Here is a 56,648-nt window from a genome sequence, read left to right on the forward strand (position 1 = left end):
ACGAGCCGTGGCCGTGCCGCGGCGCTGTTGAAGCGCGACGGCGGGCGGCAGCCCCGTAATCTGCTCCACCTTCGGGTTGTGCCCCTGCTGGATGAGCCGGCGGGCGTACGGCGCGACGGATTCGAAGTACCGGCGCTGGGCTTCGGCATAGATGGTGCCAAAGGCCAAGGACGACTTCCCTGAGCCTGATACGCCGGTAAACGCCACGATGGCGTCGCGAGGCACGTCAACATCCACGTTGCGCAGGTTGTTTTCCTGGGCGCCACGGACCCGGACAAAGCCGTCTGTGGAGTGGTCTGGAGCCAGCGTGGACAAGGTCAGCGCCGGCAGGTCGAAAGCATACTGGTCACTAGGCATCAATCCGACTCTATCGGTGAGCGTGAGTCCGTGAAGACGCCGGCTGCGGGGCGGGCATCTGCGACGTCCTAGGACTTCAAGACCGACTTATGTCTTGTGGCGCGGGCCGCGCATCCGGTTGGATTGCTTTAGGTGGGCCTCAGGTGCAGCCGAGGGAACGATATCGTGGGCTCATGGCCGAAATTCGTGGACTAGACGACCTTCTGACGGCATTAAACGCGGGAGAGACGATCCACGGAGGATCGCCACACCATGAGGCTATGCATGCCGCGAGCCAAGAGTCGCTGCGCATCACCGCCGAGCTCAACGGACGGTACCACTCCCCCGGTGAGGTACGGGCTTTGATAAGTGAGTTGACCGGACGCGAGGTCCCCGAGTCCTTCCAACTCTTCCCACCGTTCAGTGCCGATTTCGGCAAGAACATCCATTTCGGCGCTGATGTTTTCGTCAACAGCGGGTGCCGCTTTCAGGACCAGGGCGGTATCGAAATCGGCGATGGGTCCCTCATTGGCCACAATGCCGTGATCACGACGTTGAACCACGACATGTTGCCGAGCCGACGCGCAGACATGCATCCGGCCCGCGTCGTGATCGGCGTGGGCGTGTGGTTCGGGGCCAACGTGACTGTGTTACCCGGCGTGACCATCGGCGATGGAGCAGTAGTGGGCGCTGGTGCAGTCGTCACCAAGGACGTGGATGCGGGGGCAGTGGTCGTTGGTGTGCCGGCGAAGCAGGTGGGCACGGTGCCGGCCGGATAATTCCCTGTACGTGCCGGGACGTCACTGGTGCTGCCGGTTCAGCCATAACTGGCTGTCATTCCCAGTGCAGCGCTCAAGGAAGCGGTGCCTCCGCATAATGATGCACTAATGATGCGGATCGGCAAGGAGGCGTCCACCGCTGAAACCGCCATAACAAGGCAGCTCAGTCGAATTCAATCGACTGAGCTGCCTTGTCGCACTGAAGCGAAACCTTATACATGGAATCGAAATTCACCACGACCGTCGGCCGGCGTCAGGGATCAGGGCCGTCTTCCAAGACGTCCTACGACCGGAAACGGACCGTGGACAAACGGCACAGCCAGGCCCTGATCGCCCTCGCCAGCCGCCGCAGCAACACCCTGATTTCATGCTCAGGGAAATGGCCCTTTACGAGCCCAAAGTCAACCTCAATTGCTTGACAAGGCGCATAGGACCATCCTCAAGATCTCCATCCGATGCCGGGCTCTTTATTTGTCCCTTAGGTCATCTGCTAGCCGGTTCAGGTCCTGGACCCAGCCGGTGGAGCGGCCAACTGTGCCAACAGCGGCCTCAAAATTATGAAGTGCTTCCGCTAGGTTGTCCAAGGCCGTGGCGACATTGGCTTTCACCGCCGGGTAGCCTTCATTGGACCGGGGATCGGAGGATGCCGTGCGAAGCAGTTCCGCCCCGGCCTTGATAACCAGTGATGCCTCGGACTCGTTCATGCCCTTACCCCTGCCTAATGGATTGACGCTAAGGAACTGCCGGCCCGGCCCTGGTTATCTGCCGCCCTGACCAAGAAGTCCGGCCCGGACCCCGGTGGCATAGGCGGTGCCGATGGCCGGTGCCGCGTCCTGGAAAACGGTGCCCCCGCCGGGCAGGACCATGTAGGCCAGGAACTCCTGATCGAAGGTGACGATCCCCGAGTCCACGGCCTCCAGCTTCGCCCGGATTAGCAGGGCCAGCCTGTGCCAGCACCGGCGGGCCGCTTCCTCCGGGGACTTGGTGCCCGTCCCCGGCCTCCGCGGCTGCAGCGGATCACCCGCCGAGCCGGCCAGATCGGCCGAACCGGGAAGGGCGAGGACGAAGCGGAACTGACGATTACCGGCGGTGAAAGCGATGGCCGCCCTGCCCTCCTCCCAGCCGCAGCGGAATCCGGTGGCACCGTACCCGGTGAGCATGTCCTGGATTTCCACCCGGGACGCCGCACTGCTAATGGAGGCACCCCGGACATAATGAGTCGTCATATCTCAGGGTACGCCCGCCCGGCGCCCGGACCGGCGTGCCGACGGAGCCGCGGCAAGGCCGCGAGGTGATGGCGGCCCAAGCGGAACAAGGCCGCCTGGGCCGCGGGCCCCCTGCCAGAGGAGCTTCTCTACTTGCCTTGAACCTTCAGTTTGAACGCGCTGGGGAGCTCTCGAGGATTTCTCTGCTGGGCATCACATAATGCATGGCACAGGTTACGATGCGTCGATTGGACCTAGTTGATCCAGTTGTGAACGGGCTCGTCGACGACGAAACCCCTGTCCATTGGGAATGCCCTCAGGTTAGAGGACCTTTTTCACCACGCTGGACTTCAGTTGCATCCGGCCAAACCCGGGAACGGTCGCATCGATGTCGTGATCGCCCACGCCGTCCTCAATGAGCCTGATGCCGCGTACCTTCGTGCCGACCTTCACGACACCGCCACCGGCGCCCTTGACCTTGAGGTCCTTGGCGACCGTGACCGTGTCGCCGTCGGCGAGCACATTGCCAACGGCATCCTTGATCGAAGCGGCCTCCGGCGTCGTGGTCTCGGCCGCGTCTTTTGGCCATTCGTGGCCGCACATCGGGCACACCAGCAAGGCGCCCTGCTCGTAGGTGAACGCCTCGCGGCACTCCGGGCAAGCCGGCAGACCGTCAGACATTGAAGCGGAATTCCACCACGTCGCCGTCGGCCATCACGTAGTCTTTGCCTTCGATCCGCACCTTGCCGCGGGACTTGGCCTCGGCCATGGAGCCTGCGTCCACCAGATCGGCGAACGAGACCACTTCGGCCTTAATGAAGCCCCGCTGGAAGTCCGAGTGGATGACACCGGCGGCCTGCGGCGCGGTATCGCCCCGGTTGATGGTCCAGGCGCGCGCTTCCTTCGGCCCCGCCGTCAGGTAGGTCTGCAGGCCCAGGGTGTGGAAGCCAACGCGTGCCAACTGGTCCAGCCCGGATTCGTCCTGGCCGTTCATCTCCAGCATCTCGCGGGCTTCTTCCTCGTCCAGTTCCACGAGGTCCGCTTCCAGCTTGGCATCCAGGAAGACGCAGTCGGCTGGCTCCACCAGCGCGCGCAGTTCGGCCTGGCGTTCCGGGCTGGCCAGCACGGCGTCGTCCACGTTGAACACGTAGATGAACGGCTTGGCGGTGAGCAGGCTCAGTTCCTTGAGGTTCTCCACGTCCAGCTTGTCGCTCTCCACCGAAGCGAAAACCGTGTCGCCGCGCTCCAGCACCGCCTGGGCCGCCTGCATGGCAGCCAGCTCGGCGGCGTCGCGCTTCTTGATCTTGACTTCCTTCTCCACCCGGGGAATGGCCTTCTCCAGGGTCTGCAGGTCGGCCAGGATCAGCTCGGTGTTGATCGTCTCCATGTCCGAGCGCGGATCCACCTTGCCGTCCACGTGCACTACATCGGGGTCGTCGAAGACGCGGATGACCTGGGCTATTGCCTGCGCTTCGCGGATGTTGGCCAGGAACTGGTTGCCCAGTCCTTCACCTTCGGACGCGCCCTTGACGATGCCGGCGATGTCCACGAAGGACACGGTCGCCGGAAGGATCCGCTGCGACCCGAAGATCCCTGCCAGCTGTTCCAGCCGGGGGTCAGGCAACGAAACCACGCCGACGTTCGGCTCGATGGTGGCGAACGGATAGTTAGCCGCGAGCACGTTGTTGCGGGTCAGCGCGTTGAAGAGGGTTGATTTGCCGACGTTGGGCAGTCCGACAATGCCAATAGTTAGAGCCACGGTAGTCAAGGATACCGTGACCGGGACACAAGGACCGGCGTTCGCTGTTTTGTCCGAGGCAGCTGGCATCGTGAAGGCATGGATGCTTCGCATGTACTTCTCGCACTTCTGGCCTTGTTCGTTGGCGCCGCGGCCGGGGCTCTGGCCGTGGCTGTCCTTTTCCGCCGCCGCGTGGCGGATCTGCAGGACGCTTCCAAGCACGACGGCGACCGGCTGGCAGAGCTCTCGGCCCGCCTTGCGGGGGTGGAGGCGGAGCGCCGGATGCTCGCCGAGCAGAACAGGCAGCTCTCCGCCCAGGATGAGCAAGAAAACACAGTGCTCCGCGCCCTGATCCCGGTCGGCGAGAAACTCAAGCTGGTCCAGCAGCAGGTCAGCCTGCTGGAACGCGACCGGGTGGAGCAGTTTGGCCAGCTGGCCGAGCAGCTGCGCGCAGCCCAGCAAAGCGACGAGGCGCTGATGCGTTCCACGCAGACGCTTGCCTCCGCGTTGCAGTCCAACTCAGCCCGCGGCCAGTGGGGCGAAGTGCAGCTGCGCCGCGTCGTGGAGGCAGCGGGCATGCTTCCCCATGTGGATTTTGACGAGCAGGTCCATCTGGCCGGCGCGGACCGGACCGGCCGCCCGGACATGCTGATCCGGCTGCCCGGCGGAAAGACCATCGTGGCGGACGCCAAGGTGCCGCTGCGGGCCTACCTGCAGGCCCAGGAGATCCCTGCGGCGGCATCGGCCGCCGAACAGCAGCATCGTGCGGATCTGCTGGCCGCGCATGCCAAGGCGGTGCGCGGCCACGTAGATGCCCTGGCGGGTCGGAAGTATTGGGAGCAACTGCAGGCCTCACCGGAATTGGTGCTGTGCTTCCTGCCCTCGGAAGCGGTGCTGTCCGCCGCCCTGCATGCTGATCCGGGCCTGCTGGACCACGCCTTTGCCCGCAGCGTTGCCTTGGTCTCCCCCGTCTCGCTGCTGGCCACGCTGAAGTCGGTGGCGTTTACCTGGCGGCAGGAAGTCCTCAAGGACAACGCCCGTGAAATATTCGACCTGTCCCGTCAGCTTTACGAGCGGCTCGGAACGCTGGGCGAGCATGTCACGCGGCTGGGTTCATCGCTGAAGAGCTCGGTGGAGCGGTACAACTCGTTTGTCGGGACCTTGGAGTCGAGGGTGCTGCCGACCGCCCGGAAGATCAATGCCTTCGACGCTACGGTGCTGGAGGAACCCGCGGCACCGGCAGCCCTGGAAAATACGCCCCGGCTGCTGTCGGCCCCGGAGCTGATCGAAAACAGGGATCCAGCCGCTTAACGCGCCGGTTCCGCCCCGCCGGGCGGTGTCCCGGGCAGCTCAGCCCGGGGACACCGCCCGCCGGGCACAGTTGGCCGGTCGGTCGGCCTCAGCTGGTCGGGCGGGCGACCCTGCCGCCGAGACCGCGGGATTCATCGCCGCGTTCCTTGAGCGTGGCACGCAGTTCCTTCGGCAGCGAGAACAGAATGTCCTCTTGGGCGGTGACGATTTCCTCCACCTCGCCGTAGCCATAGTCGGCCAGCAGGCTCAGGACCTCGCGCACCAGCACCTCCGGCACGGAGGCGCCCGAGGTCACGCCGACGCTGGCCACGCCCTCGAACCAGGACTCATCCACCTGGTTGGCGAAGTCCACCCGGTAGGCCGCTTTGGCGCCGTATTCCAACGCGACCTCCACCAGCCGGACCGAGTTGGAAGAGTTCGCGGAGCCAACCACAATCACCAAGTCCGACTGCGGAGCAATCTTCTTGATCGCTGCCTGGCGGTTGGAGGTGGCGTAGCAGATGTCATCGCTGGGCGGATCCTGCAGCGCCGGGAAGCGTTCGCGCAGGATCGAGACGATCTCCAATGTCTCGTCTACGGACAGCGTCGTCTGCGAGAGCCAGATCAGCTTGTTCGGGTCGCGCACCTCCACAGTTCGCGCCTCGTCCGGGTTGTTCACGATGGTGGTGTGGTCGGGTGCCTCGCCGTAGGTCCCTTCGACTTCCTCGTGCCCCTCGTGACCAATCAGCAGGATCTCGTTGCCGTCGCGGGCGAAGCGCACCGCCTCGCGGTGCACCTTCGTGACCAGGGGGCAGGTGGCATCAATGGTGCGCAACTGCCGGTCCGCAGCAGACTGCACCACGGCCGGGCTGACGCCGTGCGCCGAGAAGACGACCAGCGCCCCTTCGGGAACTTCATCCGTCTCTTCAACGAAGATGGCGCCCTTCTCCTCCAACGTGGACACCACGTGCACGTTGTGGACGATTTGCTTGCGCACGTACACCGGCGGACCGTAGTGCTCAAGCGCCTTTTCAACGGCGATCACTGCACGGTCCACGCCGGCACAGTATCCGCGGGGAGCTGCCAGCAGCACCTTCTTGTCGCCGTCCACGGGCTTGGCTGACGCGATCTCATCAGGAGTACGTCGCTTGCGGGGAACGGTAGGCATGGAAAGGGAAACTGCTGTACTGGCCATGCCTCTATGCTAGCCCGTGGCCTTGTTCCGCCGGTCCCCGCCCAGCAACGCCCGCAGGGTGAAGCCGGCCACGGCAACCACCAGTCCTGCGCCGGCAAAAACGGCAGCCCACGGGCGGAAATCGGCCACGGCCAAGGCAGCCAGCTTCCCCGCGAACGTGGCGGCAAGCTCGCTGTGGCCCGCCGCGCCCGCGGCGACAGGCGGCATCTGCACGGCCGCCAGCCAGAGGATCCCGCCCAGCAGTGCCGCGCCAATACCGGCCCAAGCCAGTGCCGTGGTCTTGCGGCGGGCGGCCAACAGCATCAGCACCAGCGCGGCGGCCGCAGCCAGCGCCGCTACCCACCACTGCGCGGCCAGGCCCTGCCAAAAAGCCAGCTGCGCCGCGGTCTGGGTGGAGCCCAGCGGGACCAGCACTCGGTCCGGGACCGGAAGATTGGCGCCGAAAGCGCCCGCTACCCGCTTAACTGCCAGGCCCACCATGGGTGCAATATCCAAGGTGAACCCGGCTTCGGACCCCGTCTTGCCGGAAAACGTCAGGCTGTGCGAATTGGCCAGGGTTTCATTCAGCGCTCGCGGAAAACCATCCAGCTCGGAGAGCGCCCCGGCGGTCCGCTCCACGACGGGGCGCACCAAGTCCCGCAGACCCGCTGGCAGGTCTGCGCTTCCGGCCACTTCCTCGGTCACAGCGGAGGCAAGCGCGGTACGGAATTCGGCATCGTTGCCCAGCGGGGCAGCCAGCGACACGAAGCCATCGCGGTCGAACACTCGCTGGTTTGCCCAGGCCCCGCAGAGTGCCGCACCAGCGAGGAGCACAGCCAGGACCCCGCTCAGAATGGCCAGCAATACGCGCACTGCTTCCTCCGTCCTCGGCTTCCACCACGTGATTCGGCAGTGCCGTACGGGCCTGCGCGGTGTGCACCTAGTACAACAGAGAAATCCGAATGACGGGGATAGCTGGTAAGAATGTAGAGTCTTCGGCAGCCGCCGGAAGCACACCGAAGCACACTGCCGGAGGGGGCAATTCATGGAGTCAGGCGGGGTCCAAGGAGCGGACACCGGGAAGTCGACCCTGCCCCCGACTGCCAACCAAACGACAGCGGAGAACCCGTGGCCGCTGCGGATGCTGTCGCAGAAGCTCAAGATGCACATCGACCGTGTGCCGCCCACCTGGGTGGAGGGCCAGGTCATAGAGCTTAACCGGCGCAACTCAACGACCTATCTGACCCTGCGCGACACCGACGCCGAAGCATCCTTCAGCCTGGTGGTCTGGGGAAGCGTGATGGCACGCCTGGAGATGCCGTTGGAACCGGGGTCGCGCGTGGTGGCGCAGATCAAGCCGGACCTGTACATCAAGACCGGACGACTGACCATGCAGACCCGCGATATCCGGCCTGTGGGCCTCGGCGATTTGCTGGTGAGGCTGGAGCGGCTGCGCCGGGCGCTGGCCGCCGAAGGCCTGTTCGACCCGTCGCGCAAGCAGCGGCTGCCGCTGCTGCCGCACCGCATCGGCCTCATCACCGGCCGGGATTCCGATGCCATGAAGGACGTCATCCGGAATGCCTCGCTGCGCTGGCCGGCCGTCGAATTCGAAGTGCGCGAGGTTGCCGTCCAGGGCGTCAACGCGGTGGCGCAGGTGATGCGGGCGCTTGCGGAGCTCGACGCCCGCCAGGACGTGGATGTCATCGTCATCGCCCGCGGTGGCGGATCCCTGGAAGATCTGCTGCCCTTCAGCAACGAAGACCTGGTTCGCGCGGTGGCCGCGGCAGCCACCCCGGTTGTCAGTGCCATCGGACACGAAGCAGATCGCCCGCTGCTGGATGACGTTGCGGACCTGCGCGCCTCGACGCCCACGGATGCTGCCAAGCGCATTGTCCCGGAAGTCAGTGAGGAACTGCACCGCATCGGCCAGGCCCGTGCGATGCTGGCCCGGCGGGTGGAGCAACTCATCCATCGTGAGTCCGACCGGCTGGCGACGCTGCGCAGCCGTCCGGTGATGGCAAATCCTGCCGGCATGGTGGATGTCCGGGCGGAGGACCTCCACCGGCTCATCTCACGGGCCCACCAAGCAGTCTCCTCGGCCGTGCACCGGGATGCGGACCGGATTGCCCATCTCAAAGCGCAGGTACGTGCGCTTTCACCTCAGAACACGTTGGACCGTGGCTATGCCGTGGCCCAACTGCCGGATGGCCACGTGCTGCGCAATGCGGCCGACGCTCCCGCCGGTACCCGGCTGCGCCTCCGCCTCGCGGTGGGCGAGGTCGCCGCCGAAACACTCCCCTGACGTCGCTGCCGCAACCTCAACAGCCCTCGACATAATGACCTGCACCGAAAGTGAGAACCCGATGACAGAGCAGCCAGCAACGCCGGCCGATGTTGCGTCCCTGTCCTATGAACAGGCACGCGAAGAACTGGTAGCCGTTGTCAGCCAACTGGAAGCAGGCGGCGCCAGCCTGGAGCAGTCCCTGGCCCTGTGGGAACGCGGCGAAGCGCTGGCCGCCCGCTGCGAGGCCTGGCTGGAGGGCGCGCGGCAACGGTTGGACGCCGCCCGCAGCGCGACCAACGCCGGGCAAACACCGGTCAGTCCAGGCACTCCGGCGTCGCCGATTTCCCCGGTTACCCCGAACTAGCCCGTCCCGGAAGCGCGAAGGAGGGTCAGCCACAGCGGGCGCCTGCCTCTGCCTGTTGGCCGCGGCGCTGCTACGAGTCGGCCAGCCGGGCCTTTTCCGCGGCGACGTCGAAATGGGCCGGCGGCCACTGCGGGTCGATGCTTTCCAACGCCTGCAGCAGCAGCTCCTGCACCGCAATCCGGGCGTACCACTTGTTGTCCGCGGGCACGACGAACCACGGTGCCTCGGCGGTGCTGGTGCGGTCCAGCATCACCTGATAGGCCCGCTGGTACTCGTCCCAGAGGCGGCGTTCGTCCACATCCCCCGGGTCGTACTTCCAGTACTTGTCCGCCCGGTCCAGCCGCTTGAACAGTCGTTTGCCCTGTTCGGCCTTGCCCAGATGCAGCATGACCTTGACTAGCCGGATGCCTCTGTCAGCCACCGTTGATTCGAAGTCGGTGATCTGGCCGTATCTGGCCTCCACCACCTCGCGGGACGAGAGCCCGTGCACCCGGTGGATAAGCACGTCTTCATAGTGCGACCGGTCGAAAACCCCGATCAGGCCGGGTCCGGGCAACTCCCGCTCCACCCGCCAGAGAAAATCGTGCTGCAGCTCTTCCGGCGTCGGAGCCTTAAACGCATGGTGGGACACCCCCTGGGGATCGGCCGCTCCCACCACATGCCGTACTATCCCGCCTTTGCCGGAGGTATCCATGCCTTGCAGCACCAGCAGGACAGACTCCCTGGCCCCGCCGCGGCTCTGCGCAAAGAGCCGTTCCTGCAGTTCGGAGAGGCGGCGGTCGGACGCTGCGAGCAAGGCTTTGCCCTCAGCCTTTCCGCCGCTGAAACCGGGGGTGGCGCCGGTGTCAACGGCAGCCAGATCAAAATCCGGTCCGACGCGCAGCAGCTCCGATGGATCCTGCGAAAACACCGGCACAAGAGTCGCTTCCACCCTCGTCCTCCATTCGGCAGATCACACGTGGCGCGCAGTGGGGAAAGCCTACCCAACCGCGGGCAGGGCGGCTACGGCGGTGCGGCAGTTACTGCCGGTACCCGGCCAGGAACTCCTCGATCCGCCCGACCGCTTCGGTCAAGACGTCCACGTTCGGCAACGTGACCAAGCGGAAGTGGTCCGGCTGCGTCCAGTTGAACGCCCGGCCGTGCGAGATCAGGATTTTCTGCTGTTTGAGCAGGTCCAAGGCGAATTGCTCATCGTCCTTGATCGGATAGACTTCCGGGTCCAGCTTCGGGAACAGGTAGAGCGCTCCCTTGGCCTGCTGAGTGCTGACTCCGGGGATGGCGTTCAGCAGCTCATAGGCCTTGTTGCGCTGCTCCAGCAGCCTGCCGCCGGGCAGGATCAGGTCGTTGATGCTCTGGTGTCCGCCCAACGCGGTCTGGATGGCATGCTGGGCCGGCACATTGGCGCACAGCCGCATGTTCGTGAGCAGGTTGATGCCTTCGATGTAGTCCGCGGCCAGATGCTTGGGCCCGGAGAAGGCCATCCAGCCGCTGCGGAAGCCGCACACCCGGTAGGCCTTGGACAGCCCGCTGAACGTCAGGACCAGCACATCGTCGGCCAGCAGCGCCGTGTTCACATGTTCGGCATCTTCGTACAGGATTTTCTCGTAGATCTCGTCGGAGAACACCACCAGATTGTGCTTGCGCGCCAGTTCCAGCATGCCCTCGAGGATGTGCTTCGGATAGACGGCACCCGTGGGGTTGTTCGGGTTGATGATCACAATCCCCTTGGTGTTGGGGGTGATCTTCCGTTCCATATCCTCCAGGTCGGGCAGCCAGCCCTCTTCCTCAACACAGAGATAGTGCACCGGATGGCCGCCGGCCAACGACACCGAGGCAGTCCAGAGCGGATAGTCGGGTGCCGGGATGAGCACCTCGTCGCCGTTGTTCAGCAGCGCCTGCAGGCTCATCGTGATGAGCTCGCTGACCCCGTTGCCCAGGTAGACGTCGTCGACGCCGATCTCCTGGATGCCGCGCGTCTGGTAGTACTGCGACACGGCAGTCCGGGCGGAGAAAATGCCGCGAGAATCGCTGTAGCCCTGCGCCGTGGGCAGGTTGCGGATCACGTCCACCAAAATGGCGTCCGGCGCCTCGAATCCGAACGGCGCAGGGTTGCCGATGTTCAGCTTGAGGATGCGCTGGCCTTCGGCCTCCATCCGCTGCGCGTGCTCGAGGAGCGGACCGCGGATGTCGTAGAGAACGTTGTGGAGCTTATTGGACTGCTTGAACTCGGCCATTCAAAAATCTTCGCACACCGCACGCGCCGCCCCGGTGACCGGAGCGGCGCGTGCGGGAACTCCCTGCAAAGCCTTAGTCGGACAGGCCCTTCTTGCTCAGCCAATCGGCTGCCGCGTCGGCCGGGTTGCGTTTCTCGTCCCCGCTGACCTGCCGGTTGAGGTCAATCAGGTCCTCGGTGGTCAACGCCGCCGAGACTTCGTTGAGCACCTTGGCTGCCTTGTCGTCCACCGACTCGGTGCGGACCAGCGGCAGCACCTGCTGGGCGATGAAGTTATTCTTCGGGTCCTCAAGCACCACCAAGTCGTTGTCCTCGATGGAGGGGGTGGTGGTGTAGATATCGGCCACCTGGATCTTGTCGGTGATCAGCGCGCTGAGCGTGGTCGGCCCGCCGTAATCGTTAATCGGTTCGAAGGACTTGGGCACGCAGTTGTAGTGCTTCTTCAGTCCCGGCAGGCCGTATTCGCGCTCGGCGAATTCCGGATTGGCGCCGATCACCAGATCGCGGCAGACCGGGGCCATGTCTTCGATCGAGGTCAGCTTGTGTTTCTCCGCGGTTGCCTTGGTCACCACCATGGCGTCCTTGCTCTCCGCCGAGGCCGGGTCCAGTACGCCGAGTCCCTCGGGCAGGGCCGCCGGCAGCGCCGCCATGACGTCCTTGGCGGAGGCCGCCGTCGCGCCGGAGTCCAGGAACAGCAGCAGGTTCCCGCTGTAATCCGGAATGACGTCCACGGATCCTTCCTCGACGGCCTTCACGTACACCTCGCGTGAGCCGATGCCAGGCTTCGTGCTGACGTCGTAGCCGGCGGCCGTCAGTGCACCCGCGTAGATTTCGGCGATGATCTGGCTTTCCGTGCCGCCGCTGGAACCGACCACCAGGGATCCGCCGGCGCTTCCCTCCGATGCCGGTGTCCCCTCCTGCAGTGGATTCGATCCGCCGCCGCAGGCCGCCAGCAGCAGCGCCAGGGCGGCGGTTCCTGCCGCGAGCACGCTCCGCCGGGCGGCCGGGGCCCTGTTCTTCCCTTGGGCGTGTGCGTTGATCCGGGGCTGCTTATTCATGCTTGTCTCCTCATCTGCCGGCACTGGCTGCTCCAACCTTACTTGTCCTGCCTTCGGGCCCGGAGGGGGCGCCGCGCACGCCGGGCGATACGGCGATTTTCTGCACCACGGCCAACACGGCGTCGGCCACCAGTGCCAGCGCAGCGATCAGCAGGGCGCCGGCAAAGAGCCGTACCGGGTCGCGGACGGCAAGCCCGTCGATCAGATAGCGGCCGAAGCCGCCCAGATTAATGTAGGCAACGATGGAGACCGTGGCGATGACCTGCAGCACCGCGCCACGCAGCCCGCCGAGCATGACCGGCAGCGCGTTGGGCATTTCGGCACGGAACAATACCTGCCATTCGGTCATGCCCATCGCCCGTGCGGCGTCCACCAGCGGCCGGTCGACGGCAGCGATCCCGGAATAGGCGCCCGCCAGCAGCGGCGGGATGGCCAGGATCACCAGGGCGTAGATCGGCGGCATCAAACCCAGGCCCATCACGGTGACGAACAGGGTCAGCAGGCCCAGCGTTGGCAGCGCCCGCATCCCGCTGGCCAGCCCGACGACGGCGATGCGCCCCCTTCCGGTGTGGCCGACGTACAGTCCCAGCGGCACGGCTATGGCCGCGGCGATCACCAGGGTCAGGCCGCTGTAGAACAAGTGCTCGGCCAGCCTGGCCGGAATGCCTGCCGGTCCGGTCCAGTTGGCCGGATCGACGAACCATGCCCCTGTCAGCTCGAAGAGGTTCATCCGCGCACCGCCGTCTGGGCAGCATCGGGCCGTTGCTCCGGGCCGATCCGATGCTGTGCCGCCGTCACACCGCCGGTTTCCGACCCGGTACCGGGCTCGCCTGCGGTGCGCGCCGTGGACTCTCCGGCACCTTTGCGCCGGCGCAGCCACGGTGTGAGGACTCGTTCCAGCGCCACCAACACAAGGTCCATCAGCGCCGCCAGCACCAGGGTCATCAGAATGCCGACCACGATCTCGGTCATGAAGTTGCGCAGCAGTCCGTCGGTGAACAGGAAACCGAGGTTCGGGACGCCGATCAGGGCCCCCACGCTGGCCACCGATATGTTGCTCACCGACACCACCCGCAGACCGGCCACCAGCACCGGAATGCACAGCGGCAGATCGACCTGGAAGAACCGACGCACCGGCCGGTAGCCCATGGCCGCGGCGGCTTGCCGGATGCCGTCGTCCACGGACTCCAGCGCGTCAACCACCGCGCGGACCAGCAGCGCCACGGTGTACACGGTCAGCGCAATGATCAGGTTGGACATCTCCAGGATGCCGGTGCCCAGAATGACGGGCAGAATCACGAACAGGGCCAGCGAGGGAATGGTGTACAGCACCGAGGAAAGTGACAGGATCAGCCCGCGGACAGCGTGGATCCGCCAGGCCAGATAACCCAGCGGCAGCGACGCCACCAGCCCAAGCACCAGCGGGAGAACAGACTGGAACAGGTGGAGCCAGGTCAACTCCATCACGTAGGGCAGGTTCGCCAGAAACCACTCCATCAGCTGCCGTCCGTCTGCAGCCGCTGCAGCACGGCGGATGGGTCGATCAGGCCAGCCACACGGCCATCGGCGTCGACGGCTACCCCCGCCCCGGACGGAGAGGACAGCGCCGCGTCCAGCGCCTGCCGGAGGCTGGAGCCGAGTGTGAACAGCGATCCCCCGATCAGTGCCTTCGCCGGGTCCCGCTGGCCGGGAGGAAGCCAGCCCGCCGGTCCGCCGCCGTCGTTGGTCAACAGCAGCCAGCCCTCCTGTGGCGCTTCGGCAATGCGGTCTGCGCTGGCGGTGGTGGCCGGCATCAGGGTCAGGCCGGCGGCGTCGGCGAAGGACAACGAGCGGAAACCGCGGTCCCGGCCGACGAAGCCGGCAACAAATTCGTCCACCGGGGCCCGCAGCACTTCCTCCGGCGTGCCGAACTGCGCCAGCCGCCCGCCGGTGGCGAAGACGGCCAGCTTGTCGCCCAAGATCGTCGCTTCGTCGATGTCGTGCGTGACGAACACGATGGTTTTGGCCAGGTGCTGTTGGAGCCGCAGCAATTCCTGCTGCAGCTCGGCGCGGACCACCGGATCCACCGCGCTGAACGGCTCGTCCATCAGCAGGATGGGCGGATCGGCCGCGAGCGCCCGGGCGACCCCGACCCGCTGCTGCTGGCCGCCGGAGAGTTGGGCCGGGTAGCGGTTGCCCAGCTCCTGCGCCAGCCCGACGACGGCGAGCAACTCTTCGGCGCGTTTCCGGGCGGCGCCGCGGCGCACTCCGTTGAGCCGCGGCACGGTGGCAACGTTATCCAGTACGGTGCGGTGCGGCAGCAGCCCGGACGACTGCATGACGTACCCCATGGACCGGCGCAGGGCCGCGGCGGGCTGGGCGGAGACATCCTGGCCGTCCACCAGTACGGAACCAGCGGTTGGCTCTACCATCCGGTTGATCATCCGAAGCGAGGTGGTTTTACCGCAGCCGGAGGGACCCACGAAGACGGTGATCGAGCCGCGTTCAATGTCCAGTGTCAGGTCATGGACGGCCGGCTGTCCGGCGTAGGTCTTCGTGACTTTGCGGAACTCCACCATCGGGCCTTCCCCGGCCGTGGCGACGGCGGTCCGCTGGTCAGCCGGAAGGGCACTTGTCTGTATGGGCTCGGTCATGCTGAACCTTCCGTGGGGAGATCCTGCGGCCGGCGGGCCCGCAGAAGTGCTGGCTCTGAGTCTAATCACCTCCGCGGCCCGCCTGCACGTGGTTCCCGCCGACCCCGGTAGTCCTTGGCTTGCGCGGCCGCCTTGGCCAGCTTGGCGAACTGCCGGCCGGTGTGCCGCTGTGCCGCCCGGTTTTGGCGCAGATGCAGGCTGACCAGTTCGCGTTGCATTTTCCGGTAGCTGTCCCAGCGCCGCCGCTCCAGGCTGCCGTCGGCGAGCGCCTGCCGGACGGCACAGCCGGGCTCGGCATCGTGGGCGCAGTCGTTGAACCGGCAGTGGGAAGCCAGGTCTTCGATATCGGCGAACACCGTCCCGAGCCCATCCTCGGCATCCCAGAGGGCGAAGCCTCGGATGCCGGGGGTGTCCATCAGCACGGCGCCGTTGGGCAGCGGAATGAGTTCACGCGCCGTGGTGGTATGGCGGCCCTTGCCGTCGCCGGCGCGGACTGCCCCGGCGTCCTGTGCGTCCCGGCCCGCCAGCGCGTTGATCAGACTGGACTTTCCCGCACCGGACGGTCCAAGCAGCGCCATGGACCGGCCCGGGCCCAGGTGCCCGGCCAAGGCATCTATTCCGTCGCCGGTTTCCGCGCTGGTTGTCAGGACCTCGGTGCCGGCGGCCTGCTCCACGATCTGGGCGGCGACATCGTCATGCGCGCCGCTGAGGTCCGCTTTGGTCAGGATCACCAGCGGCACCGCGCCCGAATCCCACACGGCCACCAGGGTCCGTTCCAGCCGGTTCGCCGAAAGCGGCCGGTCGAAGGGCACCACGACGCCGATCAGGTCCATGTTGGCGGCCAGGATCTGTTCGGCCGAGAGCGGATCGTAGGCCTGCTTGCGGGACAGGGCGGACAACCGACGCAGCAGCCCGGCGATGGCAGGGCCGCCCGCGGAAGCCGGGCGGTCGCCGTGGTACGCCACCCAGTCGCCAGTGGCCGGCTGCTGCGGCAGCCCCGCGGTGGCCAGATGCAGCAGCCCGCTGTCGGCCGCCAGCAGGACACGGCCTCGGTCGGTGCGCACCACCCGGGCTGGGCGGAGCGTGGAATTAGGAAACTGGTTGCTGAACAGAGCGGCAATGCGTTCGGTGTAGCCGTAGCTGTGCAGCAGAGAATGCGGTGTGGATTGGTCGGTCACGACGGTTACCTCGGGGACTGAGGCCTCCGGACCGGATGTTCCGGCTGCTAGCCGCGGCTGGAGCGGTGGCAGGAGGCGGGGCTGGAGACGGCATCGACATCTGCGGCAATGACGGTCATCAGATCCACCTCCTCGAATAGTCCCGGCGGGCACGGCCCGGCAACCGGACCAGCATAGCGCTCAGCGGTCGTTTGCGGAATCAGTTGTCGGCACACCGTCCGGAAACAGGAGCCGCAGGCCCAGATCCACCAGGTCGAGGCGGTCCAGCGACGGGACGCGGTGGAGCGGAATCCACCGTGCCAGATCGGTGGAGCCGTCGGCCTCGTCTTTGAGCTCGCCGTCGATCACGCTGGCTGCGTAGATCACCCGGAAGGCGTGCAGCGGGCGGGTCCCATGCAGCCGTTTCTCAGCCGGGATGTGTTTGCTGTCCACGCCCAGCAGCCGCTGGAGCTCGGCGGAATAGCCCGTCTCCTCGCGGATCTCCCGGACCGCGCCGGTTGCGGCGTCTTCTCCGTACTCCAGGCCGCCGCCGGGCAGCGTCCACCGGGGCCAGCCGCCACCGGTCCAGCGGGCCAGCAGCACAGCTCCATCGGCGACGATCACGCCGTAGGCGGCCACCCGCGTATCGAATTCCATCCCTTCAGTGTAGGGCGGCGGGTATAGCGCGGCGGGCCCGGGCCAACGGGCGTGGATGCCGCTGCGCGGCAGCTTGGGCACCGGCCCGACGGGCGGCCGGAGGGGCATTGCGCCGACCTCCGTTGACAGCTAGAACTGAGATCATGGGCAATCGGGCAACCAGGTTCCTCGGCACTGCGCTGCGGAAGCGGGGCCGCCGTGCCTGACTCCGCGGCCACCATGCCTCGCGGCCTGATCGCCGACCGACTACGCGCCGTGCTGGAGAACGCCGGGCCGGATCCTGCACGGTTCCCTGCGGCCGCGCGGGACTGTTTGGACCGCGCCTATGAGGCCGCCTATGCGGAAAACCATGCCAGCGCCCGGGCGTTGGCAGAGGCCGGGCTGGCCCGGTCCTCCGACGCCGATCTGGACGTCCGGCTGGGCCTGTACTCGGTGCTGATTGCGCTCGACCAGCTGGCCGGTGACCAGTGGCAGGCCCTTGAATATCTGCAGGCACGGATTGACCTGCTGCGGAGCAACGGACTGGCGGCAGAAGCTGCCGCGGGTGAACGGCTGGGAATGGTCCTGTTCCGCGAGGCCGGCGACGACGACCTCCCGCTGCTGGAGGCCGAACTGGCCCACCTGATGGATAGCCACGCCCCGGCCTCGGTGCGGTCGGACGTCCAGCTGGCCATCGCCGTCGTCCGTTCCCGGCGGGGTGAGGCGAAGCGGGCGATCGCTCTGCTGGAGGAGGCGGTGGCCGGTTACGAACGCGCCGGCCGGACCGACAGCCTGTCCGGCGCCCTGATGTATCTGGCCAACACGTACCTGCAGGCCGACCAGCCGGAACGGGCCACGGCGGCCGCCGACCGGATGCTGGCCTTGCCCGGAAACCGCGCCACCACCGCCAGCATGTGGCTGCTGAAGGCCAATGCGGCCGGCGGCGAGGGCGCGGCCGGGCTGGAGGAAGCGCTGACGGCGCTGGAACTCTACGCGGCAGCCGGCGTGCGCAAGGGCGCTATCAGTGCGGCGGTGGTGCTGGCCCGACTGTGTGCAGGGATGGGCGACTATGAAGACTCCGTGCTGGCCTGGCAGGCGGCCGTGGCGCAGGCTGAGCGCGGTGAAGTCCAGGAAGAGCTGACCCTGCGGCTTGCCCTGGGAAACCAGCTGTTGGAGGCGGAAGAGTATGAGCTCGCTGGCGAGGTGCTGTCCAAGCTGCTTCAGAGGCTGGAGCAGACCAAGGCACCGCACCCGCAGGTGGCCCGCGCCCTGATGAGCATGGGCCACGCCCACCGGCATGCCGGACGCACTGCCGAGGCGCTGGATTGCTGGCGCCGCGCGGTGGCCGAATTCAGCCACGGCGGTGAATACGGCGAGGCAGCCCGCGGCCTGCTGGCAACCGGCACGCTGCTGTCCCGGGAGGACCGCGAAAAGGACGCGCTGGTCTGCTTTGAAGCGGCGGTAGCCGCCGCCCGCAAAGCCGAGGACGACGACGCCGCGCTGCCACAGGCCCTGCATGCCCTCGGCCACGCGCTGTGCGAGTCCGGCGACCCGGACGGCCTGAGCGCCCTGGACGAGGCGATCGGCCTGGCCCGCGAGTACGGGGCACATTGGTACGAGGCGGACTACAGCGACACACGGGCGCGGGGACTGTGGGCGCTGGAGGACGGCACCGGGGCGGTCTCGGCGGCGCTGCACGCCGCTGACCTCTACTCGGCCGCAGACGACGCGGCCTCGGCGGGCAATTCCGAACTGTTCGCCGCACACGTTCTGGCCGAGATGGGCCGGGCCGACGACGCGGTGCCGATGTTCAAACTGGTGCTGCAGGAGCCCGACGTCGGCCGCACGCTTCGCGTCGCCGCCTATCTGGGGCTGGCCTCTGCGCTCGACGACCTTGGCAGGACGGTGGAAGCGGACATCGCCCGCCGCGCTGCGGACGCCGCGGCCGACGCCACCGATTGACGGCACCGACCGACGGCGGCAGCTGGCGGCGGTTGCGCCGGTCCGTTCCCGCGCCGCCCCGCCGGCGGCGGAGTCAGGCGTCGGCGGCCAGCCCCTCGGCGATGGCGAGCCGCTGCCGGGCATCCTGCTGCCAGCCGTTCCCCTCCCCCGCGGTCTTGGCCCCGGCCACCAGCGACAGTGCCACGCCGGCGGCCCGGCCGCGCAGCCCGGCAGGGTCAACCACGGTGTCGAACACCGCAGCGAAGCGCTTCAGGGCTGCCGGCACATGCACATAGCCGGCGTGAACCGCTGGCAGCACGGCCAGGTGCCCAAGGAAACAGGCCAGGTCGTCCACCAGGTGGCCCGGGCCCAGCGAGTCCACGTCCATCAGGCCGGTGATCCGCCCGCCGTCCACCAGCAGGTTGGCCTCGTAAAAGTCCCCGTGGGAGGGGACCACAGGGCCGGCATCCGTGGCGGCCAGCAGCTCTTCCACCCGGCCGGCCAGGGCAAAAATCCGGTCCTGCTCGTCGGGAAGCACCGCTGCCGCCGCCTTGGCGTAGTCGGCGGCGCGCTCGGCCCAGGCCGGACGCCGCGAGAGCTCCAATACGCCGGCCGGCAGGGACTTCAACAGGTCAAGCAAGGTTTCCGGCGCCAGCGCCGCCGCGCCGTCGTTCATGATGGCCCGGGCCAAGGGAGTTCCCTTCGCCTCCGACAGCACCACCACGCCGTCCGCCGGGCCTGCAGTGGCGGTGGGAACAGGCAGGCCTGCGTCGGTGAGCAATTGATGCCGGCGAAGCAGCTGGGCGGCCCGGTCCGGCCGGACTACCTTGAGGAAGACCTTGCGGCCACCCTGCACAGCTTCCAGCACGGCCCGGCGCAGCGGTCGGTAGCTGACCATCCTCAGCTCCGCCTCTCCCCCGCCGAACACGCTGCGCCCCACCGCGGCCGGGTCGCAGGCAGCGGGCAGTCCGGCCAGCACCGGGTCGGACGGGTACAGCCAGGCGGTCAGCGGGACGGTTTCGCTGTCATGGCGCACCAGCGGCAGCCCGCATTCGGGTACCGCCGCCGTGGTGATGCAGACGTACTCCGTCCGTTCGCCGCCATCGGCCTCCCGGAGCCGAACGGTGTAGATGCCAGTGGCACCGGCCCCCGGACGGTGCTGAAGTTTCGCCAACCGCCAGGACTCGACGGTGCCGAGCTTGGCCACTGCCAGTTCCAGCGGCTCGCGCATCCCCGGGCTTTCCAGCACATCGATGCCGGCGGTCTCCGTGGCCATCAACTCCTGATGCGGTGCGTCCATGTGTCCATTCCACACCATTGCGGCCGCCACTGCCCGGCCTTGCGGAGCAGAAAGCACTGCGGCCCGCCCTGGTGGGCGAGCCGCAGTCACATCTGGGGCAGGTCAGGCCCGGCGGCGCTGCAACACGTCGTCCAGGTTCAGCCGGCTGGCGGCGGACGCTTGGCCGGAGGCCTCGGCCGTCGCAGCGGCTTCCTCGGTGTGCTGCGCCTCCGCAGACCGCTGGGCCGCTGCCTCTTCGCTCCGCTGTGCCACCGTCTGCTTGATGGATGTCTTTTGCTGCGGCTTCTTGACCTCGGGGGCCGGGAGCGGGGCGGGAGCCGGACGGTTGGCCTTGGCGGCGGCAACATAGGTCGGTTTGGGTACGTCCACGGGCTGCCAGGGGGTTCCGGACGGCCGGGCCGGGGCAACGGTGTCGCCGGCTTCTGCGGCCACCTTCAACGCTTGCTCGCGCAGCTCGGCGGCCGTCAGCGGAGCCGGTGCTGCCGGTGCGGCTTCCGGCGTCGCCTCGGCGTCGGCGGCGGCACCATCGAACAGCTGGGTGGGCCGGCTGGGAGTCCTCATGCCGGGCGCGTGCGATGCCGACGCTGTGCGGGCGGCCCTGGCTGCACGTGCCGCCGCGCGGTTTTTGCGGTCGCGGATGGCCAGCGAGCGCAAAATGACAACGACGGCGATGGCCGCCAGCAGCGCGAAGCCAGGGATCTGGCCTGGAGCTGCGCCGGCCAGGGCAAGGGCACCACCGGCGACGAAAACCACAAGGGCCGCCGCTCCGGTCAGTGCCAGCGCGGTCCGGCCGTAGCGGATCCGGAACTCGGGCTGCCCGGCGGGCTGCCGGGAGGGCTGCTGCACGGGCGATAACGTCGACGGTGCCGGCTGTGCGTTGTATTCCATGATGATCCCCTGGTTGCCGCTGGAGGCGGTTGCGGGTATTGAAACGAGTGGTGCTGCTGCGTGCCCCGGCGCCGGTTCAGCCATCGCGGGACGGAATCCTCCGCGGAGCAGGTACGGTCCTACCCAGACAAACCACAGCCCAACGATGACCGCCAAGATCACAGAGCTCTGAATGTCCACCCTCAAAACCGTAGGAGCTCAAGCATGCCGGATGCGGCATTCTTCCCGGTGTGTCGGATAACGATTCCGCCCTGCGCTGCTTTATGGTGCCAGCCCGACGTCTCCGTACTCCTGCCAGCGGGCCAGCAGGCCGCCGGGAACTTCCTCGGCGGTGAGCGCAAAGCTGCGGTGGTCTGCCCACGCGCCATTGATGTGCAGGTACCGCGGGCGCAGGCCCTCGTCCCGGAATCCGAGCTTCTCCACCACGCGGAGGCTGGCCCGGTTCTCCGGCCGGATATTGATCTCCATCCGATGCAGCCCCAGTGTCTGGAAACAATGGTCGGTAGCCATCGCCACCGCCGTCGGCGCTATTCCCCGGCCGGCGCAGGCCTCGTCCACCCAGTAACCCAAGGTCGCGGACCTCGCAGACCCCCAGGTGATGCTGGAGACCGTGAGCTGACCGATGAGCGCCGGCTTGGGCTTTCCTTGCTGCAGCTCGGTGATGACCCAGGGCAGGGCCATCGCCAGGCGTGCCTGGTGCCTGAGCGAGCGGACCATCTCGGAAAAGCCGGGCAAATAGCCGCCCGGAGCCGGATTCGAGGCCTCCCACGGCTCCAGCCACCGTGCATTGCGGCGCCGCACCGCCATCCACTCGTGCCTGTCCCGGTAGCGGATGGGGCGCAGCGACAAATCTCCGCACTCGAGAGTCGCCGGCCAGATCGCCGCGCCATAAACCATGTGAAGCTCTTTGCGGTCGAGCAGTGCTCAGTCGCAGGAACCGTCGACGAATTCCTTCAGCCAGCCCCGCAGTTCCGTGCCGATATCCTCCCGTTCGGAGGCTATCGTCACCACTGCCTTGAGATAGCTGAGCTTGTCGCCGGTGTCGTAACGGCGGCCGGTAAAGACCACGCCATAGACGCCGCCGCCCTCGCCCTCCCGGCCGGCCAGGACTTCCAGGGCATCCGTCAACTGGATTTCGCCGCCGCGGCCCGGCTTCGTGTCCTCCAGCACGTCGAAAACATCCGGGTGCAGCACATAGCGGCCGATGACGGCCAGGTTGGACGGCGCTTCGCCCGGCGAAGGCTTCTCCACCAGTTCGTTGATCCGCACGTAGCTGCCGTCCCCCACCGGGGTGATGTCGGCGCAACCATAGGCACTGATTTGTGCCGGGTCCACTTCCATCAGGGCGACCACGGAACCGCCGGTCTGCTGCTGGACCTCGATCATCTGGGTCAGCAGGTTGTCGCGTTCGTCGATCAGGTCGTCGCCGAGCAGAACCGCGAACGGCTCGTGGCCCACGTGCTGGCGCGCCCGCAGCACTGCGTGGCCAAGTCCCAGCGGGTCCCCTTGGCGCAAATAGTGGATGTCCGCCAGTTCCGAGGCAGCCCGAACGGCGGCGAGCTTTTCGAAATCGCCCTTCTCCTCCAGGATCTGCTCAATGTTGGGGACCCGGTCAAAGTGGTCCTCCAGCGGCCGCTTGTTGCGTCCGGTGATCACCATGACGTCGCTGAGGTTGGCGCGGACGGCTTCTTCGACCACGTATTGGATGGCCGGCTTGTCCACTACCGGCAGCATCTCCTTAGGCATTGCCTTGGTGGCGGGCAGGAAACGGGTTCCCAGGCCGGCGGCCGGAATGACTGCTTTGCGTACCGCACGATGAGACGTCATATCTTCAGAGTACCGAACGAAGCTGCGCAGCAAGCCGATTTGCGGGGAAAGGAATTACGATGGCGGCCATGGAGAAGCAGATCCGCATGGACAAGGAGACGGCGCGTGAGTTCTTCCGCACCCGCCGCAGCGAGCGCCCCGCCGAGGAACGGCTGCGCGCCGGAAGTGCTTTCGCGCAGCAAGTGCTGGACGGACTGCAGCGGCTGAAGATTCCGGCCGGGACCACCATTCCGGCATACATCTCCGTCGGTTCAGAACCGTCCACCCGGGCGCTGCTGCCCGCCTTGGAGGACGCCGGCTATGACGTAGTAGTCCCCATTTGTGAACCCGGCTACCGGCTCAGCTGGGCCCGCTGGTTCACCGGCGTGGAGTTGGCACGCAGCCCCCGGGCCTGGGTGGACGAGCCCGTTGGAGAGCGCTTCGGGCCGGAGATCATGGCAGGACTGCCGTTGGTGCTGATTCCCGGCTTGGCCGTAGACTCCGGGGGCAACCGGATGGGCCAAGGCGGCGGCTACTATGACCGGTTTCTGGCCTCGCTCCCTGACGGCGCCGACCGGGCGATGATCGTGGGCCTTTTCTACTCCGACGAAGTGGTGGCCCCCGGCACCTTCGAGTTCACCGCACTCGATGCACCCCTGGATGGCGCGGTTACCCCGGACGGCTGGACGTGGTTCAGTAGCCGGACGGTGTAGAATTGGCACTCGGAGCATTTGAGTGCCAACTTCTGTAACGGGCACTGTTCTGCTCCAGGCCGAGTTTTCAGGAGGAACCACAGTGCCCACGTACGCCTACGCCTGCAAAGACTGCACCCACGCCTTCGATATCCAGCAGTCCTTTAGCGACGATTCGCTGACCGTCTGCCCCGAATGCGGCGGCAACCTGCGCAAAAAGTTCAACAGCGTGGGTGTCGTCTTCAAGGGCTCCGGCTTCTACCGCACCGACTCCCGCGACGCCGCCAAGGCCAGCTCCGTTCCCGCGGCATCCTCCGGTTCCACCGGCGGCACAGAGGCCGCCAAGCCGGCTGCCGCCGAACCGGCCAAGCCTGCCGCAGCCGCGGCTCCGGCACCCGCCGCAGCCGCCAGTTAGTCAGCATGCGGACGGCGACCTGCCGTCTCTCCTACACATCGCAGCAGTGGCGGCGCTGTGTCCACAGAGTTCTGCTGCCTGCTGCCGTCGCCCTGGCTGCCCGTTCTAACGTGGCCGCATGCCCCATGCCGCAGCGACCACCCGCACTGCCCGCCTCGCCGTGATGCCGCGGCGGCTGCTCCGCCGGCACTACCGCTTGATAGCCGCATTGCTGCTCTGTGCTGCCGCTGCCTTGGTGGTCCACCAGTTCACCCCCGCGCCGGCGCCCACTGACACCGTGGTGGTGGCCGCGGCGGATCTGCCGGCCGGCACCGTCTTGTCCGCGGGCGACCTCGCACTGGCCGATTTGCCGGCGGGTGCCGTTCCGGACGGAACCGCAGACAGCGCCGTGCCGCTGGTCGGCCAGCGCCTGGCCACCGCCCTGCGGGCAGGCGCTCCGGTCTTCGACACGTCAATCGTCGGGCCGGGCCTGCTGGCCGGGGCGCCCCAGGGGACGGTCGCTGTGCCGGTCCGACCCGCAGACCCCTCCACCGTCCAGCTGGTCTCGCCCGGCCAGTTGGTGGACATCGTCCTCAGCAGCGGCAACGGTTTCGAGGAGCCGGCGGAATCGACGGTCTTGGCGCGTGCCGTTCCGGTGCTGTGGAAGGCCGACGACGGCGGTGCCTCGCCGACGCTGCTCGGCTCAGCCGAACCCGACGGGCTGGTGGTGGTGGCTGCAGCGCCGTCGGACGCCACCAGCTTGGCGGGCGCTTCCAGCCGCGGGAACATCTTCCTGGTGCTGGTCGGCTGACAGCCCGTTTGGGGATGCCAGTTCCTTCACGGGTCGGTTTCCTGGTTTAGCCCCAGTGCTTAGCCCCAGTGCGGAGGGCGCTGCTCTCGCAGCCAGGCGTCCCGGTCTTCGTCCCGGTCGCCCCAGGCTTGCGGGTCGTCCTCTGTCGCCTTTGTCGGCAGCGCCGGAGATTCGCTGCGCTTGGCCCGGCGCGGCCGCAACCTCTCCTGGCCGGCGTCCGGTGCCTCGTCCGTGGCGTCCGCGGCGTCAGCCGGTGTCTGCGCGGTTGGCTCCGCTTCCGGCTCAGGCTGTCGCGCAGTGGCCGAACGGTTGTCCTTCTCTACCGGTTCGTCCGGCTTTTGCAGTCCCAAGTAGCCTCCGATCAGGTCCGCGCATTTCTCCGGATCTGTGAACACTTCGATGGTCCACAACGTCAGCGGCCGCCAGCCGAGCCGTTCCAGCTGCTGCGGGCGCAGCCGGCTGCGTTCCCGGACGGTCAGTTGCCGGTATTCCGGGGTTCCGTCCGATTCCAGGGCCACCGGAAGCACCGGTTCAACCTCCGGCGAATACTGTACCGTGCCCGTGCTGGCCACAATATCGATGAGCCCGTAGTAGTGGTCCCACACGCGGGCGCCGCGGCTGCGGATCCGCTCCACCAGGTCGGCGACCAGCGGGTCGTCGATTCCGGGCGAGAGTTCGGATGCCCGGAAGCGGCCGTCGCCGAGGTGGCGGTCCAGCAGGTCGTGGAAATCAACCGCGCCGTGCCGCAGCCGCTCCGGGTCCAGGTCCTCCGGTCGGAAGCAGCTGAGTACGTGCAGCGAGTGCCGGGAGCGGGTCACCGCGGTCGCGAAGAGCGCGCGTCCGCCCGGCGCCGACAGCGGCCCGAAGTCGTGTACCGCGCGTCCGTGCGGCGTCCGGCCGAAGCCCAGCGAGAAGATCACATCGTCACGGACCAGTCCGGAGGCGCGTTCCACCGGAATCACGCGGAACGGCTCTTGGCGGCGCTGGAAGAAACTGGCAGCCGACGGGTAGTTGGGCATCTGCAGCCGGATGGCCTCCGCCACCCGCGCCGCATGCCGGGCGCTGGCCGTCACCACGGCCAGCGACCGCGACGGCCGCAGGCTGATGTGCTCGAAGACCAGGTCCACCACGCGGTTCAGTTCGGCCGGAACGCTCTCCACGCCTTCGTGTCCGGCGCCGGGCATGCCCGTGCCGTCCGGCAGGTATTCCACTTCCAGGCCGCCGCCGCGGATGGAGCTCGCACCGGGCAGCCGGGACAGCGATCCCCCGTAGAACTTGTCGCTCAGGGACCGGGTCAGGTCCAGGTCCACCGCACGGTAGGCCGTGGTCAGGCGCACCACCGGCAGTACCTCGGAGAGCGCGTGGAAGCAGCTGGTCAACGGCTTCGGCGCCTCGCCGGTGACCGGATCGTTCCGGCGGTCCACATTGACTTCGAAGGGCGCGGCGCGGCCCAGCTCACCGTCGCCGAACGCCACCACCTGGTGCGCCCGGGAGATCGCGGCCAGGGCCGACGGCAGGCTGGTGGCCTCGGCGTCGAGGACGATCACGGCGTCGAAGTGCTTGCCTTCCGGCAGCAGCAGCGGCAGCACCAACGGGGAAGCCGTCCAGATCGGCAGCAGCGCCGATACGAGGGACTCCGACTGCTGCCCCAGCGCGGCCAGGGTGGGTTCGCCGGCCTTGAGCAGGTCGCGCAACCGGTGGGCCGCCTTGGGCTTGCTTTTGAGCGAGTGCCGCCAGTTCTGTGCCAGTTCCCAGCGCAGCCGGGCGGGCCCGGATGCGACGTGCGCGTTGTCGGCGAGCCGGTAGACGGCCTCAAGCTTGCGCAGATTGTCGCCGTCCGACATGGCCAGGTAGTCGTCGCCGCTGATCATCGCTTCCAGCGCCGACTGCCACCAGGCCAGGTCCAGTTCCGCGCCGACCTGCTCGGCACCGACTTGGCGTTCGGCCAGGTCGTCCAGCAGTTCGCCCAGTCCGTGTTCGCGCATCTGCTCCAGCAGCAGCGTCCGTTCGGGCAGGTTGACCAGCGTTTCCTTGTCCGCGGCCAGCGCGTCCAGCTGTTCCTGGAGTTCGCCGTCGGGCATGGCCACTAGAGCCCGGTCCTCCGGCACCGGCGCCAGCAGCGCGGCCAGCTTCTGCAGGCGCTCGGCCACATCCCGATAAAAGCTGTTCAGGTCGGCCAGGCCGGACGGAACCGCGGGGTGGCGCTGCGAGGTCGCGTAGTCGGCCCACTTGGTCCGCTGCTGTTGGACTTCGAAAAGGGACTCGTGCAGGTCCGAGATGTGCACGCCCGGACGGATGTATTCCTTGGCTACCTTGCGCAGCCGGGAGCGGGTCATCGAGCTCATCTCGATCCCGCGGTCCCGCCGCCAGGAACTCGGCGCGGTCGCCGAGATCAGGTCGGTCACCGGCCGGTCGAAGATGTCCGGGGTGAACTTGTCCAGGCTCCCGCGGACCTGCACCAGCAGCTGCAGCTGCTCGCCCCATTCGCGGAACGTCCCGGCGAGGGCGATCTGCGAATGCTCGGCCACCGTGTTCATGCGGGTGCGCAGCTGCGGAACGTCCTTGGCCAGATCGAAGGCCAGCTGGTGGGCGTCTTCCGTTTCCTTCCGGTTGAGCAGCTTGGCACCGAACCACGGACTGGTGGTGGCTGATTTGCTGAAGCTGCCCAGTTCGGCCGCGCGGACCAGCCGTGCCGCCAGTTCGGCCCGGTCGGTGATGCTGTCCAGCACCGACCGCTTCAGCCGGACCGTCGTAGCCGGTGCCGGATCGAGCGAGGTGAGCTTTGCCAGCGACTGCATCGCCTGGTAGGGCGAACAGCGCCAGCGGCTGCGGACATTATGCAGCGACTTTACGTGGTCCAGCAGCTTGTGCCGGTGGTCGATGAGCGTGGCGTGCAGCTTCCGCAGCTGCGGCTCCTGTGCCTTTTCGCTGCGGCTGATGGCGCGGATCAGCGTCTGGCGCAGCTGGTCGGGCGTCAGGTCTGCGCTGAGCTGCAGCGCCAGCGATCCCAAGTCCACGGTTTCCAGCAGCTGCGCGAATTCGTTCAGCGTGCCGCGCCGCTCCGCCACCACCAGCACACTCTTGCCTTCGTAGGCGAGCGCCGCCGCGGCATTGAGCGCGGTCTGGGTCTGGCCGGTGCCTGGCGGCGTCGACACCACCAGCGAGTGCCCGGCCTGGACCAGGTCCAGCACCTGCTGCTGCGCCGTGTCCGCGTCGAGCAGCAGGAACTCGTCCTGAGGATCGCGTTCGTCGATCGGCGGCAGCTCCACCTGCGGCACCGGCACCGCGCCCGGGCCGCCGGCGGCGGGGCGTGCTTCCCCGGAACCGGCGCCTGCTTTAGCCAGGGCGTGGATCACCGGATGTCCCGCGTCGATCAGGACAGGATCGGTCACGGCCTCCAGATCGGCGAAGGTGGACACCAGAAAATGGTGTTCGATGGTCATGTTCCGCACGTCGGCGGTGAGCAGGCGCAGCCGCTCCAGCACCGGATGCGGGTCTAGGCGGGCAGTGCCGTAGGCCAACCGTGCGGTCGCCTCGGCATCGATGCCGATCCCCTGCTCGGCGGACAAATGACGCACCAGGGCCGGGTTCAGCCGGGCGCGGTCGGCCAGCTGCAGCTCAAAGTCGTCCTGGCTGGGGCGCACCGTCAGCGCCACCGGCGTCAGCATCACCGGGGCGTTCAGCGCCTCCGACCGGCCGACGTCGGGAACCCGCCAGGACGCGGTGCCCGCGGCCAGATAGCCGACGTCGATGCCGCGTTCGGAGCCCAGCTCCAGGATCTTGGCCCGCAAGCTGCGCGCGGTACGCATCGCGGCAGCGTATTGGTTCGGGTCGCGCAACAAGGTGGAGAGACGGGTGCGGCGTCCGGCCAGCAACTGGGCCAGGCCGGAAGGGTGGGCGTGCGTCAGGTCGATGCTGTTCGACGACGTGGGAGCGAACCGCAGCAAGGTGTCGGACCCGACCACATCGCCCAGGTTCTCCAGCCACGATGCCACAACGTCTTCAGCAGCCTCAGCTACGCTGGCCAGCGACACGGCTGCCCCCTTTACTTCACTCTCGGCTACTTGCCTCGACCACAACGGCATGTCACTCAAGGTATCGGACTTTAAACGCCAAACGGGCGACCGCAACACTGCCTCGGCGAATTTGCTGTGCAGTGGACCCGCGGTTGTGCGGCGGGTCGGCAGCGGTTGCCCGTTGTGGCTACTCCCACTCGATGGTTCCCGGCGGCTTGCTCGTCACGTCGAGCACCACGCGGTTGACCCCGTCCACTTCATTGGTGATCCGGTTGGAGATCCTGGCCAGCAGGTCGTAGGGAAGGCGCGACCAGTCGGCGGTCATGGCGTCCTCGGAGGAGACCGGACGGAGCACGATCGGGTGCCCGTAGGTGCGGCCGTCGCCCTGCACGCCCACGCTGCGCACGTCGGCCAGCAGGACCACCGGCATCTGCCAGACGTCCTGGTCCAGGCCGGCGGCGGTGAGTTCCGCCCGGGCGATCGCGTCGGCCTTACGCAGCAAGTCCAGCCGTTCCTGGGTGACTTCGCCGATGATGCGGATGCCCAGGCCCGGGCCGGGGAACGGCTGGCGGCCGACGATCTCGGCCGGCAGGCCGAGCTGCGCGCCGACGGCCCGGACCTCGTCCTTGAACAGCGTGCGCAGCGGCTCGACCAGTTCGAACTGCAGGTCCTCGGGCAACCCGCCCACATTGTGGTGGCTCTTGATGTTCGCGGCACCTTCGCCGCCGCCGGATTCGACCACGTCCGGGTACAGCGTTCCCTGCACCAGGAACTTCACCGACTCGCCCTCGGCGGCCGCCTCGGCCAGGACGGCCTTTTCGGCGGCTTCGAAGGCGCGGATGAACTCGCGGCCAATGATCTTGCGCTTGGTTTCCGGGTCGGTGACTCCGGCCAGCGCGGAGAGGAAGCGCTGTTGCTCGTTGGCAACATACAGTTTCACGCCGGTGGCGGCGACGAAGTCGCGTTCCACCTGCTCGGCTTCGCCTTCGCGCAGGAGTCCGTGGTCCACGAACACACAGGTCAGCTGGTCGCCGACGGCGCGTTGCACCAGGGCGGCGGCGACGGCGGAATCAACACCGCCGGACAGCCCGCAGATCACCCGGGAATCGCCGATCTGGGCGCGGATGCGCTCCACCTGCTCTTCCACGATGTTGCCGGTGGTCCAGTTGGGCTCTAGCCCGGCGCCCCGGAACAGGAAGTTCTCCAGCACCTGCTGGCCGTGCGCGGAATGCTTGACTTCCGGGTGCCACTGCACGCCGTACAGCTTCTTTTCTTCGTTCGCGAACGCAGCTACGGGGGCGCCGGCCGTGCTGGCCAGCACGTCGAAGCCTTCGGGCGCCTGCTGCACCGAGTCGCCGTGGCTCATCCAGGTGTTCTGCGAAGCCGGGATTCCGGCCAGGATGGAACGTCCCTCCCCCACGGCGGTGGCGGCCGTGGCGCCGTACTCGCGCAGGCCGGTCTTCGCCACCGTGCCGCCCAACGCATTCGCCATGGCCTGGAAGCCGTAGCAGATGCCGAACACCGGGACGCCCGCCTCGAACAGGTCCGCGCCGATGCGCGGAGCCCCCTCGGCGTACACGCTGGAAGGGCCGCCGGAGAGGATGATGGCCACCGGGTTCTTGGCCATCAGCTGTTCGGTGGACAGGGTGTGCGGAACGATTTCGGAGTACACGTTGGCTTCGCGCACGCGGCGGGCAATCAGCTGCGCGTACTGGGCCCCGTAGTCAACAACGAGGACAGGCCGGTGGTCCGTAGTGGCGGGGGGAGGAGTAGTCACCCCTACAGGATAGTCGCCGTGCCCGGGGCCACGCACTTTGACGTCGGGCGTCCGAACGTGAGTTAAGGCACGACGGCGGTGCGCACCGCCGTCGTGCTCCTCGCCGGAGGCCGGTGGCTGCCTCGGTCAGTAGCGCTTGACTGCTTCGGGGTGGGCGGCGAGTTCTTCCTCCACCTCGCGGTGCACCTTGCGCTCCAAGATGATGGACAGGAACGGAATCACGCCGCCGAGCGCGATCAGCACGAACCTGGTGAACGGCCAGCGCATCAGCGACCACAGCCGGAAGTCCGCAATCAGGTACAGCACGTACAGCCAGCCGTGCGCCACCAGCACCGCGATGGAGAGGTTCACGCCTTCGATCACCGACGGCTCGGCCTGCGCCAGGCCGAGCGCGAAGGTCTCCCCGGTCAGCGTGTTGGTGGCGTTGGCGAACAGGAACAGATTGAAACCGTAACGCAGCACCATCTCCGCGCACAGCAGCAACAACATGATGCCGGTGATGTAGGAGGTGACCTTGTAGAACGTCAGGGCGGAGCGGATCTGGGCGGGCGTACCGGCGAAGCGGCGCTTGGCGGGGCGCTGGGGCGGTACGGCGGAACGGTCTGGAGCGTTGTCTGTCACGTGGACTACCTCGTTGCGTGGGGTGTGTTGCTGGGTCTGGTCTGATCGGCGCCGTCGTCGTCACCCGGATGCGGCTCCGCCGGGCCAGCCGCGGCGCCGCGTTCGGCTTCCGCGGCGGAGCGGGCCTCTGCGGCCGCGTCTTCGGCGTCCTCCAGATCGCGGCGATAGTCGTCGGCCACCAGCCGCCACCAGAGGAAGATGGCGAAGCCGGCGAACACCACCCATTCCACCGCGTAGAAGATGTTCATCCAGTTGACCGGTGTTTCCTGCGGCTGCGGTTCGACGACCACCGGCTGCATGGCCGTGCCGTCGGTCGCCGTGCCCAAATCCTTGCCGGCAACGGTGAAACCGGTACCGACCAGGAAGCCGGAGTAGCTCGGGACATTCCAACGGTTGATCAGCTCGGCAACCGAGAGCGAGGCAACCTGCCCGGCGGGCCGGGCTCCGGGCAGCGGCGCCTCGGTGGGCAGCAGTCGGCCGACGACGGTGGCCTCGCCTTCCGGGGCGGGAACGGCATCCGCCGGATGCTTGATCCAGCCGCGCACCACGGGGATGACCACGTCTTCACGGAACTGCTTGACGCCGTCCACGGCGAAGGCGTCCACCACCCAGAGGCCGTTGTCACCGTCCTGCAAACGGCCCTGGACCAGCACCTGGGAACCGGGGACAAAGCTGCCTTGTACGCTGACCATCTGGTCCGCCGTGGTGGCCATCATCGGGGTGCCCGGCTTGAAAACTTCGGTCAGCGGCTTGACGGTTTCCGTCTCGCCCGGGGGCGGCGGCGGTTTGCTTTGGGAGGCGGAAAACTGCCACTGGCTCAGCAGCACAAACACCGTGGACAGCGCCAGCGCAAGCACCAGAGCCGCTATCCAGCGGGGTTTCAGGGCAGTCTTGAGCACCCTTTAAAGGTACTTCGCTCGCCTGTAGAAAACGAATCCACACCGGGGTCGGCCGCGGGTGGTCCCTGCGTCCCTAGGCCAGCGGAACGATGTCGTCGACGCCCATCCGGGCACTGTCTGCCGACACGTCGTCGGGCTGCTCCTGGCTGAGCCGTTCAGCTTCCACGCGGGCCAGATAATGCTTCACCTCGCGTTCCACCTGGGCCTCGCTCCAGCCCAGGATCGGTGCCATCAGGTTGGCGACCACCGGCGCGGCCGAGACGCCGCGGTCCCAGGCCTCGATGGAGATCCGGGTCCGGCGCGTGAGCACATCGTGGATGTGCCGGGCTCCCTCGTGCGTGGTCGCATAGACCACTTCGGCCGCCAGGTAGTCGTCTGCGCCCGGCAGCGGTTCGGCCAGCTCGGGACGATCGGTGATGATGTCCAGCACGTCGCCGGCCATGGAGCCGAAGCGGTTGAGCAGGTGCTCCACCCGGGCCACGTGGATGCCCGTCCGGTCGGCGGTGCGGCTGCGTTGGTTCCACGCTGCCTTGAAACCGGACGCGCCGAGCAGCGGGATGCTGTCGGTGCAGCTGGGCGGCACACGCTCGTCCAGCGCCCGGGCCGCTTCGTCCACGGCATCCCTGGCCATCACCCGGTAGGTGGTGTATTTGCCGCCGGCCACCACCACCAGGCCGGGGACCGGGTGCGCCACCACGTGTTCGCGCGAGAGCTTGGCGGTGGAATCGTTTTCGCCGGCCAGCAGCGGCCGGAGGCCGGCGTAGACGCCTTCGACGTCTTCCCGGGTGAGCGGCCGCTGCAGCACTTGGTTGACACGTTCCAGCAGGTAGTCGATGTCCTTGGACGAGGCCGCCGGATGGGCCTTGTCCAAATTCCAGTCCGTGTCCGTGGTGCCGATGATCCAGTGCCGGCCCCAGGGAATCACGAAGAGCACGGATTTTTCTGTGCGCAGGATCAGTCCGACCGTGGACTGGAACCGGTCCCGCGGCACCACCAAATGGATTCCCTTGGACGCGCGGACGCTCAACTGGCCGCGTTCGGTCACCATCGCTTGGGTTTCGTCGGTCCACACCCCGGTGGCATTGACCACCTGCTTGGCCCGGATATCGAACTCGCTGCCGTCCTCCTGGTTGCGCACCCGGGCGCCGACCACGCGTTCGCCCTCGCGCAGGAAGTCGATGACCGCCAACCGGTTGACCGCCTGCGCCCCGAAAGCGGCGGCGGTGCGGACCAGGTTCACCACCAGCCGGGCATCGTCCACCTGCGCATCGTAGTAGCGGACGGACCCCACCATGGCGTCCTTCTTCAGGCTGGGTGCCGCCCGGAGGGTCCCGCGCCGGGACAAATGTTTGTGGAAGGGCACGCCGCGTCCGCGCCCCGTGGCCGCCGCCAAGGCGTCGTACAAGGCCACGCCCGCGCCCACGTAGGGCCGCTCCACGAACCGTTTGGTCAGCGGATACAGGAACGGCACCGGCCGCACCAGGTGCGGGGCAATGCGCTCCAGCAGCAGCCCGCGTTCCTGCAGCGCCTCACGCACCAAGGCGAAGTCCAGCATCTCCAGATAGCGCAGCCCTCCGTGGATCAATTTGGAAGACCGCGACGACGTTCCCGAGGCCCAGTCCCGCGCCTCCACGATGCCCACGTCCAGCCCGCGGGTCACCGCGTCCAATGCCGCGCCGGCACCGACCACGCCTCCACCGACGATCAGCACGTCCAGTTCCGCGCCGCGCTCCACAGTGGCGCGCAAGGCGGCGAGCGACTGCTCGCGGCTTGCTGGGCTCAGGGCACCGGTGGTCATCGCGTCAGCCTTCCATGATCGGGATCAGTCGCCGGGCTGGATCGGTGCCAGCACCACTTCGCAGCGCTGGAACTCCTTCAGGTCCGAATACCCGGTGGTGGCCATCGACCGGCGCAGCGCTCCCACCAGGTTGGAGGTGCCGTCCGTGTGGTTCGACGGTCCGTGCAGCACCCGTTCCAGCGGACCCACGGTGCCCACGTTCACGCGGTCTCCGCGCGGCAGCTCGTCGTGGTGGGCCTCCTGGCCCCAGTGCCAACCGCGGCCGGGCGCTTCTTCGGCCCGGGCCAGCGCGGAACCGAGCATGACGGCGTCGGCGCCCATGGCGATGGCCTTGACGATGTCGCCGCTGAAGCCCAGTCCGCCGTCGGCAATCACATGCACATAGCGGCCGCCGGATTCATCCATGTAGTCCCGCCGTGCGGCAGCCACATCGGAAATCGCCGAAGCCATCGGTGCGTGGATGCCCAGCGCCCGGCGCGTGGTGGTGGTCGCTCCCCCGCCGAAGCCCACCAGTACGCCGGCCGCGCCGGTCCGCATCAGGTGCAGGGCCGGCGTGTAGCCGGCCGCGCCGCCGACGATCACCGGCACATCCAGCTCGTAGATGAACTGCTTCAAGTTCAGCGGCTCCTGCGTCTTGGACACATGCTCTGCAGAAACCGTGGTGCCGCGGATCACGAAGATGTCCACGCCGGCGGCCAGCACCGTCTTGTAGTGCTCCTGCGTGCGCTGCGGGGTCAGCGAGCCCGCCACGGTGACACCGGCCTCGCGGATCTCGGCCAGGCGGGACGTGATCAATTCCGGCTGGACCGGCGCCGAGTAAAGCTCCTGCATCCGCTTGGTGGCGGCCGGGCTGAAATTCTCCGTGCCGAGGTCGCTGATTTCATCCAGCACCGGCATGGGATCCTCGTACCGGGTCCACAATCCTTCGAGATTAAGCACGCCGAGGCCGCCCAGCTTGCCCAGGGCAATGGCGGTGGCCGGGGACATCACCGAGTCCATCGGCGCGGCGATCACCGGAGCGTCGAACTTGTACGCGTCGATCTGCCAGCTGACCGAGACGTCCTTCGGATCGCGCGTACGGCGCGACGGGATGATCGCCACGTCATCGAGGGAGTAGGCTCGGCGCCCACGCTTGCCACGGCCAATTTCAATCTCGTAAGTCACGGCTCTAGGTTATCCCACTGCTGGAACGCTTCACCGTTTGTACGGGCCGTGATCGGTCTTTCGCCGGCCGTGGCGTCGGCTGCCGGGCTACCCTCTATCGACTGCTGGCGTCGTGCCAGCGCTGGCGGTACGCTCAACCTGCCGCACGGCAGGCAAGCGCGCCGGACCCCCAGTCTCTTCAATGGTTGCGCCGGCCGGCCGCAGGCAGCCGGAGCGGGAAGTGGGCAGTCATGGGAGGAAGAAACCGGCAATCCGTTGAGCGCACACGAGGGTTGGCGGGTGGCTTGGCCTCCGCCCTGTGTTTTGGCATCGCTGGGCTGATCTGGTCCCTGCCCTCCCTGCGTTCGCGCCGGTTGCGGAGGGCCGCCTCCTGTACCGTTTGCGCTTTCCACCAGCGAGCGCGCGGTATTGCCGTCTTTGTAGTGGCCGCCCTCCTCGTCGCGGGGGCTGGAGCCCGCCTGCTGGAGGGACTCTCCCCGCAGATCGTCTGCCACAGCCACATCACTGCCGACGGGCAGATCAAGCCCGAGCCGAGGCTGCAGATTTTGCCGCCGACTCCTTGGCGCATCACCCGCAATTTCCTGGTCGCCCCGATCAGCGGCGTCGGAGTCCTGACCGGGCACAGCCTTGATATGGAATCGTGCTCGGGACCATCCCTGTTGGTCATGTTCTGGCACCCGCCGCGAACCAGCGGTGGCGGGACGATGCTCGGCGACGTGTTCGTTGCGTGGATGCCGCCGGTAGCACCATGGGGCCCCTTGAGCGTCTACGGGTATGGCATCGGCGACGAGGGCCAGTACGTCCGCTACGGCCCGAACTTTTCCCAAAGCCGGACTGAGGAGGAGAATCTCGCCAGGCATGAGTCGCGGCACGTCGACCAGTGGGCCGTCGGCACCGTGCTCGCCGGCCCGTTCGCCTTTCCGGCCGCGTACATCATCGACGGTGCACTGTTTCCCTCCTCACGCAATCACTTCGAGCGAGCCGCCGGGTTGGCCGAGGGGGCGTATCCGCCCGCGCCGGATAACTGGCCGGCGCCGCGCTGGCCCGACCTTGCCGCCATCGTGATCATCGCGTTTGTGTTCTTCAGACGTCGACTCCGCTGGCTCACCCGCGTCGCGGTCCGTGGCCGCTTGCACGCCGGCGACCACGCGCCAATGCGCTGTCCCGTCCATACCCGTGGATGGTCTCAACCCGTCGGCACGCACCCCGTGCCGTCGCCGCCCGGCTGAGCGCCCGGGCCGACCGCCCCGGCTCATTACCCCGGGCGCGCAGCCGCGCCTGCATCAAGAACGACGGCGCCGCTCCCCTGGCGTGGGGAACAGCGCCGTCGTGCGCTGAGGGGCTGGCTACCGTTTGTAGTTCGGTGCTTCCACCGTCATCATGATGTCGTGCGGGTGGGATTCCTTCAGGCCAGCCGCGGTGATCCGGACAAACTTGCCCTTGGCCTTCAGCTCGGCAATGTTGCGCGCGCCGGTGTAGAACATGGTCTGACGCAACCCTCCGACCAGCTGGTGCGCCACGGCCGACAGCGGTCCGCGGTACGGCACCTGGCCTTCAATGCCTTCCGGGATCAGCTTTTCGTCGTCCGGCACATCGGCCTGGAAGTAGCGGTCCTTGGAGAAGGAGGTGTTCTTGCCGCGGGTCTGCATGGCACCCAAGGAGCCCATGCCGCGGTAGGCCTTGAACTGCTTGCCGTTGACGAACACCAGGTCGCCCGGGGACTCGGCGGCCCCGGCCAGCAACGAGCCCAGCATGACGGTGTCGGCGCCGGCGACGAGGGCCTTGCCGATGTCGCCGGAGTGCTGCAGTCCGCCGTCGGCAATCACCGGGATGCCGGCAGGGATGGCTGCCTTGGCCGACTCGTAGATCGCGGTGATCTGCGGGACGCCCACACCGGCCACCACGCGGGTCGTGCAGATGGAGCCGGGGCCCACACCCACCTTGATGGCGTCGGCACCGGCGTCGACCAGAGCCTGCGCACCCTCGCGGGTGGCTGCCTGGCCGCCGATCACGTCCACGTGGGCCGCGGCCGGATCCTTCTTGAGCCGGGCGATCATGTCCAGCACGCCCTGGCTGTGGCCGTTGGCGGTGTCCACCACCAGCACGTCCACGCCGGCCTCGATCATGGTCATCGCACGCTCGTAGCCGTCGCCGAAGAAGCCGACGGCGGCGCCGACGCGCAGCCGGCCGTCGTCGTCCTTGGTAGCCAGCGGGTACTGCTCAGCCTTGTCGAAGTCCTTAACCGTGATGAGGCCCTGCAGAATGCCGGCGTCGTCCACCAGCGGCAGCTTTTCGATCCGGTTCTTGCCCAGCAGTTCGATCACGTCGGGGCGGCTGATGCCGACCCTGCCGGTGATCAGCGGCATGGAGGTCATAACCTCGTGCACCTTGGTGGTCGGGTAGTCGGCGCGGGGCACAAAGCGGGTGTCGCGGTTGGTGCAGATACCCAACAGCTTGCCCTCGGAGTCCACCACGGGCAGCCCGGAGACGCGGTAGTTGAAGCAGAGCTCGTCCAGTTCGGCCAGCGTGGCATCCGGTGCGATGGTCACCGGGTTGGTGATCATGCCGGATTCGCTGCGCTTAACCCGGTCCACGTGCTCGGCCTGGTCCGTGATGGAGAGATTGCGGTGGATGACGCCCAGTCCGCCCTGGCGGGCCATCGCGATGGCCATCCGGGACTCGGTCACGGTGTCCATGGCGGCGGAGAGCAGCGGGGTCTGCACGGTGATGCGGCGGGTCAGGCGTGAGCTGGTGTCGGCCTCGGACGGAATGACATCAGTGGGGCCGGGCAACAGGAGAACGTCGTCGTACGTCAGACCCTCGAAAGCGAACGGATTGAATTCTTCGGACACTGCAGGGCCTTTCGAGCGATACCGGTGGCGGCCTCCGGGCACGGTCCCTGAGACCGGCTCTTGAGGTTGATTACATCCTAAACGTTTCCGGCGCACCCGGTATTTCTGCCCGCTGCGGATGTGGTGGAGGTAACGGTCACGGCGGGCAGCACAAAGGGGACCAGGCTTGGCCTGATCCCCTCTGTGCTGCTGAAACCGGCGGATCTCCGCGCGGCGACCCTGCGGCTGTTAGTGCTGGTGGTTGTGCTCGTCCTCGTCGGCCGGCTTCTCCACGACCAAGGTTTCGGTGGTCAGCACCAGGGCTGCGATCGAGGCTGCATTGCGCAGCGCCGAGCGGGTCACCTTCACCGGGTCGATGACGCCGGCGGCGAACAGGTCCTCGTATTCGCCGGTGGCGGCGTTGAAGCCGTTGTTGACGTCCAGTTCGCCCACCTTGGAGACGACGACCATGCCCTCGTAGCCGGCGTTTTCGGCGATCCAGCGCAGCGGCTGGACCAGCGCACGGCGGACCAGGCCGACGGCGGTGGCTGCATCGCCTTCAAGCGCCAGCACGTTGGGGTCGGTGTCCAGAGCCTGGGATGCGTGCACCAGGGCGGAACCGCCACCGGCAACGATGCCCTCTTCCAAAGCAGCGCGGGTGGAGGACACTGCGTCCTCAATCCGGTGCTTCTTCTCCTTCATTTCGACCTCGGTGGCGGCGCCGACCTTGATCACGCCGATACCGCCAGCCAGCTTGGCCAGGCGTTCCTGCAGCTTCTCGCGGTCCCAATCGGAATCGGTGCGCAGCACCTCTGCCTGCAGCTGGGCCACACGGTCCGCCACGTCGGCGTCGGAACCGGCGCCGTCCACAATGGTGGTGTTGTCCTTGGTGACGGTGATCCGGCGGGCGGTACCGAGTACCTCGAGGCCTACCTGGTCCAGTTTCAGACCAAGGTCAGCGGACACCACCTGGGCGCCGGTGAGCACCGCGATGTCCTGCAGCATGGCCTTGCGGCGGTCGCCGAAGCCAGGCGCCTTCACCGCGGCAACGTTGAGCGTGCCGCGGATCTTGTTGACCACCAGGGTGGACAGGGCTTCGCCGTCGATGTCTTCGGCGATGATGAACAGCGGCTTGTTGGCCTGCAGCACCTTCTCCAACAGCGGCAGGAACTCCTGCACCGTGGAGATCTTGCCCTGGGAGATCAGGATCAGCGCATCCTCGAGGACGGCCTCCTGACGCTCCTGGTCGGTGACGAAGTACTGCGACAGCAGTCCCTTGTCGAACTGCATTCCTTCAGTGAGCACCAGTTCGGTGTCCATGCTGGAAGCTTCTTCGATGGTGATGACGCCGTCTTTGCCCACCTTGTCGAAGGCCTCGGCCAGCAGTTGGCCGACCTCGGGGCTCTGGGCAGAGATGGTGGCAACCTCGGCCACCTTGTCCTCGACCTCGCGGGCGTTCTCCAGCAGGCGTGCGGCAACGGCTTCGACCGCTACCTCAATGCCGCGCTTGAGAGCTCCCGGTGCGGCCCCGGCGGCCACGTTGCGCAGGCCTTCCTTAACCAGGGCCTGGGCCAGCACGGTAGCGGTAGTGGTGCCGTCGCCGGCGACGTCATTGGTCTTGGTGGCGACTTCCTTGGCCAACTGCGCGCCAAGGTTCTCGTAGGGATTGTCGAGCTCCACCTCGCGGGCGATGGTCACGCCGTCATTGGTGATCGTGGGAGCGCCCCACTTCTTGTCCAGGACCACATTGCGGCCGCGCGGGCCGAGGGTGACCTTGACGGTATTGGCGAGCTTGTCGACGCCGGCTTCCAGCGCCTTGCGGGCCGCGTCGTTGAACTCCAACTGCTTTGCCATGAATTTGTTCCTTTCACGCGAAATGCCCCGGTTGCGCTGCAACACAGCGGCAGCCGGGGCATTTCGGTTGTCCGTGGTTCCGGCTGCGGGCGTCGACTGCGCGCGCCCGAGCCGCCGGACTCAGCTGATGGGCCTTACTTGGTGACGATGGCCAGTACGTCGCGGGCGGAGAGCACCAGGTACTCTTCGCCGCCGACCTTGACCTCGGTTCCGCCGTACTTCGAGTAGATGACTACGTCACCCTCGGCTACGTCAACGGGAACCCGGTTGCCATTGTCATCGACGCGGCCGGGGCCGATCGCGACAACTTTGCCTTCCTGCGGCTTTTCCTTGGCGGTGTCCGGGATAACCAGGCCGGAGGCCGTGGTCTGCTCTGCTTCGAGCGGCTGGACAACAATACGATCCTCAAGAGGCTTAATGGAGACCGACACTCGGCTCTCTCCTTTTCATGAGCTACGAATAGGTTGGCCAAGGAGATGTCTGCCGTCGTCGCGGTGCCGGCAGGCGGTTCCTTGTATTAGCACCCGCACGGGGAGAGTGCTAACAGCGACTCTATGAGACGGGTTAGCACTCGGTCAAGGCGAGTGCCAGCGAGGCGCCGATTTCACCTCTTGCCGACAGGCATGTGACACCACGAGGCGTTCCGGACCTCCGCGCCAAGTTGCGTAAGGCTTACCTAACCCGGTAGCTTTCACAGTGCGCGCAAATAGCAAACGTTTATGTTGCCTAATGCCGGTTCCCTCTCGGGGCCCGGATTGACGAACGATGGAGTGTCAGTGAAAAAGCCCCTGAAGTCCGGCCTGATGGTCGTGACCGCAGCCGTTTCCATGCTCGCTCTGAGCGCGTGCGGTCAGCAGACCGATGCCGCAGCAGGCGCAGACGCAGAGACGATCAGCGTTGAACATGCCTCAGGAACCACCGACGTGCCGGTGAACCCGGAGACCGTCTACACCTTCGACCTGGGCGTGCTGGACAGCTTGACCGCCCTGGGGGTCGAGGTGGACGGCGTCCCGGAGGCCGTGTTCCCCGAGTCACTGGCGCAGTACGGCGAAGACAGCTATACCAAGATCGGCTCCATGAAGGAACCCGACTTCGAGGCGATCAGCGAGGGTGCACCGGATCTAATCATCATCTCCGGCCGTACCGCCGAGGCCTACGGTGAACTGAGCAAGATCGCCCCGACCATCGATCTGAGCGTCGACACCGCCGCACCGGTCGAGAGCTTCAAGGAAGTCACCACCACGCTCGGCGAAATCTTCGGCAAGGAAGCCGAAGTCGACGCAAAGCTTTCTGCCCTCGACACCAAGATCGAGGACACCAAGGCCGAAGCTGCCGACGCCGGCACCGGCTTGGTCGTGATGACCAGCGGCGGCGAGATGACTGCCTACGGCGCCGGATCCCGCTTCGGCATTGTCCACGATGTCCTGGGCGTGCAGCCCGCCGCCGACGTGAAGTCCGAGGGCCCGCACGGCGAGGCGATCTCGCACGAATTCATCGCGAAAACCAACCCGGACCACCTGTTCGTGATCGACCGCGACTCGGCTATCGGTGAATCCGGCGAGGCGGCCTCGGCGGTTCTGGACAACGAACTGGTCAACGGCACCAAGGCGGCCAAGAACGACAGCATCACCTATCTGGATTCAGCCTCCTGGTACCTGGTGGGCTACGGCCTGAATAACACGGACGCCATGATCAGCGCCGTCCAGGCAGCCGTTACGAAGTAGCACCCCGTAAGGCCGCCGGCAGGTTCGCCGGCGGCCTGCGCGGTGGTCCGTCCTATGGCTTCCTCCACGATTTCCACTCCAGCACCGGCTCCGGTTGCCGCCGTCGCCCGGCGTGCCCGCCCCCGGGGATCCGGTGCGCAGCTCGCCTGGGCGGGCGCCGCCGTCGTTATTTTGGCTTGTGCCAGCATGTTCGTGGGGGTCAGCGATGTCTCCCTGCCGGCACTGCTGTCCGGTGACCAGTCCGCCTGGGACATCTTCTGGATCAGCCGGCTGCCGCGGACCCTGTCCGTGGTCCTGGCCGGTGCAGCACTGGGCATCGCCGGGCTGATCATGCAGCTGATGGCGCGGAACAAATTCGTGGAGCCGTCCACCGTGGGAACCGTGGAGTCGGCTTCGCTGGGCATCCTGGTAGTCACGGTGGCAGTCCCCGGCGCTTCACTGCTGGCCAAGATGTCGGTGGCCACCGTGTTCGCTGCGGCAGGAACCGGGCTGTTCCTGCTGGTGTTGCGCCGGATCCCGCTGCGCAACACGCTGATCGTGCCGCTGGTGGGCATCATGCTGGGCGGCGTGATCGCGGCCGTCACCACCTTCTTTGCCTACCGGTACGACCTGCTGCAGTCGCTGAACAGCTGGATGATCGGAGACTTTTCCGGCGTGCTGCGCGGCCGCTACGAGCTGCTCTGGATCGTTGCGGTCCTGGCGGTGGTCGGCTATCTCTGCGCGGACCGGTTCACCATGGCCGGCATGGGCCAAGAATTCTCCACCAACCTCGGGCTGAACTACGGCCGTGTGATGACGCTGGGACTGGTCATCGTCTCGCTGATTAGCGCTGTGGTTGTGGTCAACGTCGGCGCCATTCCCTTCCTCGGCCTGGTGGTGCCCAACCTGGTATCGCTGGTGTTCGGCGACAGCGTCCGACGCGCGGTCCCCTGGGTGGCCGTGTTCGGTGCCGGCTTCGTCCTGCTCTGCGACATCATTGGCCGCACCATCCGGTTCCCCTACGAGATTCCCGTGGGCGTGATTGTCTCCGCCGTGGGCAGCGCCATTTTCCTGTACCTGCTGTTGAGGACCCGCAAGAATGGCTGACACCGTTCTGCCCGCCGCACTGACGCAGCATAAGCGCCGCACCGTCAAGACCGTCCGGCCGCGGACGTGGATCATCCTGCTGGGACTGCTCACTGCCGTCCTGGTCGCCGTGTTCATGACCATCGATTTGCGCGGCAACCTCGGCTACATCCTCCCCCGGCGGGCCATCAAGATCGGGTCGATGCTGCTGGTGGCGTACGCCGTGGGCGTGTCCACGGTGTTGTTCCAGACAGTGACCGCCAACCGGATCCTGACGCCGTCGATCATGGGGTTCGACGCCCTGTACATGCTGATCCAGACCGGGCTGACGTTCGCCATCGGCGGCCAGGCGCTGCTGAGCATGGGTGCACCTGCGCGCTTCGTGATCGAAGTGATGCTAATGGTCGCGTTCTCCTTCCTGCTCTACCGCTGGCTGTTTACCGGCGGCGGCAAGAGCCTGCACTTGATGCTGCTGGTGGGCATCGTTTTCGGCACGATGTTCCGCGGTATCTCCTCGTTGCTACAACGTCTGATCGACCCGAGCGAATTCATCATCCTGCAGGATCTGTTCTTCGCCAGCTTCAACAACGTGGATGGCCTGCTGCTGGCCGTCTCGGCGCTGGCAGTTGCCGCCGCCAGCATCCCCGTCTGGCGGATGCGCCGGGAGCTGGATGTGCTGGCGCTGGGACGGGACACCGCTCTGAACCTGGGCGTGAACCACCGGCGGGCCGTCACCAAGGTGTTGATGGTCTGCGCCGTTCTGGTGGCCGTCTCCACCGCGCTGGTGGGTCCGATTACCTTCTTCGGGCTGCTGGTGGCCAATCTGGCGTACCTGCTCTGCTCACATTTCCGCCACATCTCTGTGCTGCCCATCGCCGTGCTGCTGGGCGCCATCGCACTGGTCGGCGGCCAGTTGGTGCTTGAGCAGGTGTTCAGCTTCGACACCGCGCTGAGCATTGTCATTGAGTTTGCGGGCGGCCTCCTGTTTATCGCCCTGCTGTTGAAAGGCTCCGTCAAATGATCCACGTCTCCGGCGTCTCTAAGACCTACGGCACGCAGACGGTGGTGGACGATGTCAGCTGCTACATCAAAGACGGCGGCATCACCTCGATCATCGGTCCCAACGGGGCGGGCAAGTCCACGCTGCTGTCCATGGTCTCCCGGCTGCTGCCGATGGATGCCGGAGCCGTCACCATCGACGGCCTGGACGTCAGCAAGACCGCAGGCAAGGAACTGGCCCGCAAGATGGCCATCCTGCGACAGGACAACCAGCTGACAGTGCGGCTGACCGTCCGGGATCTGGTGGGCTTCGGCCGTTTCCCGCACAACAACGGCCGGCCGACCGTCAACGACAAGGCCCACATCGAACAGGCCCTGGAGTACCTGGACCTGACCTCGATGGCGGACAAGTTCGTGGACGAGCTCTCCGGCGGCCAGCGCCAGCGCGCTTTCATTGCCATGGTCCTGGCGCAGGACACCGACTACTTGCTGCTGGACGAGCCGCTGAACAACCTGGACATGAAGCACGCGGTGGAAATGATGCGGCTGCTGCGCCGGCTCACCGATGAGCTGGGCAAGACCGTGGTGCTGGTGATTCACGACATCAACTTCGCCTCCTGCTATTCCGACTCCATCATCGCCATGCGCTCCGGCCGGCTGGTCCACCAGGGCCCGCCGGCGCAGATCATGCATCCCGAGGTGCTGCGCGATGTCTACGAGATCGACATCCGGATTGAGGAGATCGAGGGCAACCGGATCGGCGTCTACTTCGCCTGACCGCGGCCCGGCGGGCGTAGCCAGCTGGGTGCTGAGCGGCGGGCGCAAGCGGCCGCCGCCCCGTCACTGCTTCAGGACCGCAAGGACGTTGCCGGCCGGGTCCTTGAACCAGGCGATGTCCGGGCCGTTGCCGCGCATGATGCCCTTGTCATCGGTGGGGAGATCGGGATTGTCGTAGATCTTGGTCTGCACCCCGCGGTCGTTGAGCTCGGCAACTGCGGCTTCGACGTCCTCGACGGCGAAGTTCAGGATGGTGAACGTGGCCGGCTGGTGGTCCGGCTTCGGGTACATCATCACTTTGGCGCCACCCGGCAGGCTCAGTTCGACGGTGCCCATCGGACCGTCGGCTACGTCGAGCCCCAGAGTCCCGTTGTAGAACTGTTTGGCGGCAGCGGTGTCATTGACGCTAAAGCCGCTGAAAACCTGTGTGGGAGTAAATCCAACGCTGTTCATGGCGGTCTCCTTCGCTCTGCGGGCGGGCACCTTCCAGACTGGCACAGCCGCAAGTGCGGGACCAGAGCTCCGCCCGCCAGGCCTGCGGAGCCCTCCCCCGGTGCACCGTCATGAAAGTGAAGTTGCCGCGCGTCCGTGAAACCACCATCAGGGCCCGGTAGAATCCCGGTTCATGCCTTCGCGCGGCCAGCCGGCTGGTTCCGACCCCTCTCGGTCTGCATCTTTGCGGAGCATGTCGGGCGAAGCCATCATCCTTCTGGTGGCGATTCTGGCGTCCTTCGTGGCATTCCTGGACGCTTCCGTCGTCACCGTCGCGCTGCCGGCCATTGACCGTGACCTTGGCGGAGGCCTGGCGGTACAACAGTGGGTGGTGGGCGGCTACCTGCTCTCCCTGAGCGCGCTGATCCTGGTGGCTGGCGCCCTCTCCGACGTGTTCGGCAGGGTCAGGATCCTGCGGCTGGGGCTGGTGGTCTTCGGTGTGGCCTCGCTGGCCTGTGCAGCGGCCCCGGCGGCGGTTGGGCTGGTGGCCGCACGGATTGTCCAGGGCGGGGGCGCCGCCCTGCTGGTCCCGTCTTCGCTGGCCCTGATCACCTCGACTTTCACCGGGCAGCGCCAGCACCGGGCGATCGGCGTCTGGACTGCCTGGACCGGCACGGCGTACATTGTCGGCCCGGTCCTCGGCGGCCTGCTGGTGGACACGGTGGGCTGGCGGGTTGTCTTTGCGGTGAATGTGGTGCCCATCGCCGTTACGCTCTGGCTGGTGGCCCGGCTGGCAGATCCGCCCCGACAGGAGCCGCACGCACGAATCGATCTGGCGGGCGCGTGCCTGGCCGTCGCCGGACTCGCCGGACCGGTGTTCGCGCTGATCGAGCAGCAACGGGTCGGCTGGGCAGACCCACGGGTGCTGGTCCCGCTGGCCGCCGGGCTGATCTCTCTGGTGCTCTTTCTGTGGTGGGAGCACCGTGCGCCCTACCCGATGATGCCGCTGCAGTTGTTCGGCGAGCGCAACTTCGGCGTCGGCAACATCGCCACGGCGGGGATTTATGCGGGCCTGTCCCTGGGGCTGTTCGCGCTGCCGGTCTTTCTGCAGCAGGCGGCCGGGTTCAGCGCTGCCGCGGCCGGTCTGGCGATCTTGCCAATGAGCGTTCTCTCGCTCGCGTTTGCCGCCTGGTTCGGCCGGCTCTCGGGCCGCTACGGGCCGCGCCTGTTCATGGCCGCCGGGCCGCTGCTGGCCGGGACCGGATTCCTGCTGATGATGTCAGCGCAGGAGCCCTTGGGCTTCTGGCAACAAATCCTGCCGGGCGTGCTGCTGGCGGGCTTCGGCTTGGCGGTCACCGTCTCCCCGCTGACCGCCGCGGTGCTCGGGGCGGTTGCGGCGGAACGCAGCGGAATCGCCTCCGCCGTGAACAACGCGGTGGCCCGCATCGCCGGGCTGGTGGCCATCGCAGCGGCCGGTGCCATTACCGGCGGCATGCTGGACCATGCAGGGTTCCGCCGCGCCGCCCTGGCCGCGGCGCTGCTGCTCTTTGCCGGCGGCGCGGTCTCCGCCGCTGGCATCCGCAACCGGCCCTAGGACCGTGAGGCCTACACCACGGAAAAATCGCCCGGCAGGATGGTGCGGCCGGTCAACGCCAGCAGGACCATCGCACCGTCCCCGCGTTCGGAAGCGATCTGGATGGCAAGCCGGCCGGCTTCCAGTTCCACGTCGCTGGGCAATTCGGCCACCAGGCCGCACGCACGTGACAGGTCAAGGGTGTGCACGGCCAGTTCGAAGATCCGGGTGGGCAGATAGTCGCTGAACCGCATGCCGCCGGCAGCCGTTTCAATGATCCGGTCTTCGGCCAGCGGCAGCGTGTTCTCCAGCTGGGCCAGCAGCCGGTCCACCATATCCACCGGGTGCGGCCCTAGCTCCTTGCCCGCCGCAATGGCCCGCTCGGTGACGCCGGGATCGTCGGCCAGCCCGGTGGCCAGGTAATAGTCGGCGGCAGATTCCACCTGAATTTTGGCGGCCGGACGCCCCAAGTAGGTCAGCACCGTGGACAGGGCGCGGCTGGTGTGGCCGGCCAAGGTCCTGACGGTCCAGTCATCCAGTCCGGGCGCGTTCCACGCGGTAGAGGGAACGTTGGCCAGGACTTCACGGAAATAGCGGCCCGCGGACAGGAAAGTTGCCGCCGTTGCAATCATGCGCCCATGCTACGGCCGGCGGCTGCCCGCGGCCAGCACCTCGGCGCGGCCAGGTGAGGTTCGGGCGGAATGCAGGCGCCTAGGCCAGACGCCGCATGTCCCGCTGCCACGCCGGCGCGGGGACGGCGACCTCTTCCCACAGGGCCTGCCATCCGCGGTGGACACGATTGCTGGACGCAATCAACTCGCCCAGTTCCGCTTCAATGTCCGTCTGGCAAGCATCCGTATCGATGTCGCTCCAGTCACAGGGTGTTGACATAATCCGGGCCTCCTCACAGTAAGCTTCCTTCTGATCTTACGGATGACCTGCTGATCCCGCTATGGGGAGAACTACCCATAGCCGGACAGCAGGACGGCCGCCGGCCCGCCGGGGCCGTGCGCTGGCCCCGATTGGCTGCACTAGGCTTGAATTCATGGCATCCGAGACCCACGCCGAGAGCATCGCCCCGATTCTGACGCCAGAAGGCTGGGAACTGCTGAATTCGCTCGGCCCCTACTCCGAGGCCGAGAGCCTGCACACCGGAACCGAACTGCGCAAGGCCGGCCATTCCCCCGAACTGGTCTCCGCCGCGATGACGCAATCCCGCCTGCGGGCCAAGGCCGAGGCAAAATTCGGCCCGTTCGCGGCGAAGATGCTTTTCACCCAGGCAGGACTCGAACAGGCCACCCGGCTGAACATCGCGGCCCTGCACGCCCAGCGGTTCCAGGCTGCCGGGGTGGACCACGTCGCGGACCTCGGCTGCGGAATCGGCGCGGACTCCATGGCGCTGGCCACCCTTGACCGCAGGGTCACCGCCGTCGAACGTGATGAGACCACCGCCGCGGTGGCCACCATCAACCTGATGCCCTGGCCGGACGCGACCGTGGTCAACGCCGAAGCCGAAGACGTTGACCTGACCGGGATCGACGGCGTGTGGCTGGATCCGGCACGGCGGACCACGACGACGTCGGGCACCACCAGAATCTTTGATCCGGAGGCGTTCTCGCCGCCGCTGTCCTTTGTGGAGAAGCTCGCCGACCGGGGCCTGCCGGTGGGAGTGAAGATGGGGCCGGGAATCCCCCACGACGCGCTGCCGGCGAACTGCGAGGTGCAATGGATATCCGTCAGCGGCGACGTGATTGAGGCTGCGTTGTGGTTCAACGCACTGGCCCGTCCCGGCGTGCGGCGTGCGGCCCTGGTGATTGGTGCCCGCGGCAGCGCCGAACTGACCAGCGACATCAGCTTTAATCCGGCACACCAGAACGTGGAGACCGGACCGGCCGAGGGCTACCTGTACGAGCCCGACGGCGCTGTAATCCGCGCCGGACTGGTCGCCGACCTTGCCCGCGGCCTGGACGGACATCTGCTGGATGAGCACATCGCCTACATCTGTGCCCCGCAACTGCAAGACACCCCTTTTGCCCGTGCGTACAAGGTGCTGGAGGTCAAGCCCTACAACGTCAAGAAGCTCAAGGCGTGGGTCAAGGCCAACCGGATCGGCACGCTGGAGATCAAGAAGCGCGGCACCTCGGTCACGCCGGACGAGCTGCGCAAAACCCTGCTGACCGGTTCCGGCAAAGGGCCGAACAAGGCCACGCTGGTGCTGACCCGGATGGGCCAGGACCGGGTGGCGATCGTCGTCGAGCCCATCCCGACCGCGGGTGGCCGCAACCGTGAGCGCGCGGCCCGACCCTGACGCACTAGAATCAATTCAGTGTCGCCGCCCGTTCCGCGCGAGACGTGCATCGCCGGCGGCAGCCGGTACCGCCAGATACGGAGCAGCGTTTGAATATCGATTTTGCCCAGTCCGCCCAATCTTCCTTAGGGGTCGAGTGGGAACTGGCGCTGGTGGACGCACAAACCGGCGAGCTGGTCTCCGTGGCCGAGCACGTGCTGGAGGCCGTCCGAGCCGGACACCCCGAACTGCAGGACGACGACGAGCACCCGCACGTGAAGCAGGAGTTGCTGCTGAACACGGTGGAGCTCGTCACCGGCGTCTGCCACACCGTCAGCGAGGCCAAGGCGGACCTGAGCAGTGCGCTGACAGCCGTCCGTGACGTCACGGACCCGATGGGTGTGGAGCTTTTTTGCGCCGGCAGCCACCCCTTTGCCGCACCGCGGTCGCAGCCGGTGACGGACAAGGCACGCTACGCCAAGCTGATCGACCGCACCCAGTGGTGGGGCCAGCAGATGGTGATCTACGGCGTGCATGTGCACGTCGGCCTGGATCACCGGGACAAGGCGCTGCCGGTGATGGACGGGCTGCTCAACTATTTCCCGCACTTCCAGGCGCTTTCCGCCTCTTCCCCGTTCTGGGCCGGAGAGGACACCGGGTACGCCTCGCAGCGCGCACTGATGTTCCAGCAGCTGCCCACCGCCGGGCTGCCGTTCCAGTTCCCCAGCTGGGCGCTGTACGAAGACTACGTCCAGGACATGTTCACCACCGGGGTGATCGACACCATCAGCGAGATCCGCTGGGACATCCGCCCCGTTCCCGCGCTGGGCACGATTGAGATGCGGGTCTGCGACGGGTTGTCGACGCTGCGCGACGTCGGCGCCGTCGCCGCCCTCACGCAGTGCCTGGTGGACGAATTCTCCACCGCGTTGGACAACGGCTGGGCCATCCCCACCATGCCGCCGTGGCATGTGCAGGAGAACAAGTGGCGCGCCGCCCGCTATGGTATGGACGCCATCATCATCCTCAACGCCGCCGGCAAGGAAATGTTGGTCACCGATCACCTGCGCGAGCACGTGCTGAACCGGCTGGAACCGGTGGCCCGCAAGCTCGGCTGCGCCGATGAGCTGGCAGACGTGGAGAAAATTATCGACGGCGGTGCCGGCTACCAGCGCCAGCGCCAAGTGGCTGCAGAGCACGACGGCGACCTGCGCGCCGTCGTGCTCGACGTGGTCAGCCAGCTACGCCGCAACGCCCAGTAACGGGATCGGCGCCTTCGAGCAGCGCCAAGGAAACATTTCTGCCCCCGTTCACAGCCCGGCTACCCGGCGCCGCCGGTCGTGACTGCCGCGCAGGTCGCGGTTCAGCCGCCGGTCGCCGTGGTACAGGATCGATCTGAAGTCGACTTCCTCGGCAGTCTTGGCAATCACCACCGGCTCGGCAGGCTTCGGCTTCTTGGGCTCCACGTAGAGCCAGCTGATGGTCCCCAGCGCTATGTCCACCAACGAGTTCCTGATCCCGATGTAGGAGTGGATGGCATAGCTGGCGAGGCTGGCGTTGAGGGCGGCAAAGGCCGCATTGCCCCAGTTGCCGGCCATAGCGTCCCGGTACAACGTCAGCAAAGAGAACGCCACCATCAGGTACGGGATCAGCACGTACAGGGCTGGTGCCGCCGTGCGGTCCTTGACCTTCGGCGTACGAACAAACGGAATCTTTTCGCCGGTCAACGCCTGCTGCATCGATTTGAAGACGCCGGCCAGGTTCACCGGCAGCATCACCAAGTTGAATCCGTAGATGCGGAAGATGTCGCTGAACCGGTGGCCGCAATCGCGCAGGTCGCTGCCCATGGCCAGGAAGTACGGCAAGGCCGCAACGAACACCACCGGACTCAGCAGCCGGCTGTCATACGGGTAGGCCAGCAGGAAGACCAGGCCAAAACTGGCCCAGGCGATCGAGGCCATGTAGTTCACCTTCATGAACACTTCCCGGACCAGAATCCGCTCGTGCCGGTGGCGCCGCTCCACCAGCTGCGACCACAGCTTGGGAAGGATCAACAAGCCGCCGTTCGCCCAGCGTCGCCGCTGCACCACCAGCGAGCCGAAGTCGGGCGGGGTGGCGCTATAGCTCAGCCGCTCGGGGTAGTTGGCCAGCTTCCAGCCGTGCGCCCCCAGATCGATGCTGGACTCGGTGTCTTCGATGACCGTCCGATCCTGGATGTAGGTGCGGATCTCGAAGCCGCCCACCGTCTCCACCTCGACGATGTCTTCCAGCGCCTCCTTGCGGATGACTGCGTTGGCGCCCACCCAAAAGGTGGCGCCGTAGTAGGTCATGCCTTGATGCAGGATGTGCTGGATGTCGGTGGTCGCGCCGGCCACTCGTTCAATCCGGGTGGGAGCCCCGCGGAAGGCGGAGTAGGGCGTCTGGGTGACGGCCACGCGTTCGTTGCCCGGGGACTCCAAGAAGTAAACCAGCCGCAGGCAGTAGTCGCGCAGCAGTTGTGAATCGGCGTCCAGTGTCAGCAGGTAGCGGGTGTCCGGGATATCGAGGTCCGCGTCCTCGCCCTCCGGCACCTGCCTCAGGACGGTGTCACCGGCGGCGTCCTGTGCCACCCAGCGCTGGCCCATCAGGGAGATGTACGAGTTCAGGTTCATCGCCTTGTTGGCCTCGTGCGAAAGGTTCGCGTAGCGCTTTCGCTCGAACGTCTCGGTCTTCACGCTGAACGTCCGCACCAAGCGCAGATGCAGCTCCTCAATCCGCTCGGGGGCCAGCTCAGCCGACTGTGCAGCGGCAGCCTCCAACGCCAGCAGCACCAGCCGGAGTTCGCGGGCCAGGCCCATCACCACCAGGTCCACGAAGAACTCGTCCACGTGGTCCTCGATGCGCTCGGCCTCGGCGAATTCCTCCAGCCAGACTGCAGCAGCGCTGTACTCGCTGATCAGCCGCTGCAGATCTGACGACGGCGCGTGGTCGCCCTGGCGGAACGCGGCAAGGGCGGCGAGGGCACGTCCGGCCGGCGCCTGCAGCCTGTCGCTGATCTCGGTTTGCAGGGCACGCGTGCGCTCAAGCCGTTGGATGACGGCGGGATCGGTGGGGAAGGGCGGGTCGTCCAGCAGCAGCACCACGCGCAGGTTGGGGAATTCCTGCAGCGCCGCCGACCAGAGCGTGGCACGAACGATCTCCGGCTCTTCGGCATAGGACGGCACCAGGACGGTCACCCCGTCGTCGTAGTGGGCAAAGTGGCGGTCCAACTCACCACGCGGGACGCGCTGGTGGTCGCGGAATCGGTACAAGGCACCCTGCCGTGCCAGCAAGTACATCAAGGCGGAAAACGTCAGGAACGTAACGACCGTCAGGTAGGAGGCAGCCTCCAGCTGGAACCTGAAGCCCGCACCCGGATTGTCGGCGAACTGGCGCAGGATGGTGGTGACCACGTAGACGATCCACGCCGTGACGGTGGTGATAATGCCCAGCCGTCCCAGCACGATCTTCCGTCCGGTCGGCTTGGGGTGCACGATAGACATCGGTTCCGACCGCTTCTCGGCACCCCACTGGCGGCGGCGCGGCGCAGGATCGGCGCCCGAACTGAGCGGCTCGGCTTGAGCGGCAGGCATGGTGTCCAGCATGAAAACCCCCAACAAACAGGACGAAACAGGGCAGAGCGGTAGTGCTCTGCCCTGGTGGATCCTCGCCCGGCGGAACGGACGCCGGTGCCCCATAGTCTAGGGCTGCGCGAAGTGCAATAATACAACGATTAAACGTGATTAACGCCACTCTTTCAGGCGGTGTCGCCGCGAGACGACGACCTGTTACCGTACAGACACGGGTTCCAGAGTGCGGACTCAGTAGTTGGGGGAAGCAAGCAATGTCGAAAAGATTTCCGGGCCGGCGCCTGTCTTGGCTGCGGCTTGGCGTGCTGATCACCGTAACCGCCGCGATCGTAGCCGCGGCAGGGGTCGGCTGGGGACAGTTCACTGACGCCCGCGCTGCCGCTGGCAAGGCTTCGTGGTTCGCCGGCTACGTGGACGCGACAGCTACTCCGTTCTACAGCTTCGAGACCCCCTCCAGCGACGCCGAGCGCAGCATCATCCTCTCCTTCATCGTGGCGAACCCGGAAAGTTCCTGCACGCCGTCCTGGGGCGGCTTCTACGGATTCGACGAGGCCCAGGCCACCATGGACCTGGACCGGAGGGTGGCCCGGCTGGCAGAAACGGGCGGGCACATCGGCATTTCCTTTGGCGGCCTCCTGAACAAGGAACTGGCCACCAGCTGCACGGATCCGGCCGCCCTGAAGCGGGCGTACCGCCAGGTCATTGAGCGCTACAACGTGGACACGATTGATCTGGACATCGAAGGCGACAACCTCGCGGATGCCGCGGCCGGCGAACGCCGCGCCACTGTCATGGCACAGCTGGCCGCCGAACGGGAAGCGGCCGGCCAGGACCTGGATATTTGGCTGACCCTGCCGGTCGCCCCGCACGGCCTGACCGACGAGGGCATCCGCGCGGTTGAACAAATGCTCGCGGCCAAGGTGCCCCTGGCCGGGGTCAACTTAATGACCATGGACTATGGCCAGAGCCGGCAGCCGGACCAAAGCATGCTCGATGCCTCCATCCAGGCGGCGCGGTCGGCGCACGTCCAACTCCAATCCGCCTACCGCGAGGCCGGATTGGAATCGGGCGAACGGACGGTCTGGAGCAAGATCGGCCTCACCCCGATGATCGGCCAGAACGATGTGCCCGGCGAAATCTTCACCATGGCCGACGCTGCAGGCCTCAATGCCTTCGCCTCGGAAGTCGGCATCGCCCGGATGTCCATGTGGTCACTGAACCGCGACACCACGTGCAGCGCCAATTACGGGGACGTGACCAAGGTATCGGACAGCTGCAGCGGGGTGGAGCAGCAAGGGAGCAGCTACGCGGCCGTGCTCGGCCAGAATTTGGGCGGACTGCCGCGGGCCGTCAGCGAGCCGGGCCCCGATGCCTCCGCCGGCCCTGCCCCGACAGGTCCGCCCGCTGCCTCCGCTGCCGACATCGTGGACGATCCGGCGACCAGCCCCTATCCGATCTGGAACAGCGAGGCTGCGTACGTAGCTAACGAGCGCGTCGTCTGGCACCGCAACGTCTACAAGGCCAAGTGGTGGACGCGCGGCGATGTCCCCGACGATCCCACCGCGACCGCAGAAGTGACCCCGTGGACCCTGATCGGACCGGTGCTTCCGGGCGAAACCCCGGAGCCTGTGGTTACCGCACCAGCCGGAACATTCCCGGAGTGGAAGATTAACACCATCTACCTCAAGAGCGACCGCGTCCAGCTCGAAGGCCGCGTGTTCGAGGCCAAATGGTGGACGCAGGGCGACAGCCCTGAAGCTGCCCTGCAGGGAGCTGACAGCTCGCCCTGGCTGGTCCTGACCAACGACGAAGTGGCCGCACTTCTGGCCGCCCCCGGGAAGTAACTGCAACCCGCATCGTGGAAGCGTTTATCGACGCGGGGTTTCGCCGGACCAGCTGAGCACCTACCTATTCGGCGAGTTTCGACAGCTCGGGGTTGTCGGCAAGCACCTTGTGGGCGTTGAGCTGCGTCACCGGTTCGGCTTCGGTGAGGTAGGCCGCGACGGTGGTTTGATCGTTGCCGTAAGAATCTTCGTCGTCCGCCTCGGGCGCGTCATCTTGCGCAAACCCCTTCACGAGCGTCATGGCCTCGGCCACCATGGCTGCCGGGTCGGCGTAGGTGGTGGCGTACTGCTTGCCGGCCATGACCGATTTCACTCCTTCAGGGGCGGATCCGCTGCCCACAACGACGGCAGAGTCCTGCCCGCCGTCTTGGGCCACCCGGATAAGAGCCTGAGCGGTGGCATCATCAGCTGCCAAGATTCCATCCAACTTATGCGAGGCATAGGTGTGCGCCAACAGGCCGGTTAACCGCTTTCCGGCAGCATCGGGGCTTTCGCTCGCGGTCGCCTCGTAATTCGTCTGCCCGGACATGACGGCCACGGTGCCCTCGTCGATCTTTGGCTGGAGTACGTTCATGGCTCCGTCGAAGGCGAGGCGCGCCGCGCGGTCGCTAGGGTGACCGCTGAACAATTCCACGTTGTAAGGTCCTTCGCCGTGTCGTTCGGCCAGCCCATCGAGCAGAGCCTGCGCCTGGGTCTGTCCGTCTTGGAATGCATCGACACTGACCAGGTACTTGGCCGCGGCAGTGTCCGTGACCATGGTGTCGAAAGCGATGACCGGAATCCGGGCCTCCTCCGCGGCCGCCAGCTGCTCTCCCAAGCCTGCCGGGTCTGCCGCGTCCACAATGAGTACTTTCAGTTTCCCGTTGAGCATGCTGCTGATCTGTTGCTGCTGTTCTGCGGCATTCGCCGCAACCTGAACGTCTGGTTCGAAGTTCGAATCCTTGATCTGTTCGGTGAACAACTTTTCAGCGTGCGCTGTGTCTGCGGAGAGGGAGACACTGATCAAGGAACCGGTCTCAAAACCTCCCGCACCTCCTGCTTCCGGCCCTTCGCCGGGTTCGTCGCCGGTTCGGGAACAAGACGTGAGCAGGAGCGACGCCGCAACCAGCACGGCGGCGGACAGTTTCACAGTTCCAGCTTGAGGTCCCATGGTCTTTACCTCCGTCGTTCCGAAGCTTCCACCCGGAGAGAAGAGTTATGAGGAAGGGAGCCGCGCGGGCCGCCATGGTTTCAGCCTAGAACCCCGTCCCTGTTTGTGACAGGCAGCGTCGACCTGAGACCGCCCGAGCGGTGCAGGAATGCCTTACGGGGCAGGATTGCCTAGAGGTGCACGCTGGTAACCGGCATGGAGGAATCCGGCGCGAATTCGATGCCGGACGGCTGGCCGCCGGCCATCACCACCTGGGCGCCGAGCGCGGCGACCATGGCGCCGTTATCCGTGCACAGGGACACCGGCGGCACCCGCAGCTTGATGCCGTGTTCGGCGCAGCGCTCTTCGGTCAGCGCCCGCAGCCTCGAGTTCGCCGCCACCCCGCCGCCCAGCAGCAGGTTGCTGATGCCGTGCTCGGTGCAGGCCAGCATGGCCTTGGCGGTGATCACGTCCGCCACCGCCTCTTGGAAGGACGCCGCAATGTCGGCCACCGGAAGCGGCTCGCCCGCGGCTTCGAACTGCTCCACGCAGCGGGCCACGGCCGTCTTCAAACCGGAGAAGGACCAGTCGTAGCGGTGCGGACCCGGCGCCTCGGCCGAGCCCATGTACTTGGGCTGGCTCAACCCTCGCGGGAAGCGGATCCGCTTCGGATCGCCCTCGCCGGCCAGCTTGTCAATGGCCGGGCCGCCCGGATAGCCCAGGCCGAGGATCCGGGCCACCTTGTCATAGGCTTCGCCGGCGGCGTCGTCGATGGTCGCGCCGAGCAGTTCCACGTCATCGGTCAGGGAGCGTACCCGCAGGATCTCCGTGTGGCCACCGGACACCAGCAGCGCGCCCAGGTTCTTAGGCAGCACTCCCCCGTCCAGCACTCCGACGCCCACGTGGGCCACCAAATGGTTGATGGCGTACAGCGGTTTGCCGGTGGCCAACGAGAGCGCCTTGGCCGCACAGACGCCGACCATCAGGGCGCCGGCCAGCCCGGGCCCGGAGGTCACGGCGAGCGCGTCCACTTCGTCCAAGCTGACGCCGGCGGTGTCCAGCGCCTGCTCCAGCGTGGGGATGAACGCGTCCAGATGGGCGCGCGAGGCGATCTCCGGGATCACCCCGCCGAAACGCACGTGCTCGTCCATCGAGGACGAAACGGTGTTGGCCAGCAGGGTGTCGCCGCGGACGATGCCGACACCGGTTTCATCGCAGGAGGATTCGATCCCCAGGACCAGCGGCTGGGTGCGGTTCATCGGGTCTCCTCGGTGGTTTCGGGTTGCTCGCCTGCTGAGCCGGCCGGTGCAGCATCTTGGCCGGCACCTGCGCCATCCCGGCCGGCACCGGGCAGGCCGGTCCAGTCCTGGAGCCGGAGCCGCATGATCAGCGCGTCGGTGCCGCCGCGGTAGTAGCGCGGCCGGACGTGGATCTGCTCGAAACCGAACCAGCGGTAGAGCCGCTGCGCCCGCGGGTTGTCCGCGCGCACTTCCAGCAGCACATCGTCCGCCCGCTGCTCCGCGGCCTGCTC

Annotated in this window: 52 protein-coding genes and 1 pseudogene (2 of these 53 cut by a window edge); 18 read left to right on the forward strand and 35 right to left on the reverse strand. The window is 66.9% G+C overall.

The features are described from left to right. Window positions 1–357: the 5' portion of an excinuclease ABC subunit UvrA gene (locus AC5RWX_RS04380; protein WP_494097036.1), read on the reverse strand. The gene continues 2,244 nt to the left of window position 1, outside the view; 357 of the gene's 2,601 nt are visible here — the first part of the coding sequence; it begins with the start codon at window positions 355–357; the stop codon falls past the left edge of the window. Between the two features lie 173 nt (window positions 358–530). Here AC5RWX_RS04380 and AC5RWX_RS04385 point away from each other — a divergent pair, with 173 nt between their 5' ends. Both AC5RWX_RS04385 and AC5RWX_RS04390 read left to right on the forward strand, forming a co-directional pair. After that, window positions 531–1,115, forward strand: coding sequence for a DapH/DapD/GlmU-related protein (locus AC5RWX_RS04385; protein WP_494097037.1), 585 nt, complete (start codon window positions 531–533; stop codon window positions 1,113–1,115). A 266-nt stretch (window positions 1,116–1,381) separates the two neighbouring features. Next, window positions 1,382–1,512: pseudogene (locus AC5RWX_RS04390) on the forward strand (IS110 family transposase); the annotation flags it as partial. A 70-nt stretch (window positions 1,513–1,582) separates the two neighbouring features. Here the strand turns inward: AC5RWX_RS04390 and AC5RWX_RS04395 are convergent. The 4 genes from AC5RWX_RS04395 to ychF form a co-directional block, all read right to left on the reverse strand. After that, window positions 1,583–1,819 (reverse strand): hypothetical protein, encoded by a 237-nt coding sequence (locus AC5RWX_RS04395; protein WP_493942339.1) that lies wholly within the window; start codon window positions 1,817–1,819, stop codon window positions 1,583–1,585. 54 nt (window positions 1,820–1,873) lie between these two features. After that, on the reverse strand, window positions 1,874–2,341 hold the full coding sequence (locus AC5RWX_RS04400) for a hypothetical protein (protein WP_494097038.1): 468 nt from the start codon (window positions 2,339–2,341) through the stop codon (window positions 1,874–1,876). Between the two features lie 300 nt (window positions 2,342–2,641). Further along, window positions 2,642–3,001: a zinc ribbon domain-containing protein YjdM gene (locus AC5RWX_RS04405; RefSeq protein WP_494097039.1), complete on the reverse strand. Its 360-nt coding sequence runs from the start codon at window positions 2,999–3,001 to the stop codon at window positions 2,642–2,644. Next, entirely contained in the window at window positions 2,994–4,079 is a 1,086-nt protein-coding gene (ychF, locus tag AC5RWX_RS04410) for a redox-regulated ATPase YchF (protein WP_493943549.1), read from the reverse strand. Before ychF ends, AC5RWX_RS04405 begins: the two co-directional genes overlap by 8 nt. 78 nt (window positions 4,080–4,157) lie before the next feature. On the opposite strand from ychF, the gene AC5RWX_RS04415 reads away from it, so the two are divergent. Further along, entirely contained in the window at window positions 4,158–5,369 is a 1,212-nt protein-coding gene (locus tag AC5RWX_RS04415; protein ID WP_493940011.1) for a DNA recombination protein RmuC, read from the forward strand. 88 nt (window positions 5,370–5,457) lie between these two features. Here the strand turns inward: AC5RWX_RS04415 and AC5RWX_RS04420 are convergent, their stop codons facing one another. Both AC5RWX_RS04420 and AC5RWX_RS04425 read right to left on the reverse strand, forming a co-directional pair. Further along, window positions 5,458–6,543, reverse strand: a complete 1,086-nt coding sequence (locus tag AC5RWX_RS04420) for a 4-hydroxy-3-methylbut-2-enyl diphosphate reductase (protein WP_493940012.1) — start codon at window positions 6,541–6,543, stop codon at window positions 5,458–5,460. Between the two features lie 9 nt (window positions 6,544–6,552). Continuing rightward, window positions 6,553–7,395, reverse strand: coding sequence for a hypothetical protein (locus AC5RWX_RS04425; protein WP_494097040.1), 843 nt, complete (start codon window positions 7,393–7,395; stop codon window positions 6,553–6,555). 172 nt (window positions 7,396–7,567) lie between these two features. Between AC5RWX_RS04425 and xseA the strand changes: the two genes are divergently transcribed. Both xseA and AC5RWX_RS04435 read left to right on the forward strand, forming a co-directional pair. Further along, a complete protein-coding gene (xseA, locus tag AC5RWX_RS04430; protein WP_493940014.1) occupies window positions 7,568–8,824 on the forward strand; it encodes an exodeoxyribonuclease VII large subunit in 1,257 nt (418 codons plus the stop codon). 61 nt (window positions 8,825–8,885) lie between these two features. Beyond that, the gene (locus AC5RWX_RS04435; protein ID WP_493940015.1) at window positions 8,886–9,170 is read left to right on the forward strand and encodes an exodeoxyribonuclease VII small subunit; all 285 of its coding nucleotides are present in this window, start codon (window positions 8,886–8,888) and stop codon (window positions 9,168–9,170) included. Window positions 9,171–9,240: 70 nt separating this feature from the next. Here the strand turns inward: AC5RWX_RS04435 and AC5RWX_RS04440 are convergent, their stop codons facing one another. The 8 genes from AC5RWX_RS04440 to AC5RWX_RS04475 all read right to left on the reverse strand — a co-directional run bounded on the left by AC5RWX_RS04440 (window position 9,241) and on the right by AC5RWX_RS04475 (window position 16,908). Beyond that, window positions 9,241–10,101, reverse strand: a complete 861-nt coding sequence (locus AC5RWX_RS04440) for a polyphosphate kinase 2 family protein (RefSeq protein ID WP_493940016.1) — start codon at window positions 10,099–10,101, stop codon at window positions 9,241–9,243. Between the two features lie 88 nt (window positions 10,102–10,189). After that, a complete protein-coding gene (locus tag AC5RWX_RS04445) occupies window positions 10,190–11,404 on the reverse strand; it encodes a pyridoxal phosphate-dependent aminotransferase (RefSeq protein ID WP_493940017.1) in 1,215 nt (404 codons plus the stop codon). A gap of 73 nt (window positions 11,405–11,477) precedes the next feature. Further along, window positions 11,478–12,461: an ABC transporter substrate-binding protein gene (locus AC5RWX_RS04450; RefSeq protein ID WP_493940018.1), complete on the reverse strand. Its 984-nt coding sequence runs from the start codon at window positions 12,459–12,461 to the stop codon at window positions 11,478–11,480. A 10-nt stretch (window positions 12,462–12,471) separates the two neighbouring features. Further along, window positions 12,472–13,191 carry an ABC transporter permease gene (locus tag AC5RWX_RS04455; RefSeq protein ID WP_493940019.1) on the reverse strand — a complete coding sequence of 240 codons (720 nt, stop codon included), beginning with the start codon at window positions 13,189–13,191 and terminating at the stop codon, window positions 12,472–12,474. Next, window positions 13,188–13,958 carry an ABC transporter permease gene (locus tag AC5RWX_RS04460; RefSeq protein ID WP_493940020.1) on the reverse strand — a complete coding sequence of 257 codons (771 nt, stop codon included), beginning with the start codon at window positions 13,956–13,958 and terminating at the stop codon, window positions 13,188–13,190. The genes AC5RWX_RS04455 and AC5RWX_RS04460 overlap by 4 nt, the downstream gene beginning before the upstream one ends. Then, window positions 13,958–15,019 (reverse strand): ABC transporter ATP-binding protein, encoded by a 1,062-nt coding sequence (locus AC5RWX_RS04465; RefSeq protein WP_493940107.1) that lies wholly within the window; start codon window positions 15,017–15,019, stop codon window positions 13,958–13,960. The genes AC5RWX_RS04460 and AC5RWX_RS04465 overlap by 1 nt, the downstream gene beginning before the upstream one ends. 140 nt (window positions 15,020–15,159) lie before the next feature. Then, window positions 15,160–16,272, reverse strand: a complete 1,113-nt coding sequence (gene rsgA, locus AC5RWX_RS04470) for a ribosome small subunit-dependent GTPase A (protein ID WP_493940021.1) — start codon at window positions 16,270–16,272, stop codon at window positions 15,160–15,162. 180 nt (window positions 16,273–16,452) lie between these two features. Then, complete coding sequence (locus AC5RWX_RS04475) at window positions 16,453–16,908, reverse strand: NUDIX hydrolase (protein ID WP_493940022.1); 456 nt, start codon at window positions 16,906–16,908, stop codon at window positions 16,453–16,455. A 198-nt stretch (window positions 16,909–17,106) separates the two neighbouring features. Between AC5RWX_RS04475 and AC5RWX_RS04480 the strand changes: the two genes are divergently transcribed. Then, window positions 17,107–18,849 (forward strand): tetratricopeptide repeat protein, encoded by a 1,743-nt coding sequence (locus AC5RWX_RS04480; protein ID WP_493940023.1) that lies wholly within the window; start codon window positions 17,107–17,109, stop codon window positions 18,847–18,849. A gap of 73 nt (window positions 18,850–18,922) precedes the next feature. On the opposite strand, the gene AC5RWX_RS04485 is transcribed toward AC5RWX_RS04480, so the two are convergent. The 4 genes from AC5RWX_RS04485 to galU form a co-directional block, all read right to left on the reverse strand. Then, window positions 18,923–20,128: an aminoglycoside phosphotransferase family protein gene (locus AC5RWX_RS04485; protein ID WP_493940024.1), complete on the reverse strand. Its 1,206-nt coding sequence runs from the start codon at window positions 20,126–20,128 to the stop codon at window positions 18,923–18,925. 102 nt (window positions 20,129–20,230) lie between these two features. Further along, complete coding sequence (locus tag AC5RWX_RS04490; RefSeq protein WP_493940025.1) at window positions 20,231–21,196, reverse strand: hypothetical protein; 966 nt, start codon at window positions 21,194–21,196, stop codon at window positions 20,231–20,233. 81 nt (window positions 21,197–21,277) lie between these two features. Continuing rightward, window positions 21,278–21,913, reverse strand: coding sequence for a GNAT family N-acetyltransferase (locus tag AC5RWX_RS04495; protein ID WP_493940026.1), 636 nt, complete (start codon window positions 21,911–21,913; stop codon window positions 21,278–21,280). Between the two features lie 27 nt (window positions 21,914–21,940). Continuing rightward, entirely contained in the window at window positions 21,941–22,843 is a 903-nt protein-coding gene (galU, locus tag AC5RWX_RS04500; RefSeq protein WP_493940027.1) for a UTP--glucose-1-phosphate uridylyltransferase GalU, read from the reverse strand. A gap of 68 nt (window positions 22,844–22,911) precedes the next feature. Between galU and AC5RWX_RS04505 the strand changes: the two genes are divergently transcribed. From AC5RWX_RS04505 to cpaB, 3 genes are all read left to right on the forward strand, one after another. Beyond that, on the forward strand, window positions 22,912–23,535 hold the full coding sequence (locus AC5RWX_RS04505) for a 5-formyltetrahydrofolate cyclo-ligase (RefSeq protein ID WP_493940028.1): 624 nt from the start codon (window positions 22,912–22,914) through the stop codon (window positions 23,533–23,535). Window positions 23,536–23,617: 82 nt separating this feature from the next. Next, a complete protein-coding gene (locus AC5RWX_RS04510) occupies window positions 23,618–23,929 on the forward strand; it encodes an FmdB family zinc ribbon protein (protein ID WP_493940029.1) in 312 nt (103 codons plus the stop codon). Window positions 23,930–24,047: 118 nt separating this feature from the next. After that, on the forward strand, window positions 24,048–24,719 hold the full coding sequence (gene cpaB, locus AC5RWX_RS04515) for a Flp pilus assembly protein CpaB (protein WP_493940030.1): 672 nt from the start codon (window positions 24,048–24,050) through the stop codon (window positions 24,717–24,719). 59 nt (window positions 24,720–24,778) lie between these two features. Here the strand turns inward: cpaB and AC5RWX_RS04520 are convergent, their stop codons facing one another. The 6 genes from AC5RWX_RS04520 to AC5RWX_RS04545 form a co-directional block, all read right to left on the reverse strand. Next, window positions 24,779–28,804 carry a DUF4011 domain-containing protein gene (locus tag AC5RWX_RS04520; protein ID WP_493940108.1) on the reverse strand — a complete coding sequence of 1,342 codons (4,026 nt, stop codon included), beginning with the start codon at window positions 28,802–28,804 and terminating at the stop codon, window positions 24,779–24,781. A gap of 118 nt (window positions 28,805–28,922) precedes the next feature. Next, a complete protein-coding gene (guaA, locus tag AC5RWX_RS04525) occupies window positions 28,923–30,512 on the reverse strand; it encodes a glutamine-hydrolyzing GMP synthase (protein ID WP_493940031.1) in 1,590 nt (529 codons plus the stop codon). 126 nt (window positions 30,513–30,638) lie between these two features. Further along, window positions 30,639–31,133, reverse strand: coding sequence for a DUF3817 domain-containing protein (locus AC5RWX_RS04530; RefSeq protein WP_493940032.1), 495 nt, complete (start codon window positions 31,131–31,133; stop codon window positions 30,639–30,641). A 5-nt stretch (window positions 31,134–31,138) separates the two neighbouring features. Continuing rightward, complete coding sequence (locus AC5RWX_RS04535) at window positions 31,139–32,032, reverse strand: SURF1 family protein (protein ID WP_493940033.1); 894 nt, start codon at window positions 32,030–32,032, stop codon at window positions 31,139–31,141. 73 nt (window positions 32,033–32,105) lie between these two features. Next, complete coding sequence (locus AC5RWX_RS04540) at window positions 32,106–33,830, reverse strand: glycerol-3-phosphate dehydrogenase/oxidase (RefSeq protein WP_493940034.1); 1,725 nt, start codon at window positions 33,828–33,830, stop codon at window positions 32,106–32,108. A 24-nt stretch (window positions 33,831–33,854) separates the two neighbouring features. Beyond that, entirely contained in the window at window positions 33,855–34,994 is a 1,140-nt protein-coding gene (locus AC5RWX_RS04545; RefSeq protein WP_493940035.1) for a GuaB3 family IMP dehydrogenase-related protein, read from the reverse strand. 422 nt (window positions 34,995–35,416) lie between these two features. Here AC5RWX_RS04545 and AC5RWX_RS04550 point away from each other — a divergent pair, with 422 nt between their 5' ends. Continuing rightward, the gene (locus AC5RWX_RS04550) at window positions 35,417–36,223 is read left to right on the forward strand and encodes a hypothetical protein (protein ID WP_493940036.1); all 807 of its coding nucleotides are present in this window, start codon (window positions 35,417–35,419) and stop codon (window positions 36,221–36,223) included. 117 nt (window positions 36,224–36,340) lie between these two features. On the opposite strand, the gene guaB is transcribed toward AC5RWX_RS04550, so the two are convergent. The 3 genes from guaB to groES all read right to left on the reverse strand — a co-directional run bounded on the left by guaB (window position 36,341) and on the right by groES (window position 40,110). Continuing rightward, window positions 36,341–37,846 carry an IMP dehydrogenase gene (gene guaB / locus AC5RWX_RS04555; RefSeq protein ID WP_493940037.1) on the reverse strand — a complete coding sequence of 502 codons (1,506 nt, stop codon included), beginning with the start codon at window positions 37,844–37,846 and terminating at the stop codon, window positions 36,341–36,343. A gap of 228 nt (window positions 37,847–38,074) precedes the next feature. After that, the gene (gene groL, locus AC5RWX_RS04560; protein WP_493940038.1) at window positions 38,075–39,679 is read right to left on the reverse strand and encodes a chaperonin GroEL; all 1,605 of its coding nucleotides are present in this window, start codon (window positions 39,677–39,679) and stop codon (window positions 38,075–38,077) included. Between the two features lie 134 nt (window positions 39,680–39,813). Continuing rightward, window positions 39,814–40,110: a co-chaperone GroES gene (gene groES, locus AC5RWX_RS04565; protein WP_127511177.1), complete on the reverse strand. Its 297-nt coding sequence runs from the start codon at window positions 40,108–40,110 to the stop codon at window positions 39,814–39,816. A 345-nt stretch (window positions 40,111–40,455) separates the two neighbouring features. Here groES and AC5RWX_RS04570 point away from each other — a divergent pair, with 345 nt between their 5' ends. Genes AC5RWX_RS04570 through AC5RWX_RS04585 form a run of 4 tightly spaced genes read left to right on the forward strand, consistent with a single transcriptional unit; the run spans window position 40,456 to window position 44,244 of the window. Then, window positions 40,456–41,403: a siderophore ABC transporter substrate-binding protein gene (locus tag AC5RWX_RS04570; protein ID WP_493940039.1), complete on the forward strand. Its 948-nt coding sequence runs from the start codon at window positions 40,456–40,458 to the stop codon at window positions 41,401–41,403. Between the two features lie 54 nt (window positions 41,404–41,457). After that, window positions 41,458–42,489, forward strand: a complete 1,032-nt coding sequence (locus tag AC5RWX_RS04575; RefSeq protein ID WP_493940040.1) for an ABC transporter permease — start codon at window positions 41,458–41,460, stop codon at window positions 42,487–42,489. Further along, window positions 42,482–43,489 carry an iron chelate uptake ABC transporter family permease subunit gene (locus AC5RWX_RS04580; protein ID WP_493943579.1) on the forward strand — a complete coding sequence of 336 codons (1,008 nt, stop codon included), beginning with the start codon at window positions 42,482–42,484 and terminating at the stop codon, window positions 43,487–43,489. The genes AC5RWX_RS04575 and AC5RWX_RS04580 overlap by 8 nt, the downstream gene beginning before the upstream one ends. Continuing rightward, complete coding sequence (locus AC5RWX_RS04585) at window positions 43,486–44,244, forward strand: iron ABC transporter ATP-binding protein (RefSeq protein WP_493940042.1); 759 nt, start codon at window positions 43,486–43,488, stop codon at window positions 44,242–44,244. The genes AC5RWX_RS04580 and AC5RWX_RS04585 overlap by 4 nt, the downstream gene beginning before the upstream one ends. 63 nt (window positions 44,245–44,307) lie before the next feature. Here AC5RWX_RS04585 and AC5RWX_RS04590 read toward each other — a convergent pair whose 3' ends face one another. After that, window positions 44,308–44,697 (reverse strand): VOC family protein, encoded by a 390-nt coding sequence (locus AC5RWX_RS04590; protein WP_493940043.1) that lies wholly within the window; start codon window positions 44,695–44,697, stop codon window positions 44,308–44,310. A gap of 232 nt (window positions 44,698–44,929) precedes the next feature. Between AC5RWX_RS04590 and AC5RWX_RS04595 the strand changes: the two genes are divergently transcribed. Next, entirely contained in the window at window positions 44,930–46,270 is a 1,341-nt protein-coding gene (locus AC5RWX_RS04595) for an MFS transporter (RefSeq protein WP_493940044.1), read from the forward strand. A gap of 11 nt (window positions 46,271–46,281) precedes the next feature. Here AC5RWX_RS04595 and AC5RWX_RS04600 read toward each other — a convergent pair whose 3' ends face one another. Both AC5RWX_RS04600 and AC5RWX_RS04605 read right to left on the reverse strand, forming a co-directional pair. After that, on the reverse strand, window positions 46,282–46,881 hold the full coding sequence (locus AC5RWX_RS04600; RefSeq protein WP_493940045.1) for a maleylpyruvate isomerase N-terminal domain-containing protein: 600 nt from the start codon (window positions 46,879–46,881) through the stop codon (window positions 46,282–46,284). Window positions 46,882–46,960: 79 nt separating this feature from the next. Then, window positions 46,961–47,140 (reverse strand): hypothetical protein, encoded by a 180-nt coding sequence (locus AC5RWX_RS04605; protein WP_493940046.1) that lies wholly within the window; start codon window positions 47,138–47,140, stop codon window positions 46,961–46,963. 154 nt (window positions 47,141–47,294) lie between these two features. On the opposite strand from AC5RWX_RS04605, the gene AC5RWX_RS04610 reads away from it, so the two are divergent. Together AC5RWX_RS04610 and AC5RWX_RS04615 are read left to right on the forward strand one after the other, a co-directional pair. Beyond that, on the forward strand, window positions 47,295–48,557 hold the full coding sequence (locus tag AC5RWX_RS04610) for a THUMP-like domain-containing protein (RefSeq protein WP_493940047.1): 1,263 nt from the start codon (window positions 47,295–47,297) through the stop codon (window positions 48,555–48,557). An 89-nt stretch (window positions 48,558–48,646) separates the two neighbouring features. Then, a complete protein-coding gene (locus tag AC5RWX_RS04615; protein ID WP_493940048.1) occupies window positions 48,647–49,798 on the forward strand; it encodes a glutamate--cysteine ligase in 1,152 nt (383 codons plus the stop codon). A gap of 48 nt (window positions 49,799–49,846) precedes the next feature. On the opposite strand, the gene AC5RWX_RS04620 is transcribed toward AC5RWX_RS04615, so the two are convergent. Further along, window positions 49,847–52,147 (reverse strand): glycosyltransferase family 2 protein, encoded by a 2,301-nt coding sequence (locus AC5RWX_RS04620; protein WP_493940049.1) that lies wholly within the window; start codon window positions 52,145–52,147, stop codon window positions 49,847–49,849. Between the two features lie 251 nt (window positions 52,148–52,398). Between AC5RWX_RS04620 and AC5RWX_RS04625 the strand changes: the two genes are divergently transcribed. Next, the gene (locus AC5RWX_RS04625; protein WP_493940050.1) at window positions 52,399–53,988 is read left to right on the forward strand and encodes a chitinase; all 1,590 of its coding nucleotides are present in this window, start codon (window positions 52,399–52,401) and stop codon (window positions 53,986–53,988) included. Between the two features lie 64 nt (window positions 53,989–54,052). Here AC5RWX_RS04625 and AC5RWX_RS04630 read toward each other — a convergent pair whose 3' ends face one another. The 3 genes from AC5RWX_RS04630 to rimI form a co-directional block, all read right to left on the reverse strand. Then, window positions 54,053–55,117, reverse strand: a complete 1,065-nt coding sequence (locus AC5RWX_RS04630) for a substrate-binding domain-containing protein (protein ID WP_493940051.1) — start codon at window positions 55,115–55,117, stop codon at window positions 54,053–54,055. A 191-nt stretch (window positions 55,118–55,308) separates the two neighbouring features. Continuing rightward, complete coding sequence (tsaD, locus tag AC5RWX_RS04635; RefSeq protein ID WP_493940052.1) at window positions 55,309–56,376, reverse strand: tRNA (adenosine(37)-N6)-threonylcarbamoyltransferase complex transferase subunit TsaD; 1,068 nt, start codon at window positions 56,374–56,376, stop codon at window positions 55,309–55,311. Further along, on the reverse strand, window positions 56,373–56,648 hold the 3' portion of the coding sequence (rimI, locus tag AC5RWX_RS04640; RefSeq protein WP_493940109.1) for a ribosomal protein S18-alanine N-acetyltransferase. 258 nt of this gene lie beyond the right edge of the window; 276 of the gene's 534 nt are visible here — the last part of the coding sequence; its start codon lies off the right edge, out of view — the gene reads right to left on this strand; the stop codon is at window positions 56,373–56,375. The genes tsaD and rimI overlap by 4 nt, the downstream gene beginning before the upstream one ends.

Source organism: Arthrobacter sp. SPT-J7, from assembly GCF_059089965.1.

Coding starts and splice junctions, on each gene's coding strand:
- AC5RWX_RS04385 (WP_494097037.1), top strand. CDS start 531: ATGGCCGAAATTCGTGGACTAGACGACCTTCTGACGGCATTAAACGCG.
- AC5RWX_RS04395 (WP_493942339.1), bottom strand. CDS start 1,819: ATGAACGAGTCCGAGGCATCACTGGTTATCAAGGCCGGGGCGGAACTG.
- AC5RWX_RS04400 (WP_494097038.1), bottom strand. CDS start 2,341: ATGACGACTCATTATGTCCGGGGTGCCTCCATTAGCAGTGCGGCGTCC.
- AC5RWX_RS04405 (WP_494097039.1), bottom strand. CDS start 3,001: ATGTCTGACGGTCTGCCGGCTTGCCCGGAGTGCCGCGAGGCGTTCACC.
- AC5RWX_RS04415 (WP_493940011.1), top strand. CDS start 4,158: ATGGATGCTTCGCATGTACTTCTCGCACTTCTGGCCTTGTTCGTTGGC.
- AC5RWX_RS04420 (WP_493940012.1), bottom strand. CDS start 6,543: ATGGCCAGTACAGCAGTTTCCCTTTCCATGCCTACCGTTCCCCGCAAG.
- xseA (WP_493940014.1), top strand. CDS start 7,568: ATGGAGTCAGGCGGGGTCCAAGGAGCGGACACCGGGAAGTCGACCCTG.
- AC5RWX_RS04435 (WP_493940015.1), top strand. CDS start 8,886: ATGACAGAGCAGCCAGCAACGCCGGCCGATGTTGCGTCCCTGTCCTAT.
- AC5RWX_RS04445 (WP_493940017.1), bottom strand. CDS start 11,404: ATGGCCGAGTTCAAGCAGTCCAATAAGCTCCACAACGTTCTCTACGAC.
- AC5RWX_RS04450 (WP_493940018.1), bottom strand. CDS start 12,461: ATGAATAAGCAGCCCCGGATCAACGCACACGCCCAAGGGAAGAACAGG.
- AC5RWX_RS04455 (WP_493940019.1), bottom strand. CDS start 13,191: ATGAACCTCTTCGAGCTGACAGGGGCATGGTTCGTCGATCCGGCCAAC.
- AC5RWX_RS04460 (WP_493940020.1), bottom strand. CDS start 13,958: ATGGAGTGGTTTCTGGCGAACCTGCCCTACGTGATGGAGTTGACCTGG.
- AC5RWX_RS04465 (WP_493940107.1), bottom strand. CDS start 15,019: ATGGTGGAGTTCCGCAAAGTCACGAAGACCTACGCCGGACAGCCGGCC.
- AC5RWX_RS04475 (WP_493940022.1), bottom strand. CDS start 16,908: ATGGAATTCGATACGCGGGTGGCCGCCTACGGCGTGATCGTCGCCGAT.
- AC5RWX_RS04485 (WP_493940024.1), bottom strand. CDS start 20,128: ATGGACGCACCGCATCAGGAGTTGATGGCCACGGAGACCGCCGGCATC.
- AC5RWX_RS04495 (WP_493940026.1), bottom strand. CDS start 21,913: ATGGTTTATGGCGCGGCGATCTGGCCGGCGACTCTCGAGTGCGGAGAT.
- galU (WP_493940027.1), bottom strand. CDS start 22,843: ATGACGTCTCATCGTGCGGTACGCAAAGCAGTCATTCCGGCCGCCGGC.
- AC5RWX_RS04505 (WP_493940028.1), top strand. CDS start 22,912: ATGGAGAAGCAGATCCGCATGGACAAGGAGACGGCGCGTGAGTTCTTC.
- cpaB (WP_493940030.1), top strand. CDS start 24,048: ATGCCCCATGCCGCAGCGACCACCCGCACTGCCCGCCTCGCCGTGATG.
- AC5RWX_RS04520 (WP_493940108.1), bottom strand. CDS start 28,804: ATGCCGTTGTGGTCGAGGCAAGTAGCCGAGAGTGAAGTAAAGGGGGCA.
- AC5RWX_RS04540 (WP_493940034.1), bottom strand. CDS start 33,830: ATGACCACCGGTGCCCTGAGCCCAGCAAGCCGCGAGCAGTCGCTCGCC.
- groL (WP_493940038.1), bottom strand. CDS start 39,679: ATGGCAAAGCAGTTGGAGTTCAACGACGCGGCCCGCAAGGCGCTGGAA.
- AC5RWX_RS04575 (WP_493940040.1), top strand. CDS start 41,458: ATGGCTTCCTCCACGATTTCCACTCCAGCACCGGCTCCGGTTGCCGCC.
- AC5RWX_RS04580 (WP_493943579.1), top strand. CDS start 42,482: ATGGCTGACACCGTTCTGCCCGCCGCACTGACGCAGCATAAGCGCCGC.
- AC5RWX_RS04585 (WP_493940042.1), top strand. CDS start 43,486: ATGATCCACGTCTCCGGCGTCTCTAAGACCTACGGCACGCAGACGGTG.
- AC5RWX_RS04590 (WP_493940043.1), bottom strand. CDS start 44,697: ATGAACAGCGTTGGATTTACTCCCACACAGGTTTTCAGCGGCTTTAGC.
- AC5RWX_RS04595 (WP_493940044.1), top strand. CDS start 44,930: ATGTCGGGCGAAGCCATCATCCTTCTGGTGGCGATTCTGGCGTCCTTC.
- AC5RWX_RS04600 (WP_493940045.1), bottom strand. CDS start 46,881: ATGATTGCAACGGCGGCAACTTTCCTGTCCGCGGGCCGCTATTTCCGT.
- AC5RWX_RS04605 (WP_493940046.1), bottom strand. CDS start 47,140: ATGTCAACACCCTGTGACTGGAGCGACATCGATACGGATGCTTGCCAG.
- AC5RWX_RS04610 (WP_493940047.1), top strand. CDS start 47,295: ATGGCATCCGAGACCCACGCCGAGAGCATCGCCCCGATTCTGACGCCA.
- AC5RWX_RS04620 (WP_493940049.1), bottom strand. CDS start 52,147: ATGCCTGCCGCTCAAGCCGAGCCGCTCAGTTCGGGCGCCGATCCTGCG.
- AC5RWX_RS04625 (WP_493940050.1), top strand. CDS start 52,399: ATGTCGAAAAGATTTCCGGGCCGGCGCCTGTCTTGGCTGCGGCTTGGC.
- tsaD (WP_493940052.1), bottom strand. CDS start 56,376: ATGAACCGCACCCAGCCGCTGGTCCTGGGGATCGAATCCTCCTGCGAT.